Raw genomic sequence first — 57,671 nt, 5'->3', positions numbered from 1 at the left:
CATCTCCCTTGCTCTCGGCGTACAGCGGATGGTGAAGCGCCATGCTCTCATGCGCCGCCTCTCCGCGGTTGAAACCCTTGGCAGTACAACCGTTATCTGTTCCGATAAAACCGGTACCCTCACGCGTGACGAGATGACCGTACGGGTACTCTATACCTCCGGCACCCTTGTTGAGGTGAGCGGTTCGGGTTATAATCCGGAAGGTTCCTTCACGGTTCCCGGAGGCAAACCCCTGCCTGAAAGCCTGCATGAGCTGCTTGTAGCAGGCGTGCTCTGCAACGATGCCCGGATGGTGAAAGAGAGTGAAGGGGGGTGGACGGTCGCGGGTGATCCGACCGAGGGCGCACTGCTTGTTCTGGCCCGGAAGGCTGGATTGCAGGAGGATCAGCTTCAGATCGAGCATGAACGGATCGATGAGCAGCCCTTCTCTTCTGAAACCAAACGGATGATGACCACCAATCGGGACGGCGATTCAGTCAAAACCATTGCCAAGGGAGCGCCGGAGGTTCTGCTCGATTTTTGCAGTCATGTTCGTATCGCTGAAGGTGTTCAGGAGCTTGATGAGGTTACAAAATCGGCACTTCTTCTTGAAGCGGACGGGCTCGGCAGAAAGGCACTTCGGGTGCTTGCTCTTGCTGTCAAACCCGGAGCTGAACTTGATGGTGCTGCCGGAGGGATGACCTTTCTTGGTTTTGCAGGCATGATCGATCCACCGAGAGCCGAAGCTGCCGAAGCCGTCCGTCAGTGTATAGCCGCCGGTATCCGTCCGGTCATGATTACCGGTGACCACCCGCTGACAGCCGAAGCTATTGCCGGTGAACTCGGGATTCTCGCCGACGGCAGGGTAGTAACCGGAGTGATGCTTCAGGGGATGAGTGACGAAGAGCTCTCCCGTTCGGCTGGTTCGATATCGGTCTTTGCGCGTGTTGCGCCCGAACACAAACTCCGCATTGTTGAAGCTTTGCAGAAAAACGGTGAGGTTGTGGCCATGACCGGTGACGGGGTGAACGATGCTCCCGCCCTCAAGCGAGCCGATATCGGCATCTCCATGGGTATTACCGGTACCGATGTTTCAAAGGAGGCATCGGCCATGATGCTCACCGATGACAACTTTGCCTCCATTGTTGCAGCCGTTGAAGAGGGGCGGGGGATTTACGATAACATCAAGAAGTATCTGACCTATCTGCTCTCCTCCAATATCGGCGAGCTCGGCCTGATGGCCTTTGCCACCCTTATGGGTATTCCTCTGCCCCTTACCGCCGTGCAGATTCTCTATGTCAATCTTGCCACTGACGGGTTGCCGGCCCTTGCACTTGCTGTTGACCCTGCTGAAGAGGGTATCATGCTCCGTCGGCCTACCGATCCCAAAAAAGGGATATTTACCCGCCCGGTGCTTACCCTGATGCTCACGGGCGGCATCTGGTCAACCATTGTCAATATTTCGCTCTTCCAGTGGGCGCTTGCTTCCGGTCGATCGCTTCAGGAGGCCATGACCATGACCTTTGTCTCCCTTGTGCTGATCCAGTTTTTCAAGGCCTATAACTTCCGTTCCGAAACAAAATCGATCCTGCAACGTCCATTCGCCAACAAATGGCTCAACATCGCCATCCTCTGGGAGCTGGTGATGCTTGCCGCGATTATTTTCATTCCGGTACTCCGCAAACCCTTCGGCACCTTCCTCCTCACCGGTGAGGACTGGCTCATCGTGATCTCTTCGGCCGCCACGGTTGTGCCTGTCATTGAACTCCTCAAATGGTTTCTTCGAAAGGGATTATTCAGGTGAAATCCCTGTGGAGTCAGGGAGTTAATGCTGCGAAAAAATCTGCAACCACAAGGTTGAAGCCGTAGGCAAGTCCGGTATTTTCAACTTCACTTCGGCTGAACCAGCGGAGCATCTCTCCTTCATGCTGAACTATCTGCTCAATCTGAAGCTCTCGTTGTTGAAGAAAGACATGTTCTGTCCGGTCTGAAAACTCATAGGAGCGAAAGAGTGTACACCCCTCAACATTGATCTCTATCTCTTCCATCATCTCCCTTGCAATGCACTCAGCAGGAGTTTCACCCGGCTCTACATGACCACCGGGCAGATCCCACATACCAGGATAGGGAATGGTGGGGATGTTATCACGGAGCATGAGCAGAACCTGTTGCTTGTTGTTATGGAAGATGATACTGGCGCCGGTGTGTTTCATGGAGATACCATTATTCAATAATGATGAGCAAATTCTGCCCTCTTCATCAAGCCGGGGATAGGGCTTCCCTTCCTGTCGGAGTTCACAGCTCAGACGAGGATATGCCAACTCAAAAAGAGTCTGGTCAAATAACCCGGGCTCCATCTGCAAGGAGTCATACATCCCTTTTGCGCTTCTCTGACGCTGGGCTTCAAAAAGAATAAGTGCTGTGGCTACCGAGACATTAAGGGATTCCACCATCCCGAACATGGGAATTACAATCGTCTGGTCCGCTCCCTGAAGTGCAGCTTCGGAAATTCCGTCCCATTCGGCACCGACAACAAGGGCGGTCGGAACCGTATAGTCGATGTTCCTGAAGTCCTTGCACCCGGGACTGTTGGATGCAACAAGGATCTGCATATTCCGGTCGGAGAGGCTTTTATACACCGTTGCTATGTCATGGTAGAGGTGGAGGGTAGTCCATTTGCTTGCCCCTGCAGCCGCATCCTGCTCGGTGTAGATCGATTTACGGTATGAAACCGCATGAAGCTCACCGATACCGACCGTATCGCAGCTCCTGATAATGGCCGAGAGGTTGTGTGCCTTGTTGACATTGTCCATGACAACGGTCAGGTCCGGCTGCCGATGAAGCAGCATGTGACGGATTTTGCGGAAACGATCAGGTGAGATCACGGTTCAGGGTATAGTTAAATATGTCATGAAGAACAAGAAACCCATTTTTTTCGTGTTTCTTCAATTTCAGGCATACTCTTCAGTTCCCGACCGGGGGTGACAGTACCCGAACCGGCGGGTCAGGTTGCGAGGGTAAAAAAAAATAACTATATCAATAGTAAGTGTTTTAACGGGAATGGTTAGTAAATTTCAAACAATAATACCGGGGGATAGCCATCAGTATAATCCCTCTTTCGGAACCGTTTGGAGGAGAGCGTCGGGTTGGCCGGCGGGTGAAGTGTTCAGTTTCGCGCCGCAAGGATCTACCTGTTTAATACTATGAGTCTTCATGATAAAAAACATCCCCACCTTGAACGGCTGCTCAAAAACGCAAAGCCGATTACTCTTGATCAATCATCAAGGGTGCTTATTCTGAGTGACTTTCATATGGGTAATGGCGGCAGGCGTGACGAGTTTCGCCGAAATGCCGAACTTGTCAGGACCATGCTCTCCACCTACTACCTCCCTGAAAAATACAACCTGGTACTCAATGGCGATATTGAGGAGCTTTTCAAGTTCCCACTTGAAAGTATTGCATCGCAATGGAGTGAGTTGTACGATCTTTTTCTGCAATTCAGGCAAAACGGCTTTTTCTGGAAAACCTACGGGAACCATGACTCCTCCCTGCTTGAGGAGACAGAGTATCGTCTGACTTCGTCGCTGGTTGAGTCACTGAAATTTCTTTACGGAGATGAAACGCTTCTGCTCTTTCACGGTCATCAGGCTTCGGTGCTTTTTTGGGAGACCTATCCGATTGTCAGTCGCTCAATTGTTTTTTTCCTTCGCTACATAGCCAAACCGTTTGGCATAAGAAATTTCTCCAGCGCATACAACAGTCGCCGCAAGTTTGCCATAGAGAAATCGATCTATGAGTTTTCAAACCAGTCCAAGATTGTCTCTATCATAGGTCATACCCATCGTCCCCTCTTTGAATCGCTTTCGAAAGTGGATTTTCTGAACTTTCGTATTGAGGAGCTCTGCCGGGCATACTCGACAGCCGGGAGTGAAACACGCGCTACTATCGAAAGAAAAATTGCAGCCCTGAAAACAGAGCTTGCGGCCTGTTACACGGAGGGTAAAAAAATCGGTCTCCGGAGTGGTCTCTACAATAACCTCACCATTCCCAGTGTCTTCAACTCCGGTTGCGCTATCGGAAAGCGGGGGATTACCGCGCTTGAAATCGAAGGGAGCAAGATCAGACTGGTCTACTGGTACAACGGCAAACAGAGCCGGAGATTTACCAGTGACCGCGACAATCGGCCCGTTGAGCTCGGTTCGACCGGTTTTTCAAGGGTTGTGCTGAATGAGGATTCGCTTGACTATGTTTTCTCACGCCTCCACCTGCTCGCCTGAGGGACACTGCTATTAATCTGTTCCGCAATTCGATAGCATCGTTGGGCGGTGCTCGAAATCCTTATGTACTGCTTGTACATTCCGGTTTCTGCGCTCCGTTCGCCTCGCTCTCTAACTGCTCACGACAATTAATAGCGGTGCCCTGAACACCTCCCACTGCTTCCAGTCACTTTTCAATCAGGGTGATGATATCGTCCGGGTGTGCGGCGAGGCTTTTAGCGCCGAACTCAAGCAGTTCGCTTTCAGGCCGGAAGCCCCAGAGGACGCCGAGCGGATAAAATCCTGCGCTGGTTGCAGTCTGCATGTCGATGCCGCTGTCGCCGACGTAGAGGACTTCTGAGGGTTCTGCACCGAGTTCTGCTGCAACAAGTAGTGCGCTTGCCGGGTCGGGTTTGGACGGGATGCCGTTTCTCTGACCCATCACTACATCGAACTTCCACTCCTTCAGCAGGATATCGGCACAGAGTCTGGTAAATTGATCAGCCTTGTTTGAAAGAATCGCTGTTTTTATGCCGCGCAGAGCCAGCGTATCAAGCATTTCGGTTATGCCGGGATAGGGTCGTGTCTGCCGGTTCCAGTTAAGGCTATACTCATCCATGAACTCGGGGAGCAGGCGGTCAATGGTTTCCGGAGTGCCTTCACCTTCAGGCAGAGCCTTTCTGACGAGCTCTCTCATGCCGTGACCGACAAGGTATTTGCACGCATCAATGGAGTGCGTGGGGTAGTTGTGCCGGGCAAGCACCGAGTTGAGTGTTGTGAGCAGATCCGCGAGGGTGTCGAGGAGGGTGCCGTCGAGATCGAATATAACCGCCTTGAACATACGTTGTTTTCTGTTTATGGAGTGTGATGCCGGGATGGAGTTTCGCGTTTTACCTTTTTGTTGCTGTGCAGAGGAATACGGGATACTCTGTTGTTTTTCCCTCACTGCTTTTCTTGCTCACGGTGTAAATGGTGTCGAACGAAACGTCCTGTAAACCCGCTGCATTCATGAGCTTTGTCAGCTCTGTGCGATCAAATCCGTGATGAACTTCTTCGTCAGGGTTATCATGAAAGTGGCCGTCCTCACGCTCAAGATCCGCAATGGCAATGGTGCCACCCGGAGCAAGCAGCGTCGCGATACGGCAGAGAAAACCTGCTGTATCCCTGATATGGTGGAGCGTCATGCTGCTGTAGATCAGATCGAATGATTGTTCCCGTTCAAAGGTTACGGAAGGTGAGGAGAGGTCAAGAAGAGCGGTTTCAATATTGCTGACCTCAAGGGATCGGATCTTATCCTGAAGAATGCTCAGCATCTCCTGTGAGGTGTCGATGGCAGTCAACTGCTTCACGAGCGGAGAAATTGCCATCGTTACAAGCCCGGTTCCGCAGCCTGCTTCAAGGGCCTGCATGGCTTTTCCTGGGGTGCATCTCGCAATTAACGCTGCAGCGACAGCCTCGGCAAGCGCCCTTCGGCGGGGATCACTATCCCACAAGGCCGCTTCATTATTGAATTTTTCAGTAATGTTCCAGTTACCGTTCATAGCGTTTAACGTCAGATTTAAGAGAGGCGGAGGTTCCGGTCGTCCTGTTTTTTTTACTTACGGGCACCTCTATAAATTGTCGTGAGCGGTTTGATATTCAAGCCCCGTAGGTGGCGCAATATTGGTAGCTCAGTCCCGACGCAGTCAGGGGCTGGGACAGGATTTCGAGCACCGGCCAACGAAGCAATCGAATCGCGGAATAAATTTATAGAGGTGCCCCCCTATGCCTTGAAGATGCCGGTGTCGATCCACTCGTTTTTCAAAAGCGACCACCAGTCAATAGCAACGCCTTTCAGTACATATTCATAGGGGAGCCAGCCGTACCCCTCCATACCCCAGCCGCAGCCCCAGGAGTTTCTGATCAGCAGGGCTCCTTTTGTCTCTTTTGCTTCGATGGAGCTGTTTTTGATCCTGATGGAGTCATCATAGCCGACAGCAACAACGGCATGGCCTCCGACAACTTTTTCACCTGCTGCAGGAAATGGTATCATGCCGGATTTTGCTGCCTGTACAACAGAGCTGAATACCGTGAAGCCGAACATTGAGGGGAGACCGGCCGAAAGATTTGATTTGATCGTTTTCAGCAGCTCTTTTTCCCCGATTCCGGGCGAGTCCAGACGGTAGTAGCTTATTGCCTGAAAACTTTGTGCATAGGCGTAGCAGAACGCTGAGGGCTCTTTATCGAAATCAGTAACAACATAGGGGTAGTACTCTTCCGGCGGCACACCGAAAAGGACCAGTGCACCCATGGTGGAGCGGATAAACGCCCCGGAATCTCCACGCCATCGGAGCAGGTTTCGAGTAGTCTTGTAGAGGAAAAGCCTGGAGGCATCGGTATGCTTGCCAAAGGCCCGGCGCTCGAAATACTCGACGATTCCAATGCCGGCGTGTGCCGTGCAGGAACCAATGGTAAGCTGGTTTTCTACAGGGGAACACCATGGCCGCAAATCTGCGGAAGAAGCAAGAGCGGGAGCAGGTTTTGTTACACCGACCTGTGAAAGCATACTCTTGACGGAGTTTTTCTGACCCAATTGCTTGAGGTCTGTTGAGACTTTATTATGCTCGGCCGTGTAGTCCCTGAAATCGGGATAGTCCGGCAGCCATCCCATTCCCGGACCTCTGTTTTCTGCTGACTGATCCATAGAGCTCTCTCCGTCTACGTTGCGTTGTGTGTTTCAGTAAAACATACAATTTCATTACCGGCGGGTTTGGTGCATCTCTCTGGAACGGGGAGATGCTCACCTGAACAGTCGGTGCTTTTTATATCCGGGCGGTTTCTGTTTAAAGCTTTTTTTTTGCCTCAACGATCTGCTCGGCCACCGAGTTACATGAACAGCTTCCATGTGATTTTTTGGAATTCACACTTGCATCGGCTTTAAGCGCCGGATAGATATCCGATTCAATTGCTTCGGAGAACTCTCTGAACTGTTCAATCGGGATGTTCGGCAGGGTTACACCGGAAGCTATGCTCCAGGTAACGATTTTTCCGGTGATGCGGTGAGCGTCACGGAAAGGAACCTGCTTGCGGACAAGGTATTCGGCGATTTCAGTAGCAAGGCTGAGATCCTCATTGGTCAGTTTTGCAAGTCGTTCCTCCTTGAGGCGGGTATGCTCGAGCAGGCGAGCAAAAATTTCAACACTGCCGAGCGTTGTTTCAGCACTGTCAAACAGTGGCTGTTTGTCCTCCTGCATGTCGCGGTTATAGGAGAGCGGCAGTCCTTTCATGATGGTCAGCATTGCCATGAGATTGCCATAGACCCGGCCGGTTTTTCCTCTGACCAGTTCGGCGATATCGGCATTTTTCTTTTGCGGCATAATGGAGGAGCCGGTTGCAAAGGCATCGCTGATCTCAAGATAGCCGAACTCGTAGGAGCTCCAGAGAATCAGATCTTCGGCAAACCGGGAGAGGTGCATCATGATGACCGAACAGGCGGAGATGAACTCGATGACCGTATCGCGATCGCTGACGGCATCAATGCTGTTTGCAAAGAGATCGTCAAAGCCAAGCAGCTCGGCACTGCGCTTTGCATTGAGCGGCAGGGTGCTGCCGGCAAAGGCCGCTGCACCGAGTGGAGAGATATTGACCCGCTTCATGAGGTCCCCGAGACGGTCACGGTCACGGAGGAACATATTGAAATAAGCCAGGTAGTAATGCCCGGCAGATATCGGTTGGGCCCGCTGCAGGTGGGTATAGCCGAAAATGATGGTGTCGCGGTGGGTTTCCGCTTTTTCGACAAGCACGCCCAGCAGACCTCCGATGGCTTTCTGAAGCTCTTCAATCTGGCGGCGCATATAGAGACGGGTATCGGTTGCAACCTGGTCGTTGCGGCTTCGTCCGGAGTGGAGCTTGCCGGCTACGACCCCGATTTTCTCCTTGAGCCGGTTTTCAATAACCGTATGGATATCCTCATCTTCCCATTCAGGAACAAGGGTTCCGCTGCTCAACTCCACTTCAATTTCGCCGAGTCCTGCAATGATCTGTGCAGCATCTGTATCACTGACGATACCCTCTTCAGCAAGCATGGTGACATGGGCAACGGAGCCTCTGATATCCTCACGATAGAGCTTCTTGTCAACATGAACCGAGGAAGAGAAGAGGAGAGCGCCCCGGTCAAAGGGTTCTGAAAATCGGCTCTGCCAGAGTAGTTCTTTATTCTTGCTCATAAGGGTACCAGGTTGTAAATGGGAATGAAACTGCCTGAAAATAATAAAATCAGGGGAAAAAGAGCTCCATTGATGTGTTCAGACCGATATGAGTGAGATAAACCGCATCCATTTTCTCTTGAGGTTATCCCGCTTCACCACTGTTATGACATCCTGCTGAAAAGCTTCCTGAACCATGACCCGGTTGCCGTTTTCAGCTCTTTTCTGACCGGAAGCCCCTCTTTTTCCCAACCGGCAATTCCATGCTGCATATTAACCACTTTGGAGTAGCCGTTGTTCACCAGAAAACGGGCAGCTATCATGCCTCGATTCCCTACGTGACAGGCAATCACAACTTTGCGGTCAACCGGTATCTCCCGCAACCTCTTTTTCAGGTCGCGCAAGGGAATCTGTAAGACATTGGAAACGTCAAAAGATTTTTTTGAAACCTCCTTCGGCTCACGGACATCGAGAAGCAGTGCGCCTTTTTTAATCAAGGCAAGAGCTTTGGTGGGGCTGATTTCCTGACTGTTTTTCATAATCTGTTTTTTTCTGGTTTTGTGTTTTCCGCTTTGGACGGCTCATTGAAACGTTCTGATAAAAGACTTTGTTTTTAAAAGTCAATAAGGGAATCGAATGAACGTTCTGTCGGTCAACGGTATCCAACTATTCAGTCGGCTTTGATTGAAATAAAATCTCTTGCATATGATAGACATTTTTATGTAATATACCAGTACGGGGTATGGGTATATTACAATTAAACATATACTATCATGGTTGCAACCACGGATTCAATGAAAGATGTGATTATGAGACTGAAAAGAGTTGCCGGTCAGATTGAGGGATTGACAAGGATGATTGAGCGAGAGGAGGAGTGCAGTCAGATCATCACGCAGTTCCAGGCCGCCAAGGCAGCTCTTGACAATACCTTTTCGCTGGTACTTCACCGTAACCTCAAGGGTTGTATGAGTCAAGGTGACTCGGAGAGTGTCGAAAAGATTTTAAAACTTATTTCAAAACAGTAATCATCATGAAGGTCTACAAGGCGTTGATCGCTTGTTGTGTTGCAGGTGCTCTCGGCTCTCCGCAACAGGCAGCAGCCGGCGATAAAACAATGAAACTCTCTTTATCCGAAGCCCTTACGATGGCTCGTGAAAACAATTACACCATCAAAGCCGCACGCAGCAAGGTTGACCAGGCTGAGGCAAGGATTGTCCAGAGCCGTCAGTCATACCTGCCGAAAGTGACTTTGTCTGAGACTTTTGTTGTTACCAACGATCCCGGCGCTGCACTGGTTCTGAAGCTTCAGCAGAACAGTGTTCAGCAATCCGATTTTATGCCGGAAAAGCTCAATAATGCTGATATCATAAACGACTTCAACACCTCCATTCAGGTCATGCAGCCGGTTTACAATGCCGATGCGGCCATAGGCAGGAAGATGGCTTTTACAGCCAAAACTGCCCAGGAGCATATGACCGCCCGAACCGAGGAGTCTATCGGACTTCAGGTTACCAGAGTCTATTACGGTCTTATTCTTGCCCGAAAAAATATTGATGCCATCGAGCAGTCGATCCGGACCATGCAGGCGCACAGCAATGAGGCCGCCAGGGGGTTCAGTGCCGGTTTACTGCCCAAATCAGACAAGCTCTCCACTGATGTGCGCCTCTCCGAGCTGCTTGAGCAGAAAATGATGATGCATGATGAGATCAAAAATGCAACGGATGCGCTGAAGGTGATGCTGCGCCTTGATTCCGGAGTGACAATTGTTCCTACCGGTGATCTGGTTATTGACCGAGTACTTCCTTCAAGCAGTGATAAAGCGGTTTCCGAAAACCGTTCCGATCTCAAGGCTTACGAAACCTATCAGCAGGTGGCACGCTTGCAGGAGGAGATGATCCGGGCTTCGAAGCGTCCCCGTTTGAATGCATTCCTTCAGACCAACCTGCACAGCGATAATATTTTCAGTGGCGGTTCCAGCTGGGCGCTCGGTATGAATATGCAGTGGACCATTTTTGACGGTATGGCGACCGCCGGTCGTATTCAGGAGGCGAAAGCACAGGAGCGGGAGGCGATGTATAACTATGAAGCGGCAAAGAGCGGCAGTATTGCTGAAGTTGAAAAGTCGATGCGCTCGCTGAAAACATCGAGAGCCAGAATCGCCGTTGCCCAGAAATCGCTCGAAGAGGCCAGGGTAAGTCTTGACTATATCAGTTCGCAGTTCAAGACCGGTATGGCCATGACCTTTGAACTTCTGATGCGCGAACAGGCCCACACCTACGCCAAAATGAGGCTGAACCAGGCGAAATTCGATTACTGCATGGCCAAAAGCGAGCTGGCTTACTACAGGGGAAACTAAACAGCAATCAATATGAGGAGTATGAATAAAAGAGAGATGCGGTTTCTGCTTCCGGTTGCCTTTACCCTGCTTGTGTCGGGGTGCGGCAATCAAGCCGGGACTCATGCAGTAAAAGAGCGGGAGCCCGCACCGGTTGCGGTCGGAATGCTTGTACCTGTACGAACCAGCGGGGAGGCGGGAGGGCGTGAGGTGCTGCTTGTACCGGCCTCTTCGGTTTTCCGTAATGGAGAGCTTGCAGGTGTTCTTGTTGTTGGCAACGATCAGCGGATCACCCGCCGCTGGATCAGGATTGGACGCATCGTAAAAGGCGATGTTGTTGTCCTCGGGGGAGTAGATAAGGGAGAGCTTGTGGTGGGAGAGTATAACCCGGAGCTTGGTGAAGGAGTAACTGTAATAAAGAGTCCGAAAAAGACTGAGGAGGCAGAGAGCAAATGAATGAAGGTATTGCCGGTAAACTTGCAAAACAGTTTATCAATTCAAAGATAACGCCGCTCTTGATGGTGGCATCGCTTCTGGTGGGCATCATGGCGACGTTTATGACGCCGCGTGAAGAGGAGCCTCAGATTGTGGTGCCGATGGTTGATCTCTATATACCCTATCCCGGTGCAGCACCTGCAGAGGTTGAAGCCCGCGTGGCCAAGCCGATAGAGAGGACTTTGACGGAAATTCCCGGAGTCGATTATGTCTACTCCACCTCAATGCCCGACTTTGCTCTGGTGACGGTTCGCTACAAGGTTGGCGAAGACGCCGAGCGCAGTATGGTAAAGCTCTGGTCTACCCTGATGAAAAATATGGACAAGATGCCTCCCGGTGTCCAGTTCCCGCTCATGAAAAAGGTCTCTATCGACGATGTTCCGGTGCTTAATCTCACCTTCTGGAGCAAGACGAAGAGTCCCTATGAGCTTCGTCAGAGTGCAGTAACCGTGGCTGATGAACTGAAAAAAATAAGCAACATCGGTGATGTGGAGATAAAGGGCGGATTGAAGCGCCAGGTGAAGATTGAGCTCAACAAAGCAAAACTCCAGCAGTTCAATGTCAGTCCGATGCAGATTGCCCGCCAGATTCAGCAGGGCAACAGCCAGATGACCTCCGGTGATTTCAAGCAGATGAACGAGGAGCTTGTTGTCCGCTCGGGAAAATTTCTTGAAAGCGCTGAAGAGGTCTCCAATATTGTTGTGGGCATCTACGGATCCGCTCCGGTCTATCTGCGTGATGTCGCCACCATTGTTGACGGCCCTGAAGAGGTCAATAACTATAACTTTTTCGGTTGGGCAGCGGCAGCCCCGAAAGGTTCGGTTTCCGGAGAGTATCCTGCTGTGACGCTTACCGTAGCCAAGCGTAAAGGCGGAGATGCCTCGGTACTTGCCGACAAGGTTATGTCGAGGGTCGACGGGCTCAGAAAGACGGTTATTCCTTCAGGTATAACCGTGACTGAAACACGCAACTACGGCGCAACGGCTTCCGAAAAGGTATTCACCCTTCTTGAGCACCTACTCATGGCGGTTGTCGCGGTTACGATTGTCGTCGGCTTTTTCCTTGGATGGCGGGGCGCACTTGTGGTGCTCGCATCGGTGCCGATCACCTTTGCCCTTACGCTTCTCATCTACTACCTGCTTGATTATTCGCTCAACAGGGTAACCCTCTTTGCGCTGATTTTTGTTACCGGTATCGTTGTTGATGACTCGATCATCATTGCCGAGAACATTCACCGCCACTTTGCCATGAAGCGGCAGCCGAAGCTGCAGGCCGCCATTACCGCCATCAATGAGGTCGGAAATCCGACCATTCTGGCAACCTTTACGGTTATTGCCGCCGTGCTTCCGATGGTCTTTGTTTCAGGCCTCATGGGCCCCTATATGAGCCCTATGCCGATTGGAGCCTCGCTGGCCATGATCTTTTCGCTGCTCGTAGCCCTTATCGCTACCCCGTGGCTCTCCTATCGTCTTCTGAAAACAGAAGAGGGTCATCATGAAGAGTACGATATTACCAAAACCGGTTACTACAAGCTCTTCAACAACATTCTCTCACCCTTTATCGAGAGCAGTTTCAAGAGATGGCTTGCTTTCGGTGTGGTGGGTCTGATGCTGGTCGGAGCCATTGCGCTGGTGCCGCTGAAGGCTGTTCAGATGAAGATGCTTCCGTTTGACAACAAGAACGAGTTTCAGGTGGTTATCGATATGCCTGACGGTACATCGCTTGAGCAGACTGCAAGAGTTGCCAAGGAGGTAGCATCCTACCTGAAAACAGTTCCGGAGGTAGAGAGCTACCAGTACTATGTAGGAACCAATGCGCCGATCAATTTCAACGGTCTTGTCCGTCACTACTACCTTCGTCAGAAGGCAAACATGGCTGACATCCAGGTTAACCTTGTCCATAAGGGAGATCGCAAGGCCCAGAGCCATGATATAGCCAAACGGGTCAGGGCTGATGTCCAGAAGATTGCCCTTCGCTATAACGGCAACGCCAAGATTGTCGAGATTCCTCCAGGACCTCCTGTGCTCTCGACCCTTGTTGCTGAAATTTACGGCCCGTCACAGGAGCAGCAGATAGCACTGGCAAAACAGGTGAAGAAGGTCTTTGAAGAGACTCCCGGTGTTGTGGATGTGGACTTCCTGGTTGAAGAGGACCAGAAGGTCTATAACCTGGTGGTAAACAAGGAGCGTGCAGCGTTCCGCGGTGTCAGTGCCGAACAGATCGCCCAGACGCTGCGTATGTCGCTGGCCGGTATGGATGTCGGGGTGCTGCATACCGACAAGCAGCTTGATCCGGTTGCCATTCAGGTAAGGCTTCCGCAGTCCGGAAGAACCTCCCTGCAGGATCTCTCGGGGATATTTGTGCAGTCACAGGGTATGGGAACCCTGACAACCCGTCTTCGTGCCGGTCAGATGATTCCGCTTTCAGAGCTGGTAACAGTTCAAGAGAAAATTCAGGACAAGAGTATCTATCGCAAGGATCTGCGCAGGGTTGTCTATGTGACCGCAGATGTTGCCGGTGCGACCGAGAGCCCGGTCTATGCGATGCTTGATATGGATAAAAAGATAGAGAAGCTCAAGCTTCCCGGCGGCTACTCCATCAGTCCGCTCTACACGGGATCGGGTGTGTCGGATGATAAACTGTCGATGAAGTGGGACGGAGAGTGGCAGATTACCTTTGAGGTCTTCAGGGATCTCGGTACGGCGTTTGCTGTTGTGCTTGTCATCATCTATCTGCTGATTATCGGCTGGTTCCAGTCCTTCAAGACGCCGCTGATCATGATGATTGCCATACCGCTGAGCCTTGTAGGCATTATTCCGGGCCACTGGCTGCATGGCGCATTCTTTACCGCTACGAGCATGATCGGCATGATTGCGCTTGCCGGCATCATGGTGAGAAACTCGGTACTGCTCATTGATTTCATACAGATCCGCAGAGCGGAGGGAGCTGATCTCAAGCAGGCGGTTATTGAGTCGGCTGCGGTAAGAACCCGCCCGATCATTCTGACCTCCGGAGCCGTGGTTATCGGTTCGGTTGTCATGCTTTTTGATCCGATTTTCCAGGGTCTGGCCATCTCGCTGATCTGGGGTGGTGTGCTTTCAACCATCCTGACGCTTGTTGTGGTGCCGCTTGTCTACTATATGGCGGAAAAGAAGTCTACAGTAACTGTAAAGAATAAAAGTAAATGAAATTTCTTGCCGTTATGGGACATGAAGAGAGCCTCCCGAAAGTGCGGGCTCTCTTCAAGGAACATCAGGTGATGATGTTCAGCAGCTTTGATATTATGGGGTGCAACTGCGAAAGCCATGGTAGAGATCCGCAGTCATGGTGGCCGACCGATGCAGTGCCAGGGGCCTACTCATCACTCTGTTTTGCGATTCTTGATGACGACAAGGCTGATGCAATCATGCTTGAGCTCGAAAAGAATCCAATAGCTGTTGAGCCGGATTTTCCCGCAAGGGCGTTTCTTATGCATGTTGAAAAGACAGTATAAGCGGCTCTCCGGACGGTTGCAGGAGCGCCGTTGTCCACCGGATTTATACCAGGCAATCCGGATTGTAATCACTGTTTTCGGGGTGCCACATGAACGAATGGAAGTCGACGGTTTACACTGACGACTTCCACATGTGGTTGACTATCAGAGGATAGTTGTCGTTAGCCATTACCTGTTTGCTCTCCATTAGTTCCTCACTAAATCAGAGCGTTTTTATTGCAACCACATTCTACTCTATCATGAAAAACGAAATGATTGTAACATTCGGCGGTGGCAAAAAGGTTGATGCCGAGTTTAACGGGTTTACCATTCACACTGATCAGGCTGAATATGCCGGCGGAGAGGGTTCCGCACCCGAGCCTTTTTCCCTTTTTCTTGCCTCAATCGGCACCTGTGCCGGGATATTCGTTTTATCCTTCTGCCAGAGCAGGGGTATAGCCACTGATAAGATCCGGATTGTTCAGACTCATGTTGTCAAAGAGTCGGGACGCGGTATAGGGAAAATCGAAATCGCCATTGAACTGCCTGAAGATTTCCCTGAGAAATACAGGGATGCCGTTATCAGTGCAGCCAATCTCTGTGCGGTAAAAAGGCACATCATGGAGCCGCCTGAATTTGTCGTGACAGCGGTTACACGATAAGACTCATCCCATAAAAGAGCGTATCAATGCATAAGGTGCTGATTCTGGGTGGAGGCATTGGCGGAGTTGCTGCTGCCATCGCACTTCGTAAACAAGGTGTTGCGGTTGAGCTGGTTTCCGAGCGGGACTATCTTTTTATCTATCCATTGGCGATCTGGATACCAACAGGAGGAGCACAGTTCAGGGATATCGGGATTCCGTTATCAAAACTGGCCAGAAAACACGGGTTTTCACTCACCATCGACAAGGTCATCGCTCTCGATAGCGAACGGAAAACCGTCACTCTTGAGAAAACAGGTGTTCGTGATTCGGCGGCTTTTGTTGTGATCGCTCTTGGCGCATCCAAAATGAAACACGATGGCATTGAGCATACCACTTCTATTTGCGGCAAACCGGAAGATTCACTGGTGCTCAAAGCAAAGATTGAAGCGCTGATCGAACGGGGAAGCGGCAGCATTGCATTCGGATTTGGCGGCAATCCAAACGATCCAAGCGCAGTTCGTGGCGGTCCGGGATTTGAGCTCTTTTTCAACTTGCACCATCACCTTACAAAACTCGGTATCAGAGAGCGGTTTGAGATGACCTTCTTTGCTCCCATGGCCGAGCCGGGTGCACGAATGGGCAAGAGGGCGTTTTCGGCAATGGCGGCCATGTTTGAAGCTGACAATTTTACCACCCGTTACGGGAAAAAAATCAGCCGTTTTGAACCGGATGGTATTGTGTTTGAGGATCGGAGCAGGCTGAAAAGCGACCTCTGCATGTTTATTCCAGCCAGTGACGGGCATGAGACCGTCAGGAGATCGAACCTGCCCCAAAACAGTGCAGGGTTCATTCGCATCGACGATTACTGCCGGATAGAGGGGGTCAGGGGATGGTATGCAGTCGGTGATGCAGCAGCTCTTGAAGGCCCGGAGTGGAAAGCAAAGCAGGGGCATCTGGCCGAATTAATGGCACACAATGCCGCCGTTAATGCTTCAGTAGAGCATTTCGGCAGGAAGGAAAAGATGAGAGGGTATCAGGATCATTTGAATATTCTCTGCGTGATGGATACGGGGGACGGCGCCGGATTTGTCTTCAAAAACAGCAAAAGAGAGCTTTTTATTCCTTTGCCGGTTGTTGGACACTGGCTGAAAAAAAGCTGGGGCCACTACTATAAACTCTCCAAACTCTGGCTCTGATAACAAGCGCGGCACGGTGCTGACAGGTCAGGGTAGTAAGCATACACAGGGAATTGATTTTTCGTTTCACCTAACCTTTAACTACCTCTTTCCATGAATATCGACAGGCTTGTCTTCGCAATTGCGGGGGTTTTTATTCTTTCAAGTGTTTTGCTCTCGATCTATCACAACCAGAACTGGCTCTGGTTCACAGGCTTTGTGGGAGCAAACCTTTTTCAGGCAGCATTTACAGGCTTCTGCCCCCTTGCCAAAATTCTTAAGGCGGTTGGTGTTGTACCCGGTCATGCGTTCAAGTGACCTCCCGGCAGTTGAGTAATTAACATGCTCAATCTTGCAGGGTTGGGCAGCTTCATTCAGAACCATTGAAAAAATTACGGATCTATGGCAAAAGTTGTGGTTTTAGGTGCCGGTGTGGCTGGCCATACCGCAGCCTCGTTTCTTAAAAAGAAACTCGGCAAACAGCATGAAGTCGTGGTTGTTACCCCAAACAGTTACTATCAGTGGATTCCGTCAAATATCTGGGTCGGTGTGGGACAGATGACGATTGACGATGTCCGCTTCGAATTGAAAAAGGTTTATAACCGCTGGGGCATTATTCTTAAACAGGCCAAAGCGCTGGAAATTCATCCGGAAGGCGATGGGGAAACAGAGAAAGGGTATGTCACCATTGAGTATACCGATGGTATCCGGAACGGAGAGATCGAAAAAGTTGATTATGATTATCTGGTCAATGCAACCGGTCCAAAGCTGAATTTTGAAGCGACCGAGGGACTTGGACCTGATAAAAACAGTTTTTCGGTTTGTACCTACAGCCATGCCGCTCACGCATGGGAGAACCTTCAGGAAATATTCAAAAAGATGCAGGCGGGTCACAAGCAGCGTATTCTGATCGGCACCGGCCATGCTATGGCAACATGCCAGGGCGCGGCCTTTGAATATATCCTGAATGTGGCCTATGAAATTAAAAAGCGCGGCCTCAGTGACATGGCTCAAATCACCTGGATGTCCAATGAGTATGAACTGGGTGATTTTGGCATGGGAGGCGCATTTATTAACAGAGGAGGTTACTCAACTCCGACCAAGGTTTTTACGGAATCCATTATGGCCGAGTACGGTATTAACTGGATCCGGCGGGCCGGAGTCTACAAGGTTGAGCCCGGCAAGGCCTATTATGAAACGCTTGCAGGTGAAGAGCGGATACAGGAGTTTGATTTTGCGATGCTTATCCCCTCATTTTCAGGTGTCGGGCTGACCGCTTTTGATAAGACTGGAGCGGACATTACCGATCAGATGTTTGCGCCGAACAAGTTTATGAAGGTTGATGCCAATTATACGGCGAAACCCTTTGAAGACTGGAAAGCTGATGATTGGCCATCAATTTATCAAAGCCCTCTGTTTAAAAATATCTATGCTCCGGGTATTGCCTTTGCCCCTCCGCATCCGATTTCCAAGCCTATGGCGAGCCCGAATGGACGGCAGATTTTTCCGACGCCGCCTCGCACAGGGATGCCATCGGGTGTTATGGGTAAGATTGTTGCGCTGAATATTGCCGAAAAGATTCAGGGCGCAACAGAGCATCGCCATAAGGCCTCAATGAGCAAAATGGGTGCAGCCTGTATTGTATCAGCAGGATTTGGTTCGTTTGATGGACTTGGCGCTTCAATGACACTCTTTCCGGTTGTGCCTGACTGGGAAAAGTACCCTGAATGGGGACGCGACATGAACTACTCGGTAGGAGAGGCTGGTCTGGCAGGCCATTGGATAAAAGTAATCCTGCACTACCTCTTCTTCCATAAGGCAAAGGGCTATCCCTTCTGGTGGCTGATTCCTGAATAACGGTTTACTTTTATAATAATCTTAAAACCTCAAAAGCCATGGGCACCAATAAAGTCAAAGCCTATTACGACGAAGCCTATCCTCCGGTACCGTCAGCAAGCACCCTCTACTGGAGGAAAAACCTGCTATGGCAGCTGGTTCGCTTTGTTATTCTGAATGTGAAGATGCTTCGTATTGTTGCTGGCGGACACTCCTGACGACCGTTATGGATTGATTTTGAAGAGATGAACAAAGCAGCCTTCGCTTTTGGCAAAAGTTGCTTTGTTCATCTCTTCAATGAGAGAAAAGAGTGGAGAAATTGCCCGGAAGCGTTACAATGCTCCAGAAAGGGGTGGCAGCCGCTATTGCCTGATCATGAGATCGCATGGCAACGCCAGAGTGAAGCTTATAATTTGCGCCCTTCGGTAAAAAGGCGTTTATAGTAAAATCCGCTGGTGTAGAGTGCTGCTGCCGGGTTGTGTCCGAGCAGTCGATCCTTGGTGATCAGTGTTGTGACGGGAGCGTCGGAATGCTTCATAAAGAGCGAATCGTGGCCGACACAGAGGCCGATGATCACATTCAGCTCTGTGTGCTCTTTATTCAGCAGCTTCGCCTGCAGGATCGGATTGCAGAGAGACTCATGCGATCCCTTCTGAATTTTAAGACTATCATCAATTCCAATCTCGCTTTTATCGACAGAGCCGACCTTGCAGATGACCGAGTACGGTTCGAGATCATTGATTGTAAGTACCCTGGCAAAAATCCGTGACTCCTCCGATAAGCCAATGCATGTTGCAAGGCCGATCTTTTTTGCCCCGATCCGGTTGGCGAAGGCAATAATCTCTTCAACACGGGTCAGCTTGCCGTAGTAAGTGCCTTCAACCTCGGCAGAGGCGCGTGCTATTCTGGCATCAAGCGTCTCTCCCTGGTACTGCTCAGTTATCGAGTCAAGCTCTTTGCTCCCGACAGCTTCGGTGGGGCAGAAATCCGGAAAACTACGATCCTGCCGATAGCAGTTCAGGAGTCCGCAATCCGAACAGCCGGAGTGTTCCTTCCCTGAAGTGTTTGATTTGTTCATGATTGGATAGTGGATAAATGACGCTCGCCCTCTTCTACCTGATGAAGCTGGTCATAATTTTGCTGACCGGTTCCGGCCCCGGCAGTGTGCTTTTTGTTGCTTCCCGCATCCTGAGCAGCCACGCCATATTGCGACCGAGCACCTCCATAATCTGGACCCCTTCACCATCCTGCAACACCTCTCCGGGCGTCCTTCCGTGAGTGATGTTCCAATAGTTTGACGTTGCCTGAATCATCTCCGCAAAGGTGAGATAGTGGTTGAGGCAGTCAAATGTGGACGAGCCGCCGGTACGCCGAACCGCTACTACCGATGCAGCTACTTTCTGACGGAAGAGACCGCCATTGCATGCTGCAACATAGAATGCCCTGTCGAGAAAACATTTCATGGTTCCGGCGACACCGGCAAAATAGACCGGTGAACCAAGAATAATTCCGTCAGCGTTTTTGATCTGCTGGATCCATTCATTCAACGGATCCGAGGTGATACTGCACTTCTCATCCCGATTTCTGGCACAGGCCCCGCAGGCCATGCACCCTCTGACCGGCTTGTTGCCAACATGGATAATTTCAAACCCGATGCCGTTTTCCTGTAAAACGCTGCCGACACCGGCGAGCGCATGAAAGGTGTTGCCATCCTGTTTCGGACTGCCGTTGATCGCTATGACGTTCATTCTGTTTTGCATGGGTTTACGGTTATCTGCGTTCTTCCGAATAAAATATAAAATCCTGATGTCGTTGCAATGAGTCCTGTATTTGCTTAAAGATCATCATGTTATTTGAAACAGTGCAATTATATAGGGTGGCCGGCATTCAGTTGCTGAATCGGGTTGGTATATTTATGGCATTGCTTTTTTGAAATAAGGGTTTACACAACCTTCAAAAAAAGGTTGCGGGAAGTTCATTGATTATTACAGGGGAGTCAAACGCCATTATCTGGTTATATTTTCTGATATACTTTCACAACGCGATTATCTGAAGGAGATCTCCTATGCTGCAGAAGGCTTTGTTTCCGGGCAAGTATATCCAGGGCGCAGGGGCACTTGGAGAGTTGCCGTCTCTTGTCAGGCTCTTTGGCAACAGGGGGATGATTCTTGCTTCTCCTTCTGTGTATACTGCCGTTCTTCCTGAGAGCGGGCTCGATCTGAAGGGCAGCTCACTGCATGCAGAACGATTCGGCGGGGAGTGCAGTGAAAAGGAGTTGTCGAGGGTGGCTGTACTTATCGCGGAGAACAGGGCGGATGTGCTTGTCGGTATGGGCGGCGGCAAAACAATTGACACGGCGAAAATTGCTGCTGACCGGGCCGGTATTCCGGTTATTATTGTGCCTACCATTGCCTCGACTGATGCGCCGTGCAGCGGTTGCGCCGTTATTTACACTAAAGAGGGGGTGTATGAATCGGCCTGCTATCAGCAATCCAATCCGGCAGCCGTGCTGGTGGATACCGAAATTATTGCAAAAGCACCCGTTCGTTTTCTTGTCGCCGGTATGGGAGATGCACTGGCGACCTGGTTCGAGGCAAACTCATGCAGCAGGACACAATCGCCAAACGAGTGCGGTGGCCTCAGCACCCTGACCGGTCTCAGCCTCGCAAGGCTCTGTTACGATACGCTTATGCAATATGGCCCGAGCGCAAGAGTAGCTGCCCGGCAGCACATCATAACGCCAGCTCTGGAGCATATTGTGGAGGCCAATATTCTGCTCAGCGGAGTCGGTTTTGAGAGCGGCGGTCTTGCAAGTGCCCACTCCATTCACAACGGTCTTACGGCACTGACTGAAACGCACGCCTTTTACCACGGGGAGAAGGTGGCTTTCGGTCTGCTTGCAGGCCTTCAGCTCACTGATGCCCCGCCGGAGGTGTCGGTCGCAGTCTACGCTTTTTGTGAGGAGGTAGGCCTTCCAACCACCCTTGCCGATATTGGTCTTGGTGATTTCGACCGTGAACGATTGATGCCTGCCGCCGAAAAAGCCTGTGCACCCGCTGAATTCATTCATCACGAAGCAGGCAGCATCACCCCCGAAAAAGTCCTTCAGGCCATGCTCATGGCTGACGCTATCGGAGCATCGAGAAAAAAGAGGCAAAACGCATAGCTCTCGTTTTTCCTGTTTAACGCTTAAAGTGCCTTACACTTTTCCGGACGGAAGAGAAGGGAGAGCGGAGTGTCTGGTTTATGAAAAATGATTGGTATGGCGTGATGTTTTCGGGAACCCTTTTGTTGAAAATTATTATTATGTCGCAAAAGTTTTTGCTGTTAAATCTTGAAACAGGAGCATCATGAGCGACTTGCCAAACTGTCCGAAATGTAATTCAGAATACACCTATGAGGTCGGGAGCCTTTTGACCTGCCCTGAGTGTGCCCACGAATGGACTGCTTTGTCCGGTGCTGCTGATGAGAAGGTGCATGTCTGGAAGGATGCGAATGGTACCGTTTTGCAGGATGGCGACACTGTTACGGTGATCAAGGATCTCAAGGTCAAGGGCTCTTCATCACCGATAAAAGGTGGCACGAAGGTAAAGAACATCCGCCTGATTGAAGGTGATCATAACATAGACTGCAAGATCGATGGCTTTGGTGCTATGGAGTTGAAGTCGGAATTTGTAAAGAAAGCCTGAGTCGTCTGCACAATCCTTCCGCGCATTTCTTTCGATCTCTATTGTCGCATGTAACACTTGTTCTCCCTAAGTTACATGTGACAAGGTTGACTATCTCAAAGAGTAATAAATGAAGGGGCGAACGATGGGGGAGGGTATTGAACGAGTGAACAAGCACAGAGCGAGGTTACGCAAGGAGGGTATGCGCCCCTTGCAGATCTGGGTTCCTGATCCCCTTCGCCCGGGGTTTGCAGAGGAGTGCAGACGACAATCCGAAGTGGTGAAAAATGATCCTCATGAAAAGGAGATCCTGAAATTCTTTGATGAAGCGGCTGACAAGGAAGGGTGGAGGGCGTGACGAAAAGTGAATTGTGTAAGGCACCGTTATTTCGGCTTGATGATGCAACGATGCTGGAGATTAACAGCGTTTTTGCTGTTTGGATCGGTATTGCTTAATCTGTTGACGGGGAGTGAAGAAATCTCCGGTTGGGGAGCAATCAGTTAACGCGCAGGCGCATTGGTGTGCCTGCGCGTTTTTGCTGATGGCCGGGGTATCAGTAGCCGGGATTTACTTCGCTGAAGGTTTTCAGACCGAGTCCGTAAAGGTGGATAAAGCCTGCCGCAGCCTTGTGGTTGAAGGTGTCGGCTTCGGTGTAGGTGGCCAGCTCTTCATTGTAGAGCGAGTATGGCGAGTTCCTTCCGAGAAGGGTGACGCCGCCCTTGTAGAGTTTCAGGCGGACAAGACCGGTTACCGGGTGCTGGGTTTCGTTGACGAAAGCATCAAGCGCCTTTCTCATCGGGGAGAACCAGGTTCCGTTGTAGATCAGGTTCGCATAGTCCTGGCTGATGTTCTTCTTGTACTGGAAAACCGATTTTTCGAGTGTCAGTCTCTCCAGTTCGCGATGGGCGAAGTGCAGGATTGTGGCTGCCGGTGCTTCGTAGATCTCTCTTGATTTGATGCCGACAACACGGTTTTCGATCATGTCGAGCCTTCCGACACCGTTCTTTGCACCAATCTCGTTCAGGCGGATGATGAGGTCAAGGCCGCTCAGTTTTTTCCCGTCAAGCGAAACAGGGATACCTTTTTCAAACTCAATCTCAACAACTGTTGGAGTATCGGGAGCTTTTTCCGGTGAGGTGGTGATCTGATAGGCATCCTCGGGAGGAGCAATCATCGGGTTCTCAAGCACACCGCACTCAATACTGATTCCCCAGATGTTTTCATCAATCGAGTAGGGGCTTTTCTTGGTGGCCGATACCGGAATGTTGTGCTCAAGGGCATAGGCGATCTCAGCCTCCCGTGAGGTGAACTCCCATTCACGAAGCGGAGCAAGCACCTTGAGGTGCGGCGCAAGTGAAGCGAAGGTTACTTCAAAGCGGACCTGGTCGTTGCCTTTGCCGGTGCAGCCGTGTGCAAGCATGGTGCAATCTTCTGCAAGTGCGGCATCCACGAGGGCTTTGGCAAGCAGCGGGCGTCCAAGAGCCGTGGCAAGCGGGTAGACATCCTCATAGAGTGCACCGGCCTTGAGCGCGCGCCAGATGTACTCTTCGACAAACTCCTTACGCAGGTCCACAAACTGGAATTTTGAGGCACCTGTCGACAATGCCTTGATCTCTAGGCCCTCGATCTCTTTGGTCTGGCCGAGGTTGCCGGTTACGGCCACGATTTCGGCATCGTATTTGTCTTTCAGCCATTTGATCATGACGGAGGTATCGAGTCCGCCTGAGTAGGCTATTGCAATTTTTTCCTTGCTCATATCAGTTGTTGTGTTATCAGTTTTTGAAAAGGTTGTTTTGAATATAGGCGATCACTTCCGAAATATTCTGTACGGAAGCAGGAATAACGAGAACCGTATCATCTCCGGCAATGGTGCCGATGATGAGCGGGTTTTTAAGCTGATCGAGATACGAGCCGACCCCGTGCGCCCTGCCCGGCAGGGTTCTGATGATGACGGCAGTTTCATTGGCTTTTACTGCAAGCACCTCAACCCCGACCAGCCCCTTGATAATGCGTCCGGCATTATCATCCGGCAGTGCCATCCGGTAACCGCTGTTTGTGCGTGAACGTACAAGGCCCAGTTCGGCGCAGTCACGTGACAGGGTTGCCTGGGCAACAGCCATTCCGCTGTTACGGAGCAGTTCGAGCAGATCATGCTGATTTCCTACCTGATGCTGCTGCAGAATCTCCATGATTTTCATCTGTCTGGCATGTTTGTTCATTCCTTCAGCTCCTTCATGCCTTGATTTTTTTTGCGGCATTGAGCAGCCGGTGGGTCAAATGAAATTTTCTGTACTCTTCATGGTTGAGAAGTTTTACGAGAAGTGCTTTCTGCACATGAAGCCGGTTTTCAGCTTCATCAATAATAATGGAGTGTGGCCCGTCCATCACCTCCGCACTGATCTCCTGTCCACGGTGAGCCGGCATGCAGTGCATGACGACCGCGGTTGGTTTTGCTCTGCTGAGCAGTGTGCTGTTGATCTGATAGGGGCTGAATATCTTCAGGCGCTCTTTAGCCTCCTCCTCCTGGCCCATGCTTGTCCAGACATCGGTATAGAGTACATCGGCGTTGGCTGCCGCCTCTTTCGGGTCATGAATGATTTCGATTTTGCTGATGCCCTTTGCTCTTGCCGTTTCAAGAATTCCCTGATCGGGAAGGTACCCTTCAGGGCAGGTGAGCACAAAATGAAAGGGGAGGAGACCGGCCAGCTCAATCCATGAGTTGGCGACATTGTTGCCGTCTCCGACAAAGACAACCTTTATGCCGTCATTCCAGAGACCCTTTTCATAGAGCGTAAAGGCATCGGCCAGAATCTGGCAGGGGTGGGAGAGGTCGGTCAGGGCGTTGATAACCGGAATCGATGCGTGCTCGGCCATCTCCTCAATGATGCTGTGCTCATGCAGGCGCGCAACGATGGCGTCGTTGTAGCGTGAGAGCAGGAGTGCAATATCCTCAACGGACTCCCGCGATCCAACGCCGATTGAACGGCCGTCGAGATTTATGGCATACCCGCCAAGTTCATGAATGCCAAGCTCAAAGGAGACCCTGGTTCTCAGGGAGGGCTTGTTGAAGATCATGGCAACCGTCTTGTCGCGCAGCGGCAGGAAACCTGAAACGGATGGCTTTTCAGCTCTCTTTTTCTTGATGAAGAGCGAGTAGTCGAACAGCTCGATAATCCTGGATGCATCAAGCGGTGCAAATCCGAGGAAATCTCGTTTAGCTGGCACTTTATTGTTTTTTATAACGGTCATTACGATTGGCTGTTTAAGGATTGATCACTCTCCTGATCGGCAATAAACTGGGTGCCGACCCCTTCATGGGTGAATATTTCAAGCAGGAGCGAATGGGTTGATTTCCCGTCAATGAGATGGATTTTTCCAACTCCTGAGTCAAGTGTCTTGAAAGCCGAGAGCACTTTCGGAATCATGCCGCCGGATATGATGCCCTGTTCAATAAAATCGGCCGCTTCTGTTTTGCAAATGGTTTTCAGAATTCTCTCTCCTACATGAATTCCTTCCACATCGCTGACGTAGATCAGCTTTTCAGCCTTGAGTGCAATGGCTATACTGCTGGCGGCATCATCAGCATTGATATTGTAGATGTTGCCCGTATCATCAAAGCCGATCGGCGCAATGACCGGGATGAGTCCGGCATGGCAGAGCAGATCGATATAGTCGGTATTGATATGCACTACCTCACCGACAAGCCCGAGGGTGTCGGCATTCTGATGGGGGACCGCCTTGATGGTGTCGGCATCCAGACCGCTGACTCCGACAGCCTTGCCGCCGTGCTGGCTGAGGAGCTGAACAATATCCTGATTGACCTTTCCGGCAAGCGTCATCTGAATAACCGAGATCATCTCCCTGTCGGTTACCCTCCGTCCATGCAGAAAACGGGAGTTGTGTCCGAGTTTTTCGGCGGTTTTTGTGATTGCGTCACCTCCCCCATGAACCAGTACAATATTGATGCCGACCTTGCGGAGCAGGGTGACATTCTGGGCCACACTGTTCTTCAGAGAGGCATCCTTCATGGCAGATCCGCCGTATTTGATCACAAAAGTCTTGCCTTCAAACTGCCGGATATAGGGCAGAGCTTCAATAAGTACCTGGCCTATAGCGGCTTTAGGGGCTTTTCTTGGCGATTTCGGCTCGCTGTTCTGTAGGTTCTCCATTCAGGGAAATTGCTGTTAAAGGTTAACGTATTGTCAGCTTCTGTAGCTGCCGTTTATCTCGACATACTCCTTGCTCAAATCACAGCTCCACATGGTCGCATGCCCCGGTCCGTTTCCGAGCCGAAGGGTTATGGTGAAGGAGTCCTTTGCCATGATTTCAGCCGCCTCCTCCTCTGAAAAATCAGCGATGAATCCCGGTTTCAGCACCGTCAGGTCGTCAAAACAGAGCTCAAGATCATCCTGGTTGAAGCATGCCCCCGAGCGCCCTGCAGCGGCAATGATTCTTCCCCAGTTGGCATCTTCGCCGTGAATGGCGGTTTTAACCAGACTCGACTCGGCAATGGTTCTTGCGGCAAGTTCGGCGTCGTGGTTATCCAGAGCTCCTGTAACCGTTATTTCCACAAACTTTGTTGCCCCCTCGCCGTCAATGACAATGAGCTTGGCAAGAAAGGTCATCAGTGCTTCAAGAGCCTCCGAGAAGAGCTCGTAATCGCGGCTTTCCGCCCTGATTGCAGGGCCGGTGCCGCTTGCAAGAATTGCCGCCATGTCGTTGGTGCTGGTGTCGCCGTCAACGGTAATGGCGTTGAAACTTTTACGGTTTGCTCCTTCGAGCGCATGCTGCAGGAGTGAGGGCGAAATGGAGGCATCAGTACAGAGAAAGGCAAGCATGGTAGCCATGTTCGGGGCGATCATGCCGGAGCCCTTGGCTATGCCGCTGAGCCGGAGCGTGCCGCCTGAAACCTTCACGTCAAGAGAGAAAAATTTCGGAAAGGTATCGGTGGTCATGATCGCCTCTGCAGCCGCAATGCCGGAGTTTCGATCGAGTTTTGAGGATAGATCGGTAATGCCGCAAAGAACCCTCTCCATCGGAAGGAGCTGGCCGATAACTCCTGTGGAGGCTACAAGTACCTCTTCAGGTTTGATGGCAAGTTCAGCCGCAACCGCTCCGGCCATAGCCCGGGCATCCTGCATCCCCTGTTCGCCTGTAGCTGCGTTGGCATTGCCGCTGTTGCAGACAATGGCGCGAATGGATGATGATGCCTGCTTCAGGTGCGTTCTGCAGAGCGTTACCGGTGCAGCGCAGCAGAGATTCGTCGTGAAGACCGCCGCAGCATTTGCAGGTGCATCTGCCGTGAGCAGTATCATGTCGTTGCGGTCGTATTTTATTCCGGCACAAACCGCACCTGAAGAGAAGCCTTCCGGCCAGAATCCGCTCCCCCCCTCCATCTCTCCCGGCATCGGGGTAACCGATTCCGGCCAGGATGTTGATTCTGAGAGTTTATGAACTATCTGAAGTGCTTTTTGACGTTTCTGCACAGCTGTCTGAAAGAGTTAAAGAGTTATAATAAGAGGCCGGTCGTCTCATCAAGACCGAGCATGATATTCATGTTTTGTACAGCCTGCCCGGCAGCTCCTTTCAGGAGATTGTCAATGGCCGTAACTATGACCACGGAACCGGACCGGGTTGCCTGCGCAATATGGATATCGCAATAATTGGTATAAGCGACATGGCGCACCTCCGTCATGCTCTCCCTCACCCGCACAAATGGGGCGTTCCGGTAAAAGCTCTGGTAGATACCGTTCAGTGTTTCAATTTTCTCGGGACGTTCAAGCCGGATATTCAGGATACTGTATATCCCTCTGACCAGAGAGCCGATCATTGGCGTAAAGGTAAAGTCAAAAGAGGGTGTGGTGGCGGAACTGCCGAGTGCCTGCATGATTTCCGGGGTGTGCTGATGGACTCCGACCTTGTATGCCCTTACGTTTTCACTCATTTCCGAGTATGAGAGCTCTGTTTTGCTGCTTCTTCCTGCACCGGAAATTCCCGAAACGGAGGTGCAGTTGACCGCGCTGAGCGGTATCGGATTGCTACCCCCGAGAAAGAGTGGCGCAAGACCCAGAATGATGCTTGTGGCAAAACATCCGGGATTGCTGATCGAATTCCCCTTCACGATCTGATCTTTGAAGAGTTCAGGCAGACCATAGGTCATGACGGCATCCGGGGATTTTTTCTGCTTGTAAAACTGTTCATGTTCCAGTGTGTTTTTCAGCCTGAAATCACCGGAGAGGTCAATGACGGTTTTTCCGGCTCTCAGGAGTGCCGGAGCGTGGGCAAGCGCTTCGCCGTGGGGGAGTGCAAGAAAGTAGATGTCGCTCTCCATTTGACCGCTGTAGGGCAGGTAGCTTTTGTTGCAGGAGAGTGAAGGGTAGAGATCGGTAACCTGTTTTCCTGCCTGCGAAAAAGCATAGAGCTCATGCAGCTCGACATTTGGATGATGAAGCAGCAGCCGGGTCAGTTCAGCACCGGAATAGCCGGATGCTCCGATTACCGACACGGTATGTTTTTTTGAGCTATCCGACGACTGTGGCATCATGTAAGGAGTATTCGGTTAACAGGGGATCAGTGAAAATTACCGGCGATGAATAAATATCCATTAATGCGGAAATATTAACCTTTTTTACCCGATTATCAAGCGTGAAAATATTTTTTTCCATGGCTGAAACAGCCTTGCTGAACTTTATGCCAACATCTTTATTTTATTTATTTTAAATGTGATTTTATGCGCTCTGCACTCATCCGGACATTTGAAAATGAATAGCAATGAATAAAATAAGAGGCACAAAAGCATATAAACAGCTTCTCCCGCCACTTTCGCTGCTGTTATTACTGCTCATGCTGAGCGGCTGCCGGGAGCGGCCTGCGGCTGAAACTGCCCGGAGTGGTGTATTGATTGTTTCCGTTGACCGCCAGCTTCAGGGTGTTGCAGATATTCAGGGAGAGGTGTTCAGCCGGCACTATCCGGACTCCAGGATCACCATCGTTCCGGCCGCTTCCGGAAAGACCCTGATGCCTCTCCTGAATCAAAAAGCCGGGGCAGCCCTGATCAGCGGTGAGCTTCAGCCGCAAGAGGATTCGCTTGTTGCCTCACTGAACCGTCCGCTTCGTCGTGAACCTGTCGGGCGGGACGCACTTGTCTGCATCGTCAACAGCAATAATCGGGTTGCCACTCTTTCGCTGAAGGAGCTGTCGGTTATGTTTTCGCGGAAGGGGAGTGAAACAACTCCGCTCATCAGGGGGGATGATTATCGTCTTGAGACTCTTTTAGCGGGGAAAATCGGAAAAAAGAGAGAGGATCTGCGTGCCTGGGCTTGCAGAAGTGACGGTGAACTGATCAGGAGGGTTGGTGCCGACAGGAGTGCCGTTGGTGTGCTGTTTCGGTCAGCATTCAATGCCGGGACGATTTCCGATGCGGAGCGTAACCTTGTCAGGGTGGTTCCTCTTGTTTCTGACCGTTCAGGCGGAAAAGCTTCCCTTCCAACCCGTCAAAATATCTTCGACGGCAGCTACCCTCTTGTTACGACTGTTTACTATGTATATTATCCCGGTAACGTACTTGCAACGGGGTTCGGCTCCTGGCTCTCCAGCAGTGGCCAGACCGTATTTGAACGGAGCGCTCTTGTTCCCTTCAAACTTCTTGAGCGGACTATTATTCTTAAATAACGGTATGGGCACCTCTATTACTTTATTCCGCGATTCGATTGCTTCGTTGGGCGGTGCTCGAAATCCTCAAGTACTCCGTGTACATTCCGGTTTCTGCGCTCCTTCCGCCTCGCACACAAACCGCTCACGACAATTTATAGAGGTGCCCGTATGACGGAAGTATCTGCAGTCAAAAAATTTGCCACCTTAAAGGCTATTGTTGTTACCGGAATCATCAGTATCCTGCTTGTTCTTGCCGGAACCGCAGGATTGCTTGTCATGCAGAGTAATCTGCATGAGAATGTCGAAAAAAAACAGGCTTGTTATCTTGATCTCATCGCGTTCAGGGGCAAACTCATTGAATTTGAGCTCAACCGTCACCACCCAGCAGCCAATCTATCCAATATCGAAGAGCTTCCCGGAAAGCCCGAAGAGCCGGCAGGAGTGCTGCTTTTCATGTACGACAAACTTGCTGTTGAGATGAAGGACGCCGGATTGAACACTCTTCCGGTACTTCATGCTGCCCGACAGAACAGCCCGGCACTGCTTGCTCTCGAAAATCTTGAACTCTTTCGCTTTGAGCTTGACAACACCATTCAGAAAGTCGATCTGGAGACAAGGGGTGCAGCCGACAAACTTGTTGACATCAATCACTTTTTTCTTTTTTTTATTCTTGCCATACTGCTCACGCTCAGTATCACGGCCGGCTGGCTGCTGCATAACAACTATCGTCAGACCCTCATTCCTCTTGCTCAACTTGCCTCACAACTGAAGCTGATCAATCGTAATATTCCGGAGAGTATACACGATACAGCCGAAGAGATGAAAAAGGAGCTTACGGAAACCGAACCATCAAGTGATATCACCCAGATTACCGAGTCGATCATGAGCTTTTGCGGTGACATCGAGGCAAAAAACAAAAAGCTTGATGAACTTCATATCCGTGATGAAAAAACAAATCTCTACAACTACCGTCATTTCAAGGACCGTCTTATTACCGAGGTTGAGCGGGCAAAAAGCCTTGAGAGCAAGGTATCGCTTGCCATGATAGATATTGATCATTTCAAGCGTTATAATGATGCTCACGGTCATATTGCCGGTGATCATGTGCTGGAAATTCTTGCAGAACTCATCAGCAGTCAATGCCGTGCCACCGATGTACCCTCCCGCTTCGGAGGAGAGGAGTTTGCCGTGCTCTTTCCCAAAACAGATTCCGATACCGCACGCGAGATTGCCGAACGTCTTAGAAAACTTATCAGTATCGAACCATTTCCCCATGAACAGCATCAGCCTGAAGGGCAGCTTACGGTCAGTATAGGAATTGCAACATTTCCTGGGGACGCGGCTGACTGGTATACCCTTATCAACAATGCCGACCGGGCACTCTATAAGGCAAAATCAGCCGGAAGAAATAATGTCGTTACCTTTGCCTCCATGAATGCCGACTCAACCACAGAGGGATGAAGCCGCAGCTCTATATTGCAAGAAGGTTTGCCTTCAAACAGCGTTCAGCTTCCAGACCGACCTTTATCATCATGATCGCGGTGATCGGTATTGCGGTTGGAACGGCAGCCCTGATTCTTACCCTCTCCATTGTCAAGGGCTTTGCCGGCAGTGTTGAGCAGAAACTGATCAGTTTTAGCGCCCATATGCAGATCCGATATCCCGATGACCGTCTTTTTCAGGAGCGGCGCCAGGATCTTCTGCGTATCACCCAACACCCCGATGTGACATCTGCCGCACCCTTTCTTGAAAAAAGTTTTGTACTCAGGAGCCGGAGAGGCAGCACCGGCGATACCTACGGAAGCAAGCCGGTCGTTGTAAAGGGTGTCACTCCTGAGCAGCGAACGATCTTTCTGACCCGCTTTCTCAAGGAGGGAAGCCCTGTTATGACGGCTGAAAGTGAGGCAATAGAGCTCTATGCAGGTGAGCCGCTGGCTGAACATCTTGGCCTCAGTGTCGGTCAGAAAGTTATGCTGGTCGGCCTTGGCCGTGACTCGACAGGGGCCAGGCTTATTGCGGGTAACAAAAGCGTTGTTGACCTGCTCTCATCACTTGACCTGGAAATTGGCGTTATACGGGGTATTTACGATACGGGCCTCCAGGAGGGTTTTGATGATTTTGTGCTCATTACCGATCTGAAGCAGATGCAGTCGCGCTTCAATCCGTTGATGATCAGCGGTTATGATGCCAATGTAGAGCATTTTAAAAAACTCCCCGATACGGTAAAGGAGATAGTTGCCACGCTCGGACTCCCGTTTTACGGCTATACGGTATTTCAGAGATACTCAAATCTCTTTGAATGGCTGAAGCTCCAGAAAAACATCATGCCGATGCTGATTGTCACCATCACCATCGTGGCGGTTTTCAACATCATCTCCACCCTGCTTGTTCTGATTATTGAAAAAACAAGGGAGATAGGGATGCTCAGTGCTCTTGGCCTCGAACCTGCCAAAATCAGCCGTCTCTTTATGTCACAGGCCTTTCTCATTGCGCTGTCCGGGATTGCGGCAGGCAATATCCTTGCGCTCTCCCTTTCGCTTTTCGAGCTCCGCTTTCATCTCATCACCCTTCCGGAGAAAAGCTATTTTATCAAGTATGTTCCTCTCCTGATTGATCCTTTTGATTATGCGGCGGTCTCCATTGCGGTCATGATACTGACGCTTCTCTTTGCCTTTATTCCTGCCCGGATTGCGGCGTCATTGAAGCCGGGCACAGCCCTGAGCACCTGATGGATCGCTGTTTATTTGTTGCCGATAAGTTATCCCTTCGGAGCTTTACAGGCAAAATGCCCGATTTTCTTATGCAAACGGGCACCGCTATAAATTGTCGTGAGCAGTTTGAGAGCGAGGCAGCTGGAGCACAGAAACCGGAGTGTACAAGAGAGTACATGAGGATTTTGAGCACCGGCCAACGAAGCAATCGAATCGCGGAATAAATTTATAATGGTGCCCTAATGTTATTGTTGCTTGTATGAAAACAGGACTATGGATAGCGCGACGCTTCAGCTTTGCCCGCAAACGGTTCAGAATTATCAATGTCATTTCGGCAATCAGCCTTGCCGGTATTGTCATCGGTGTCAGCACCCTGCTTGTGGTCATGAGTGTTCTGAACGGATTTCAAAAACTTGCCCGTGATCTCTTTATTACCATCGACAGTCCGGCGCAGCTTGTTCCACTCAAGGGACGATCTTTTGCTGTTTCTGACTCACTGCTCAACTCCATAAGGGCAATTGAAGGTGTGGCATCTGCTGAACGGTTTGCAGAAGGAGAGGCCATTATGGCAACCCGTGATAAAAGTGAACTGGTGATCGTCAAGGGTCTCAGTGATAAAGCACATCGCCGTCTTGTAAGCCAGACCCATGCCGCCAACCCGTTCTTTTCCGGTGAGACGATTGCAGTCGGTGAGCTTCTGGCCTACCGTACCGATCTCTATGCATTCAGTCAGGTGAAGATTTTCAGCCCGGAGTTGATCTCTTTCGGGCTTGAATCACTTTCGCAGCCCTATATGATGCCGGTACTCACTATTCCTGAAGCCACCGTATCGTCACTTTTTTCCCTTCAGAAAATATTTGATGACCGCTATGTGCTCACCTCTGAGCGGTTCGCACAGAAAATTCTGCTGCTTGGCAACGGACTCTGTTCAGGAGTTGATATCAGGGCAGGGGAGGGGGTTTCAAACGAAGCGTTTATCAGAGGCCTGAGGGCATGGCTGGCTCGCAGCCCCGTTAAGATGAATGGCAGAATCAGGAGCCTTGATGAGAAATACAGCTCTGTTTTTGCGGTCATGAAGCTTGAAAAGTGGGTGAGTTTCGGCGTGCTGATGCTCATCATCCTTGTGGCTTCACTCAGTCTGACCGGAGCGCTTGCCATGACCGCCATTGACAAACAGCGGGAGCTCTTCTACCTTCGATGTCTGGGGCTCGAAAAACCGCAGTTCATGGCAATATTTATTATTCAGGGCGCCATGACCGGCGTGATCGGAACTGCTGCCGGGGCATGCATTGCCTGGATCATCTGCACTCTTCAGAAGCTTTTCGGTATTGTAAAACTGCCCTCAAGAAGTGCCTTTATCATTGATGCCTATCCGGTCAGTATGCAGCTCAATGATTTTATAGCGGTCTCCATATTCGCAATTCTGCTCTGTATTGCCGTAAGCCTCTACCCTGCCCGCAAGGCTGCGATGATTGCGACGAGTCATTCGCTTGATCTTAAGACCAACTGATGGGTGCCCTGAAAGGACTTCAGGGACAGCAAGGACTAACAACGACGAAGAGTATTGGCAACCTTTACCCGCTATTCAGCAGGGCAAACACGCAGGTTTGCCCCTACATAATTTTGTGCAAATTCGTGTAATTCGTGGACATCCCTTTCTTCGTTTCTTCAATCCAAAATTCAGAATTCAAAATCTCTTCTTTCATCTCCTCTCAGGCAGAGTGTATTGCGAAGCTGGCGGTCAATTTCATCGCAGTAGAGTGGTGCCGGGCCCATGATTTCAAAGCGGGAGCTGTTGAGGGGAGCACTGGATGACAGAGTGAACTGACCTTCACCACCATTGATGCTCATCCATCCGTCCCGGCACTGCATGACCCCTTTAACGCGTTCAAAAGGAAGGGTGTTGAGGAGGGTGGCAAGGGCGGTTTGGCGGAAACGGTAACCGGTACCGATCAACCAGCTGCCGCTCGAATAGCCCGATCCCGAACTTTTATGAAGAGTCCATGAGTCAGGTCGAACCGGTTCAGCTTCTGTCGGCCCGGTGTTTTGGCTGAAGGATGAGCCTGACGGTTCGTTTTTTCTGGTATGGGCATCGGGGAAATCGGCTGAACGGGAGCCATTTCGCGGGTAATCGAGCAGAAGGGGATCGAGTTGGCCGAACGAGATTTCAGAGACCACTGCTTTTGGCGGTTGAGCGGCTGCGGCGAGATTCAGGAATGCCGTCCGGTCAGGTGCGGTGTAACAGTCAGCCTTGCTTGCAATCAGCAGATCGGCAAGGTTGACCTGATCCTGGAACGAGGGGTGTTCTCGGTAGCGTACGTCACCAAGTTTGCGGGCATCAACAAGACAGATGGTTGCTTTCAGGTCAAGCACGTCCTGGAAGTAGCCGGAGGAAAGAGTGCGGATGATTTTCAGCGGGTGACCTATCCCTGTTGGTTCAATGAGTATTCTTTGGGGGCTGGTGTCACGGATAAGGCGATTCAGTGCGGCTTCAAAAGAGGCCCCTGCCGTACAGCAGAGACACCCGCCGGAAATTTCCCGGATGGAAACCTCACTCCGGGGGGAGAGAAGGGAGGCATCAACGCCGACCTGGCCGAACTCATTGACAAGCACTGCCCAGCGCTCTTTGGCAGGTTTGTGATTGAGCAGATGGCTAATTGCGGTTGTTTTTCCTGCACCAAGGAATCCGGTAATTATTGTGGTCGGAATGTGATGGAATTTCCCGTGCGACCGAGCAGGGGCATTCATAAAAACAGATCAAAATCCGATTTGGAGGCAAAACAGACAGGGCAGCACCAATCGGAAGGGAGCCGTTCAAAGGTGGTTCCTTTTTTGATGTTGTTTTCACTGTCGCCCTCTTTCGGATCATAGAGCCAGCCGCACTCCCGGCACATCCACGTATCAGTTTCACCTGACTTTATGGATGTTTCACCCTCAAGCACTTTTCTGAATACGACCATTTCTGACCGGGAAAACCCTTTTGATTGGTAGAATTGTTGCGCCTGTTCGTTATCGCTGTCGGTCAGCAGCGTAATGCGCCCGAATCCCTCCTTTTGGGCAAACCCGATAGCATGTTCGACGAGAAGGGAGCCGATGCCCCTTGTGCGCCATGCCGGGGCAACAATCATATCCTCAAGGAGTGCGACTTTTTTGCCGAGAAAGGTGCTGATGGTAAACAGCAGCAGTACCATAGCCTGAATCTCTCCATCAATTTCACAGACAAATATCCGGCCCGTGCCGGGATTTTCAATGATCATGGCGAGCCCTCTCGACTGCACTTCGCTGTCGGGCGCAAACTCTTTCTCCTGGCTGAAGAGGAGCCCAAGCAGTGTTGTGCATGCCGCAATATCGCTCTCCAATGCTGTTCTTATTTCTGGCATATCGTTGACTGAAAGGGGTTGATGACTATGCGGTTTAGCAGAGTGTTTCCGGATAATTTCCGGATAATTCATTGCGAAGACAACATATTCAGCTGAATTTATCCGTTTGTCCAATATCAGGCAAGGGGAGCATCAGGAAATAATGGTATGAAAATTCGGGGAGCGCTCTTAAAACTTGTAGTTCCTCACGGATTGCCCTATACTTGTTTTTTCTTTTAGACAGAGAGCACAACAGCATTGTCTGGTGTGGAAGCGTTGTGTGTGTAACCGATAACCGATAGTATAGAGTATAGTTCAAATGGATGCATTCTGGCTTTCGCTTGTTATGATCTTTCTGGCCGAGCTTGGCGATAAAACCCAGCTTGTTGCCCTGACCCTTGCAACATGCTATAACACCGGTGTGGTGCTCTGGGGTATTTTCTGGGCGACTCTTGCCATTCATGTGTTTTCCGCTGGAATCGGCTGGTTTATTGGCGGGAGTCTGCCGGTTGACTGGATTAAATTTGTTGCCGGAATTGCTTTTATCGTATTCGGCTTCTGGACCCTTAAAGGGGACACGCTCGATGATGATGAGAAGAGCTGTAAAACGGGTATTAACCCATTCTGGCTGGTGTTCTCTACATTTTTCATGGCGGAGCTCGGTGACAAAACCATGCTCTCCACCATTACACTCGCTTCCACGAATCCATTTATTCCTGTCTGGATCGGCTCTACGATAGGGATGGTTATTTCCGATGGTCTCGCCATCATAGCAGGAAAAATGCTCGGAACAAGGCTTCCGGAAAAAACTATTAAAATCGGGGCATCGGTCATCTTTTTCCTTTTCGGCATCATCAGTATGATCGACGGCGGTTCGCGGTTCGGTCTCATCATCTGGGCGGTATCAGCTCTGCTTATTGCACTCACCGGATACATCTTTTTGCGTAAACCGGCGGATGCCGTTGCATAATTCAGGAAAGGGGAGCATCTATCCAGCCAAATTGCAGATTTCCAACAGCAACAATGAAACCACTGCTTGAAATCAGGAACCTCTCTTTTGGTTATGAGGGCTCTCAATCTCCTGTTTTTGAGTCTCTTGACCTCACGGTTCAGGCTGGCGATTTTATTCTGGTCAAGGGGGCTTCCGGATCAGGAAAATCGACACTGCTGCGTCTTATCTGTCGATTGAACCGTCCAAATGGAGGCAATATTCTGTTTCAGGGGAGCGATATCGGTTCCGTTGCTCCGGCAAAGCTCCGGAGCATAATCAGCTATGTCGCCCAGATTCCGCAGATGGTTGACGCTTCAGTCGAGGAGAACCTGCTTTTGCCCTTTTCGTTTGCAGCGAACGCATCCAAATCCCCTCCCCGCCGTGATGAGCTGAGAGCAATGCTCCGGAAGTTCTATCTCGCAGAGGTAACTCCCGATCAATCAGCACTGAAACTTTCTGTCGGGCAGAAACAGCGTCTGGCGATTATGAGATCCCTGTTGCAGGATCCGCTTCTTCTGCTGCTTGATGAGCCGACCTCCGCACTTGACCGGGAGAGCGCCTCAATGGTCTTTTCCATTATGGAGCATCTGAATGTTAAAGAGGGGAAAACCATGATAACGGTCACCCACACTGACTACAAGCCGGAAAAAGTGCAACCGCTGAACTACATGCTTGATCAACGCCGTCTCCATTTACTGCCATGAACCGGATTATTGACATTTCGACTGCTCAACTGCTTCTGGCACTGCTCTTTATATTGATAGCCCAGGCAAGTTCTTTCATCTATCATCTCGGTTTGAACCGCGATATCACCATAGGCACCATCCGTACCTTTTCGCAGCTCTTTCTGATGGGCTATGTGTTGACGTTTATCCTGAAATCCTCCAGCCTGTGGTTGGTGGTTTCGGTGTTTCTGGTTATGGTTGTCTCTGCATTGTTTATTGTGAAGGGCCGGGTGAAGGAGAAGCAGATCGCCTATATTATCCCGACATTTCTGACCATGCTTATCAGTTATTTTGCGACAGCTCTGTTTGTTTCGGGGCTGATTGTCGGCATAACCCCATGGTGGGATCCCAGGTATTTTATTCCTGCCGGAGGGATGGTGATCGGAAACTCCATGTCAGCGCTGGCCATTGCTCTTGAGCGGCTGTTCAGGGATCTTCGTGTAGAGAGAGAGCTTGTTGAGATGAAGCTCACTCTTGGAGCGAATTACCGTGAAGCAAGCGATGATATTTTCAGAAAGGCGATCCGGGCAGGCATGATTCCATCCATCAATGCCATGATGGGGGTAGGACTTGTTTTTATTCCCGGAATGATGTCGGGCCAGATCCTGGCGGGAACCGACCCGCTTATTGCCATCCGCTACCAGATTGTTGTCATGCTGATGCTGGTGGGCTCAACAGCGGTTACCTCCGTCGTCGTGATGCTCATTGTCCGGCGCCGCTGTTTCGGAAGCGGGGAAGAGGTCTTACTGACGCCCCGCTGAACGGAGTGCTGCCCCTCTTTGGACAAGCCAGATGGTGATACCGGCAATCATCATGATAAAGCAGAGTACCTGTCCCATGGAAAAATTAAAGAGTACAAAGCCGAGCTGTGCATCCGGCTCCCGGAAGTATTCGATAAAAAACCGGAAAAATCCATATCCGAAAAGATAGATGGCCGAAAGAAATCCCGGGAACGGAGATTTTTTTCGAAGCAGCCAGAGTATGATAAACAGTACGATGCCTTCAAAAAATGCTTCATAGAGCTGGGATGGATGGCGCAGCTCATAGGTTGGTGCCAGTGGAAAATACATCCCCACTGCGGCATCAGTTACCCGTCCGTAGAGTTCACCGTTGATAAAGTTGCCGAGGCGCCCGAAGGTATAGCCGAGAGGTACAGCAGGTATAAACAGGTCAAAGGTTTTGAAAAAACCGGTTTTCTGTGAACGACTGAAAAGAAGGAGGGCAAGAACAACCCCGATAACACCTCCATGATAGGACATTCCGGTGACGCCCGTAAATCGGCATCCTCCGGGTGCAGGGATCCACGGGATTACGGTGCCGAGCGGATCCGAGAGAAAGGAGTCCATTCCGTAGAAAAAAATATATCCCAGTCTGCCACCCAAAACCACACCACCCATGGCCCAGGTGAGGGCATCGCCGACAAAGGCTCGGTCGTAAGGAAGTTTTTCGCTTTCAAGACGATAACGGGTAAGCAGATAGACTATTGCAAAGGCAATGAGATACATCATGCCATACCAGCGAACGGCAAAACTGCCGAGAGAGAAGAGCACAGGGTTCATCTGAGCCGGAAGATTCTGCCACCAGAGTGCAAAACTGTTCATAAAGCCGAATGTTTCAATGATTTTCAGGTAAAAAAAGTGCCTGGTCTATTGGATCGAAAAAAAAATATAGTTAACTTTTAATCTTGCGCATTTTCTGTATTTCTACCCATTAACATACAAATACCGATAAGTATGGCTAAGATACTTGAAGGGCCAGCCATGAAACTATTCAACAAATGGGGCATTCCTGTGCCAAATTATGTTGTGATCATGGACCCCAACCGCCTTGCCCAACTTGGGGAAGCTAATAAATGGCTGAGAGAATCAAAACTCGTTGTTAAAGCTCATGAAGCAATCGGCGGGAGGTTCAAGCTTGGACTCGTAAAACTTGGGCTCAATCTTGAACAGGCCCTTGAAGCAGCACAGGAGATGATTGGCCGTGAAATCGGTACTTCGGTTATCCGTCAGGTCATTGTTGCCGAAATGCTGGATCATGATGAAGAGTACTATCTCTCCATTGCGGGTAACCGTGACGGAGCAGAACTGCTCCTTTCCAACAAGGGTGGCGTGGACATCGAAGATAACTGGGATACCGTCAAGCGGCTTTTCATTCCCCTTGATGAGAACCCGACTATCGAAGAGATTACTGAAGTTGCCCTTCAGGCCGGTTTTACCGGAGAGGTTGCCGAGCGTGTGGCTAAAATCGCTTCACGTCTTATTCTCTGTTTTGATAATGAAGATTCGCAGTCAATCGAGATCAATCCGCTGGTCATTCGCAAAAGTGATATGCGCTTTGCAGCACTTGATGCGGTCATGAACGTTGACTGGGATGCCCGCTTCCGTCATGCTGACTGGGATTTCAAGCCGGTTTCCGAAATTGGCAGGCCCTTTACTGAAGCCGAGCAGCAGATCATGGATATCGATGCCCGTATCAAGGGCTCGGTAAAGCTGGTCGAGGTTCCCGGTGGTGATGTTGCCCTCCTGACAGCCGGTGGCGGCGCTTCGGTTTTCTATTCCGACGCTGTTGTGGCAAGAGGAGGCACAATCGCCAATTATGCCGAATACTCCGGTGATCCGCCGGACTGGGCAGTAGAGGCTCTGACTGAAACTATCTGCAGACTTCCGAATATCAAGCATATTATTGTCGGCGGCGCAATTGCCAATTTCACTGATGTCAAGGCGACCTTCAGCGGTATCATCAACGGGTTCCGTGAGAGCAAATCGAAAGGATACCTTGAGAATGTGAAAATCTGGGTGCGTCGTGGCGGACCGAATGAAAATCAGGGACTTGCCGCCATCAAAAAGCTGCAGGAAGAGGGATTTGATATCCACGTCTACGACCGCAGCATGCCGATGACCGATATCGTCGATCTTGCCCTGAATTCATAAGGAGCGCTTTCCGCAGGAAAGCAAAAAAGAGAAACTTCTAATTATTAACCGGAAAGAATCGTGAGCATTTTAGCAAATAAGGAAACACGAGCGGTCATCATAGGCGGTGTTGCCGGATTGAATGCCGCCAGGCGTATGGCCCAGTTCGACTTTCTGATCAACCGGCCTTTGACAGTCCAGGCTTTTGTCTACCCGCCTGAAGAGGGCCAGCAGAAAGAGATATATCGCGGTGGTGAGCTGAATAATGTTACTGTTTACTCATCGCTTGAACAGGCACTTGAGGAAAATCCTCAGATCAATACCGCACTGATCTATATCGGCTCATCAAGAGCCTATCAGTCAGCAAAGGAGGCTCTCGATGCAAAGGGCATCAAGCTTGTCTCCATGATCACGGAAGGTGTGCCGGAAAAAGATGCCAAGCGGCTGCGCAAGTATGCGCTTGAAACGGGCAAGATTTTCAACGGCCCATCCTCTATCGGTATCCTTTCTGCCGGTGAGTGCCGTCTCGGTGTTATCGGTGGCGAGTATAAAAATCTGAAGCTTTGTAACCTCTATCGCTCCGGATCATTCGGCGTTATTACAAAGTCGGGCGGACTCTCCAACGAGGCCATGTGGCTCTGCGCCCAGAACGGTAACGGTGTCACAACAGCCGTTGCAATCGGCGGTGACTCCTATCCGGGAACGGACTTTGTCACCTACCTTGAGATGTTTGAAAATGATCCCGAGACCAAGGCGGTTGTTATTGTCGGCGAAGTCGGCGGTACGCTTGAAGAGGAGGCTGCAGATTGGCTCGGAGCTGAAGTACGCCGCATCAAGGTTATTGCCGCAATCGGCGGAACCTGTCAGGAGGTGCTTCCCCAGGGTATGAAATTCGGTCATGCCGGAGCCAAGGAGGGCAAGAAGGGTCTTGGCTCTGCACGCTCCAAAATGAACGCACTGCGTGATGCCGGCGCTGTCGTGCCGGATACGTTCGGCGGACTCAGCAAAGCCATCAAGCAGGTCTATCAGGAGTTGCTTGCAAGCGGAGTGATCAAGCCGGAACCGGAACTCGATGAAAAGCTTCTCCCGGCACTTCCTCCAAGTGTTCAGGAGGTCATGAAGCAGGGTGAGGTTATCGTTGAGCCGCTTATTCGTACCACCATCTCCGATGATCGTGGTGAAGAGCCCCGTTATGTCGGTTATGCCGCCTCCGAACTCTGTGAGAAAGGGTATGGTATTGAGGATGTTATCGGTCTTCTCTGGAACAAGAAACTTCCATCCAGAGAGGAGTCGGAGATCATCAAGCGCATCATCATGATCTCTGCCGACCATGGCCCGGCGGTCTCCGGAGCTTTCGGTTCCATTATTGCCGCATGTGCCGGAATTGACCTGCCTCAGGCTGTATCGGCCGGTATGACCATGATCGGCCCCCGATTCGGCGGAGCCGTGACCAATGCCGGTAAATATTTCAAGTACGGCGTCAAGGAGTATCCCAATGATATTTCCGGCTTTCTCTCCTGGATGAAGCAGAATGTCGGTCCGGTTCCCGGTATCGGTCACAGGGTAAAGAGTCTTAAAAACCCTGACAAAAGGGTGAAGTATCTGGTTGATTACGTTAAAAACCAGACCACGCTCCACACCCCTTGTCTGGACTATGCTCTCGAAGTCGAAAAGGTTACGACAGCCAAAAAGGATAATCTTATCCTTAACGTTGATGGTACCATCGGCTGTATTCTTGTTGACCTTGATTTCCCGGAGTACTCACTGAACGGCTTCTTTGTTCTGGCCCGCACTATAGGAATGATCGGGCACTGGATTGATCAGAATAATCAGAATTCACGTCTTATCAGACTCTACGATTACCTGATCAACTATGCAGTAAAAGAAGAGCGCGAAGTACCGGAAAAAAAGTAAGCCGCTTCGTTGTCAAGAGTTGAGCTGTTCAATTCTGAAAGCGAAGTATGCCTTCTAAAAACGCAGAAAAGCGGAATCAACCCTGATTCCGCTTTTCTGCGTTTTATCCGTTTTATTTTCGACATCCTCTTCGCGATCACGTCACCGTTCATGCCAGATTTACTGCACGATAACCCTCTTCTTATCCGGAACACATGAGACGAATATGAGACAAATATGAGACAAATACGTTTATTTTCCCGATTGATCTTCGGTGTTTAAACGTTCATGGTGTTTTGAGTGAAAACCCTGTTTTGGATGTTTCTAAATAGCTATAGATAAGTAAGATATGACTTATGCTGGTGGGCTTTTGTTGTTGTTTATTCGTCGGCTGACAGGAAATATATGGGAGAATATCTTCTTTCGATTCCTTTGGCTGATGCCTGTAAATGTCTTGAATTGTGTCACAATATGCTCATAAATCAATAATGTGCCTCATATTGAGACAGTTATGGATATCGAGACACTTCCGGGGGATGGCGAAGTGCTGAAATAGTGATGGAACGGCCTACAGACCGCGAATTTCGGGCTTTCCGGTGATGGTTTCTTTCTGGTAATTAGAGTGGCCCGCTATTTGCACATAAATTTAGAAGTTAAAAGTGATTGTAATTCGCTGATGAATGGTGTTGTTCCGGTGGCGGTTTTTATTGACACCATCTTGACAATCTGACGTTATTAACATGTTCTGTTGAACAAAAACCGGAGGATCTTTTGTGATGAAATTATCGGAACGATATAATCTTCATTACGATAAGCACGTTATGTGTCGCGCAGTCGCCATTGCCATAGGTTCAATATCGCTGCTCTTATCTTCAGCTCCTCTTTTCGCCAATCCAATTCCTGATGCCGGAAGTATTTTGCGTGATCAACAGAATCAGATGCAGAACCTTCCTCAATTGCCTTTTTCCGCGCCGGTAAAGGAAGCGCCCCCTTCGGATGAAAGTACGCTGCGTGTCAATGTTAACGCTTTTGTTTTTTCGGGTTATGAAGGTCTTGCAACGGAAGCCGAGCTTCAGGCGGTTGTTGCGGGAGCTGTCGGCAAAAAGCTCTCATTCGCAGAACTGTCCGGCGAAGCGGAGAAGGTTACTGCATATCTCAAGCAGAAGGGGTGGTTTCTTGCGCGGGCATATCTGCCCAAACAGGATGTCACCATGGGTACTATTGAAATTGCCGTTACTCCGGGTAAAAGTGACGGAAACCTTACCATAAACCGCGACAAACAGGTAAGAATATCCGATAAAAAACTTCGAGGCTTTGTCAAGAGCGCCCTGGAGGCAGGCAAGCCGATCAATGAGCGTGCGCTTGAGCGTTCGGTGCTGCTCATCAGCGATCTGCCGGGTATCTCAGCCCGGGCCTCCCTTTCTCCCGGTACCATGACCGGCACCAGTGGAGTAGAGCTTGCCGTAGCTGAAGGTCCTGTGTTTTCAGGATCTATCTGGACTGATAATCAGGGCAATCTCTACACCGGGGAGTGGCGAGCCAACTCCATGTTCTCTTTCGATGACCCTTTCTGCTGCGGTGACCAGGTAACCTTACTGCTGACAGAGGGAGAACGACTGCGTCAGGGACGTGTCGGCTATCTCTTTCCCATTGGTTATGACGGACTCAAGGGAAACCTTGCCTACACCGCTATGAACTACGAGCTTGGAAGTGATCTTCTGATCCTTCAATATGGTGGAAAGAGCAGCAGTATTGACGCCGGATTGAGTTATCCGATTCACCGGAGCAGGGCGGGAAATATCATAACGAGCATTTCGTACAGCAACAAGTCACTTATCGATAGTCAATATGACATTGAACTCCATCACAAGAGGGTAAACAGTGTGCTCTTCACGACCAGCGCAGACCATTACGATACGATTTTAGGCGGGGGATACAGCAGCCTGAATGTAGCGGTGACTGCCGGAACCGTGCATGAAGCCAACCAGCTCGCCGCCGCCGCTGCTACAAACAGGGGCGAAGGCCGTTATGCCCGTCTGAATGTTACCGTTATGCGCCAGCAGCGCCTGACAGAGAAGATCAATCTCAATGTTTCTGTGAGTGGCCAGAGAGCCGATGACCTGCTTGACAGCAGTGAAAAATTCTCTCTTGGAGGGCCGAACGGTGTTCGGGCCTATCCAATCAGTGAGGCTTCAGGAGATGAAGGCGAGTTGCTGAATGCTGAGATCCGATATTCGCCTCCAGTCCCGAAGGGATGGGGAAGTCTTCAGTTCAGCGGGTTCTATGATGCCGGACATATCAGACTCCAGAAGCACGAGGTGGAGATTCCGGCTACAGCAACCAATCTGAACAGTTACTGGCTTCGTGGAGCCGGATTCGGTATCACTTATGCTATTGACGGGAGATTGACATTACGGGGAAGCTGGGCATGGGTGATCGGAGATAATCCGGGACGAAGCGTTGCCGGAAATAACTCGGACGGCAGGAGTGACAAGAGCCGTATGTGGCTTATGGCACTCTTCTCCTTTTAGCAAAGAGTGTTAGCTCGTGAGACGCAAGGTTGCAGTATTTCTTTTCACTATACGTATATTATATCTTTTAAACCTTTGATTTTAACAAGTAAGCAGAGCTGAACCACTCATTGACAAAGTTTCTTGTCAAAAGCAGCAGACAAATTTTAAACAAGAGTAGTTGTTAACCAGATAAACCGACCATAAAAATGGAACAAAATATACCACTTGAGAATCTGCCACTGTTTTACAGTCGTCCGATTCCGCTTAACAGGGAGGCTCATGCATCTCTGACCGTCAGCCCGAGTCCGGAAGGATACCGGTATGCCGCATCAGCCCGGACTGTTCTGCTTGCAACGGCAGAATTTTTTGATGCCGGCCGTTTCTATCCGATTATTTTCAGCAATACCTCCGACAATGCCATTCTTCCTGTCGCACTTTTAGGGCTTGAGGAGAATGAAAACCTTTTTGTTGATGATGAGGGTGCCTGGCACGGCCGCTATATACCGGCATACATCAGACGCTACCCGTTCATTACCACGGACGGTACTGAGGGTCAGACCACGGTCTGTTTTGACGAGGATTTTGACGGCTTTAATCTGGAGGGTGGCCTTCCGCTTTTTGAGGATGGAGAGCCTGCACCGAAAATGCTTGAAATCCAGGCTTTTCTTCAGGACTATCTTCTTCAGATGGATCGGGCACGGCAGTTCGGCGCCCAGCTTGCCGAATATGGATTGATCAGAGCGGTTGATCTGCAGGCGACTCCGGCAGAAGGGAGCCCTATTGCACTCAATGGTCTGCTTGTGGTTGATGAGGAGAAGCTTGCACAGCTTTCAGATAGCGAAGTAACAAAATTGTTCCGCAGCGGCGCACTGGCGCTGATTCATGCGCATCTGCTCTCCCTGCGCAACGTTGATGCTCTTGTGGAGCGAAAGGTTCAGGGAACACAACGTTGAACAAAACAGAAGGGGTTATAAACATGTTGTGTAAGGTTGCATCAACATAACCGACAGTGAACAGGGTTTTCAACATCATCTGGTCGAAATCGAAGGAGCGGTGGATCGTCGTTTCCGAGAAGGTCAAGACCAATGGAGGTGTACCCAAATCAAGGCTCAAAAGTCTTGCGGTTCTCATCGCGCTGTTTGCCTCCGCAGAGCGGGCCTATGCCCTTGATCCCGGCTCCCTCCCTTCGGGCGGTGTGATCACCTCCGGGGAGGGAACCATTACCACCAGCGGCACTCAGTTGACCGTGAACCAGTCAACACCGCAGATGATTGCGAACTGGCAGAGTTTCAACATCGGAGCCGGTGCCGGAGTGCGTTTCAACCAGCCCAACAGCTCATCAGCAGCTCTCAACCGCATCACCGACCAGAACCCCACCCAGATCATGGGTTCGCTCTCGGCCAACGGCCGGGTATTCCTGCTTAACCCCTCGGGCATTATTTTCGGCAGTACAGCACGTGTTGATGTCGGTGGTCTGGTCGCCTCGTCGCTCAATATGCTCGATAGCGACTTCCTTTCCGGCAGGTATAGATTCAGCAACAGCGGCAGTGCCGGTCAAGTTATCAATCAGGGAGCTATAACGGCCATGCCGGGAGGTGTGGTGGCGCTGATCGCCCCCAAAGTAACCAACGAGGGGAGCGTCACGGCCCCTGGCGGAAGCGTGGCGCTGGCTGCAGGCAATCAGGTATCTCTTGATTTCCATGGAGACGGACTCATCACCCTTACGGTTGCTCAGGGAGCTGTAGACGCCCTGGCCGAAAATAATGGATTGATCAAGGCTGATGGCGGCCGGGTGATCATGACGGCCAAAGCGGCCGATGCCCTGGTTCAGTCGGTGGTGAACAACAGCGGAATTATTGAGGCAAGAAGCCTGCAGGCGAGAGGCGGCCGGATTATTCTTGACGCCGAGGGCGGCATGACGATGATAGCCGGCAAAGTGGATGCATCCTCGCCAGACGGAAAGGGCGGTTCGGTGATTGCTACGGGAGATCGTGTTCTGGTGAAGGCTGGAGCACACCTCACCGCTTCGGGCGCAACCGGCGGAGGAGAGGTACTGGTTGGCGGAAGCTGGCAGAACAGCGCCAGTTCGGTTCGTCAGGCGACCGGCACCATTGTTGAGCCGGGAGCTCTGCTTGAAGCGAGTGCCATCGACACCGGCAATGGCGGCACCGTGGTAGCGTGGTCGGACGTGACCAACCCGGACTCCGTCACCCGTGCTTACGGTACCTTTGAAGCGAAGGGCGGAGCCAACAGTGGTGACGGTGGAAGAATCGAGACTTCCGGTCACTGGCTGGATGTAGAGGGATCAAAGGGCGGAGCTTCCGCGCTGAATGGAAGCAGCGGCCTCTGGCTCTTTGACCCGTACAATGTCACAATCGCAGGTTCTGCTGATGCAGGCGGTGGATGGGGTGGAGCAAATCCCAATATCTGGACACCGAATGCATCCGGTTCGACAATACTCAGTACGGGTCAACTGCTGACCTCACTCAATGCAGGAACCAGTGTAACGGTAACAACAACAGGCGGTGGATCTGAAGATGGAAATATTACAGTCAGCAGTGCGATTACGAAAAGTACGAACACCGGTACACCAACACTGACGCTTACTGCCGCGAACAACATTCTGCTGAATGCAAACATTGGCACCAGTAGTTCATCATACACACTGAATCTGACGATGAACGCGGGTGGAACCATAAGCGGAAACGGAAACATCTCAGGCAAAGGAACCACCACGTTTAACGTCGGCAGCGGCAGCGGTGAGTACTCTGGAGCTATCTCTGATATTACTGGTTCAACAAGATCGGTTACGAAATCGGGAACCGGCACTTTGATTTTGTCTGGCGTCAGCTCCTATCAGGGAACGACTACTGTCAGCAATGGCGTAATCAAGCTTGGTTCGTCAGGTAATGATGCCAATAGTCCTCTTGGAAAAACGGCTGGTAACACCTCTGTAATATCCGGAGCCACACTTGACCTGAACGGGTATACTCTTGTTCTTCCTGAACCATTGACGATCGCCGGGACGGGGTACAGTGGAGCCGGAGCTCTGACGAACACCGCTGTTTCCGTTGGCGGCGGTTCGTCAACGACGACCTATTCAGGTCCCATTACGGTGAATTCACCAGCCAGTATTTTAGTGAATACCGCGAATGCACAGATTACTCTTTCCGGTACCGTAAATTCGACCGCTATCCTGACTTTTGGAGGAAGCGTTGTCGGATGTACGCTATCCGGCGTTTACAGTAATACCGGAAATTGCGTCAAGGATGGAACCGGTACATGGACCCTGTCAGGTAATAATACCTATTCAGGTTCAACAACGATAAGCGCCGGAACCCTCATTGTTTCGAATTCGACCGGATTAGGATCTTCAAATCAAGGGACAACAGTCAGTGCTACAGGCACCCTCAATATCAACAATGTCGCTATCAGCAATGAGGATCTGTCACTGATCGGTACGCTTATAACTACAGGCACAGCAAGCTGGGGCGGAACTACCAAGGGGACTATAACGCTTGGCGCTGGTACCCCCACTTTTGGTGGTACAGGTACACTCACGGTGAGCAAAGCAATAGCTGGATCTTCACGGACACTGACCAAAATTGATTCAGGGACATTGATCCTGTCAGCGGCTAACAGCTATACCGGATTGACGACGGTAAGCGGGGGCACATTGCAGTACGGGATAAACAATGCACTTTCGAGCGGAGGAGTGACAGTCAACGGAAGCGGAGTTGTTTTTGATATCGGGGTATATAGTGACACAATAGGCGCAGTAACCCTGACCAATGGCTCCATAACGGGCACCACCGGCGTATTGACCGGCACCAGCTACCTCATCAACAACGACAGTGGCACCACAACGGTTTCGGCTATTCTTGGCGGTACGAACAAAGCTCTGACCAAATCGGGAGCCGGAACGGTGACACTCTCCGGAGTGAATACCTACACCGGAGCAACAACGATCAGTAACGGGACCTTAACGCTTGATGCAACGGGATCGATAGCTGCCAGTTCGGGAGTAGCAAATTCCGGATCGTTTACGATCGGAGGAAACAAGGTTATTGATTCACTGACAGGAGCAGGCTCGACCGCACTCGATTCCTATATATTGACAATAGGAGACTCAGACAACACTTCAGGAACATACAGCGGCGTGTTGTCCGGAACGGGAGGTATTACGAAGGCGGGCTCGGGCACTCTGACCCTTTCAGGAACGAACACATACACCGGTGGAACGACGGTAAGCGATGGAACGCTGTCGATAGGAGCAGGAGGAGCGAGCGGCTCAATATCCGACACCGGAACGTTGAGCAATTCGGGAGCAGTTGTGTTCAATCGTTCGGATGACTTTTCGTACGGAGGAAAAATAAGTGGCGCCGGAAGCTTGACGAAGAGCGGCAACGGAACGTTGACCCTGTCAGGTACGACGAGTGATTACAGTGGAGCGGTGACGGTAAGCGGAGGCACGTTGAAGCTTGGTCATAGCTCGGCACTGGGTACAACAGGGGGAGGCGTGACGGTATCAGACACCGCGACGCTGGACCTGAACGGCATATCGATAGGAGATGAAGCGCTGACGCTGAACGGCCTGGGTGTCGGTACGAATGGGGCATTGATCAACAGTTCCGGAACAGCGGTAACGTATGGCGGGTTGCTGACACTTGGAAGTGCGAGCAGCATTGTATCAGGAAATGGAAACATAATCCTGTCGAATACCGGCACGATAACCGGTTCCGGATTCGGGTTGACGCTTGGCGGAACGGCAAGCGGAAGCAGTATTGCGAGTATAGTCGGAACCGGCACGGGAACACTGACAAAGAGCGGCACAGGCACGTGGTCGTTGAGCGGAGCGAATACGTATAGCGGCGGAACGACGGTAAGCACGGGAACGCTGTCGATAGGATCAGGAGGAGCGAGCGGCTCAATATCCGACACCGGAACGTTGAGCAATTCGGGAGCAGTTGTGTTCAATCGTTCGAATGACTTTACGTACGGGGGGAAAATAAGTGGCGCCGGAAGCTTGACGAAGAGCGGCAACGGAACGTTGACCCTGTCAGGTACGACGAGTGATTACAGTGGAGCGGTGACGGTAAGCGTAGGTACGTTGAAGCTTGGTCATAGCTCGGCGATGGGTACAACAGCTGGCGGGGTGACGGTATCAGACACCGCGACGCTGGACCTGAACGGCATATCGATAGGAGATGAAGCACTGACGCTGAACGGCCTGGGTGTCGGTACGAATGGGGCATTAATCAACAGTTCCGGAACAGCGGCAACGTATGGCGGGTTGCTGACACTTGGAAGTGCGAGCAGCATTGTATCAGGAAATGGAAACATAATCCTGTCGAATACCGGCACGATAACCGGTTCCGGATTCGGGTTGACGCTTGGCGGAACGGCAAGCGGAAGCAGTATTGCGAGTATAGTCGGAACCGGCACGGGAACACTGACAAAGAGCGGCACAGGCACGTGGTCGTTGAGCGGAGCGAATACGTATAGCGGCGGAACGACGGTAAGCACGGGAACGCTGTCGATAGGATCAGGAGGAGCGAGCGGCTCAATATCCGACACCGGAACGTTGAGCAATTCGGGAGCAGTTGTGTTCAATCGTTCGAATGACTTTACGTACGGGGGGAAAATAAGTGGCGCCGGAAGCTTGACGAAGAGCGGCAACGGAACGTTGACCCTGTCAGGTACGACGAGTGATTACAGTGGAGCGGTGACGGTAAGCGCAGGTACGTTGAAGCTTGGTCATAGCTCGGCGATGGGCACAACAGCTGGCGGGGTTACGGTATCAGACACCGCGACGCTGGACCTGAACGGCATATCGATAGGAGATGAAGCGCTGACGCTGAACGGCCTTGGTGTCGGCGGTACAGCGGGAGCTCTTACTAATAGCTCCACAACAGCATCGACCTATGGTGGCCTTATAACGCTCGCCAGTGGAAGCCGTATTGTATCGAACAGCGGTACAGCACTTACTCTGAGTGGTACTATCAATGGCGGATATGCGCTCGGTATCAACGGATCCGGAAGTGTCACTCTTGGCGGTACGATTGGAAACTCCACGCCATTGGCATCGTTCACCGGTGATTCAGCTACATCGCTCTTTATAAACGGAGGCTCGGTAAAAACCACAGGAGTTCACTCCTACAGCGGAGCTACGACTTTCGGTGCAGGAGCAGGAACAACCCTGACAACCACGAACAGCAGCATCAGTGGCAGCGGAGTGGTTACAGCCACAGCCGGAGCAGTGACGTTTGTTGCCGGGAGCGGTACTGTGACCTTCAATAATACTTCGAATAACTTTTCATCGGTCACCGTGACAAGTGCCGGAGCTGTTTCGCTCATTGATACCAATGCACTGACTATTTCCGGCATTGCTGCATCAGGAACGGTTGATGTTGCGACCCTGAGCGGAGACCTGACGGTTTCGGGCAATCTCTCCACGACGGATGGCTCGGCAACAGCAATCAGGGTGAACGCCGGGAAATCGGCGGCGGCAGGGACATCAACGGGTGGCAACATCATTGTTTCCGGCACTCCGTTGATAACATTAGGAACAGGCGGCATTGCTTCCTTCTATACCGGAAGCATCTCCGGAAGTACCGGTTTGAGTGCATTCATCGGAACGGGAACAGGCCGTTTCCGCTACAACAGCGATGAATCGGCATCGAATTATACGACTGTTCTCGCTGCGGGCAAGAACGCCATCTACCGCGAACAGCCGACAGTCACCGTTACGGCTGCAAATGAAACGATTACCTATGGCACAACACCAACTCTCGACTACACCATCAGTGGAGAACAAAACAGTGATACCAAAGCACAGGCGTTATCAGGCGGATTAAGTGTATCCAGTTCCACCTCTTCATCCGGTAAATATACAGCAGGTACGCATACAATCGGTCAGTCCGGATTGACCAGTCTGCTTGGATATGGCATCTCCTATGTTTCAAAAACGCTTACGGTCGATCAAAAGCAGCTCCAGGTAACGGCGATCGGCGACGGAAGTTCGACCTACGGAAACTCGCTTGTGTATGGTGCGGTGACGGATAACAGGATCACCGGTGATGTGGTTGATGTGACGCGAACGCTGGTAAATGCATCGTTGAGTACAAGCGGTAATACAAAAGTCGGCAGTTACAAGCAGAAAGCAAGCGGTATAACAGGGACGGATTCTGCGAACTACAGTTGGGGCGGTGACTTCACGACGACTACGGAAAACTATGCGATAAGCCGCGCGAATCTGACGGTAAGCGGACTGTCGGTATCGAACAAGGTCTATGATGCAACGACCACGGCAACGCTTTCGGGTACGGCAAGGGTAACTCCGATTGGCAGCGATGTGGTGACGCTTGGCGGCACACCGTCAGGAGCCTTTGCAGACAAGAATGTTGGAGCAGGAAAAGCAGTGTCGGTGACAGGCAACACCATAAGCGGTACGGATGCAGCAAACTACAACCTGCAGCAGCAGAGCGCTTTGAGTGCCGAAATTACCAGAGCTAATCTGACGGTGATCGGCCTGTCGGCATCGAACAAGGTCTATGATGCAACGACCACGGCAACACTTACGGGTACGGCGAGGGTGACGCCGCTTGGCAGCGATGTGGTGACTGTGGGCGGTACTCCGGCAGGAACCTTTGCAGACAGGAATGTTGGCACAGAGAAAAGTGTGACAGTGACAGGCAGCACCATAAGCGGTAGGGACGCATCAAACTACACCCTGCTGCAGCAGAGCGCTCTGAGTGCTGAAATCAGCCGCGCGAATCTGACGGTGAGCGGCCTGTCGGCATCGAACAAGGTCTATGATGCAACGACCACGGCAACACTTACGGGCACAGCGAAGGTAACCCCGCTTGGCAGCGATGTAGTGACGCTTGGCGGCACACCGGCAGGAACCTTTGCAGACAGGAATGTTGGAAAAGGAAAGAGTGTGACGGTGACAGGCAGCACCATAAGCGGGGCGGATGCAGCAAACTACAACCTGCAGCAGCAGAGTGGTCTGACGGCTGATATCAGTGAAGCACCCGTAACTGAAACAGAAAGTACCACAGCATCAGAGACAATTCTGCCGATTATTAAGGCAACGCCTGCTTCGCCCGCAGGAGCAACAGTGTCAAGCCTGATGCCCGCAAATCCGATCACTACGACAGCTCCGGCTTCAAGTGCATCCATAACTGTTGCGCCCTTAACTGTTACCAATACACAGGCTGTCGCTCCGGTCGGCAGCTCAATCGAGTTAGCCCCGGTTATGAACCTCGATAACCTGTCGGATATGAAGAGTGGTGATGTCAGCAGCACCGTAGCGATGACAACCGGAGGGGGCATGACTTCGGATATCAGTCAGGCAAGTCTTCCTGTCACAGGATCATCTCCGGGAAGTGACACACAGGCGCCCTTTACCGGAGTGATCAATGTTTTTCTTGGCGGAAAGCTGGTTCGTCAAACAGTAAATACGGTTATTCCTCTTCCGGATGAGATTAAAACCGGTCTTACACAGGGCGTTGGCGGTGAGCGGGTTACCCTGTTAAACGGTTCTCCGCTGCCGTCATGGTTAAGCTACAATTCGGGAACCCGAACTTTCAAGATCTTAAATCCTCCGGGTGAAACCTTCCATATCAAGGTTCGGGTCCAGGATCAATCCCGGAGCTGGGTAGTGGATATTGCGAGCAATAAATCCAGCACGTGAACAAATTCCGATTATGGGTAACTATATATTTTAAGGATGCACAAGGTAATATATGTAACTGGCGGGGCGAGAAGCGGTAAAAGCACATTCGCCCTGCAACTGGCTAACGGGTACCGGAACCGGGTGTTTGTTGCGACGGCAGAACCGTTTGATGAAGAGATGCAGCGTCGTATCGGCAAACATCAGGAGGAGCGGTCCAACCGGTTTGTGACAGTAGAGGAGCCGCTTTTTCCCCAGCGTGCATTCCAGAATCTGAAAGAAGGAATCGATCTGGTGCTGCTTGACTGCCTGACGGTGTGGACGGCAAATCTGATGCACCATCTTGTCGATCAACATGCGATTGATGAGCAGATCGCTCTTTTTTTTGATGTTCTGAGCAAGCCCCCCTGTGATATTATTCTTGTGTCCAATGAAGTCGGTATGGGTATTGTGCCCGATAATGCCATGTCCCGACAGTTTCGGGATATAGCCGGGATCATAAACCAGAAGGCCGCCAATATTGCCACCGAGGCATGGTTGCTCTGCAGCGGTCTCTCTCTTCGGCTGAAGTAGGCGCTTCTGTTATCAGGCAACATAGCTCATTAATCAATAGTGTCCCGCCCGTTTCACATGATTGATTGGTTAAAGGTGTTCTGTCCGGTAAATCAGGAGCTTTTTGAGCGGTACATGAGACAATAGTGAGACGAACATGAGAACTATGCAATCCGGTGTATATTCATACTCTCTGTAGGTAAGCTATCGAAGAACTATCAGGGATAGAATGTGTAATACAGACGTTTATGTACAAAAAAAATAGATAAATAAGAATATTTCTTCTTGTCGGCTTTTCCCCTGCACTCTACCGCTATCGGTACAAAAACACCTGCTCTGAAATATTTCCGTCCCCCTTCTGTCCGATTCCCAAAATATCGGAAAACGTATCACTTATTGCTCATCCTCGTATTGATTGTCTCATTTTGAGGCATTTATGGTATTCCATGGAGCATACGGATATCCGGTTAAACGACATAAGCTGCGCAACAGATTGAACAATAGTGATATAGAGATGCCTCTCCTGTTTGAGTAATTCCGTATGGCGTGATATTTGCTGAATATTTTATAAGTGTATTGTTACATGAAGGCACTTTATATAATAAAGTATTGTTTTTATTGATGGGTCGCAGGCAGAGGGTTGTTTTAATTCATGAAAGCCGATAACACCCGAACGTGAACAGAATTTTTAATGTCATCTGGTCGAAGACGAAGGAGCGGTGGATAGTCGTATCCGAGAAGGTCAAGACCAATGGAGGTGTTCCAAAATCGAGGCTGAAAAGCCTTGCGGTTCTCATCGCGCTGTTTGCTTCAGGCCAGATGGCCTATGGCCTTGATCCCGGAGCCCTTCCGTCCGGCGGTGTGATCACTTACGGCGGCGGAACTGTTACCACCAGCAGCAACCGGATGACGGTTGATCAGTCCACACCGAAGATGATTGCCAACTGGCAGAGCTTCAACATCGGTGCCGATGCCGGAGTGCGTTTTAACCAGCCCAACAGCTCATCAGCAGTTCTCAACCGCATCACCGACCAGAACCCCACCCAGATCATGGGTTCGCTCTCGGCCAACGGCCGGGTATTCCTCCTTAACCCCTCGGGCATCATCTTTGGCACTACAGCGCGTGTAGATGTCGGCGGTCTGGTGGCATCTTCGCTCAATATGCTTGACAGCGACTTCCTTGCCGGACGTTACAGATTCAGCAACAGCGGCAGTGCCGGTCAAGTTATCAACCAGGGAAACATAACGGCTATGCCGGGTGGTGTGGTGGCGCTGATCGCCCCCAAAGTAACCAATGAGGGGCGTGTCACGGCCCATGGAGGAAGCGTGGCCCTGGCTGCAGGCAATCAGGTATCTCTTGATTTTTATGGTGACGGGCTCATCACCCTTACGGTGGATCAGGGAGCGGTAGACGCTCTGGCCGAAAATAAAGGATTGATCAAGGCCGATGGCGGCCGTGTGATTATGACGGCAAGAGCGGCAAATGCATTGACCCGATCAGCCGTCAACAACAGCGGTATTATTGAGACCGCCAGCCTGCAGTCGAAAGCGGGTCGGATTATTCTTGATGCCGAGGGCGGCACGGCGACGGTCGCCGGAAGGGTTGATGCATCCTCGCCAGACGGAAAGGGCGGTTCGGTTATAGCCACGGGTGACCGTGTTCTGGTGAAGGATGGCGCACACCTCACCGCTTCGGGCGCAACCGGCGGAGGAGAGGTACTGGTTGGCGGAAGCTGGCAGAACAGCGATAGTTCGGTTCGTCAGGCAACAGGGACTATCGTTGAGCAGGGTGCCCTGCTTGAAGCGAGTGCAATTGACAGCGGCAATGGCGGCACCGTGGTAGCGTGGTCGGACGTGACCAACCCGAACTCCGTCACCCGGGCAAACGGCACTTTTGAAGCGAAGGGCGGAGCAAACGGTGGTGACGGCGGAAGGATAGAGACCTCCGGACACTGGCTTGATACGGCAGGGTCAAAGGGCGGAGCATCCTCGATAAGGGGCGCTGCCGGACTCTGGCTGTTCGATCCGTATAATGTGACCATCACAAATGCAAGTGCGAACGGCACATGGGGCGGTGCAAATCCTGACATCTGGACACCGGGAGCAACAGGTTCCACCATTCTTAATACTGACATAACCTCCCGGCTTGATGCGGGAACCAATGTTACTGTTACAACTACAACCTCCGGTTCGGGTACAGAAGCTGGAAACATTACGGTTGAAAGCGCGATCTCTACGGGTACGGCAGCCGGAACCCGGACACTGACACTGACAGCAGACGGGGGTATTGCCATAAATGCGGCCATAGGTAATACCACCGGTACGCTTAATCTGACGATGAATGCCAATGGCGGTTCAATCAGCGGCAGCGGAGCTATCAGCGGCATGGGCACCACCACCTTTAATGTCGGCAGCGGCAGCGGCACATACAGCGGAATCATCAGCAAGACAACTCTTGTAAAATCGGGTGCAGGCACACTTGTACTCTCGGGAGCAAACAGCTATACCGGAGCGACAACGGTCAGTGCGGGTGCTCTGCGGGCAATAAATGTAACCGCTCTTGGCACAACCGCAACGGGTACAACCGTGGCTTCCGGGGCAGCTCTTGAGCTTGCCGGAGGTATTGTGATCGACTCGGAAACTCTGAGCCTGAACGGTACAGGCATCTCTTCGGGCGGAGCGCTCCGCAATATCAGTAGTGACAACAGCTATACCGGAGCGATTACGCTTGCTGCTGCATCCCGGATCAACTCCGACAGCGGTACGCTTACGCTCGGTTCTGTTTCTGCAGGAGCTTTGGGGTCGACATTCGGAGGAGCAGGGAATGTTACTGTTGCCAATCAGATAACAGGAACAAACGCAAGTACACTAACAAAGGATGGTACGGGTACGCTGACGCTCACCGGAGCGAACACCTATGGAGGATTGACTACCGTCGGCGCAGGAACGCTCAAGCTTGGTGCTGCAGGTGACGGCACCAATACCCCGCTCGGAACCACCGCCGGAGCAACAAGCATTACCGCCGGCGCGACACTTGACCTGAACGGTTTTACACTCGGCACCCCTGAAGCGTTGACGCTGAGAGGAACGGGTGTCGGAGGCACAGTTGGAGCACTGACCAACAGCTCAGGGACAGCGGCAACCTACAGCGGTCTGATCACTCTCGGTGCTGCCAGCAGCATTGTTTCGAACAATGGAAATATTGTTCTCTCAAATACCGGAACGATAGGGGGAGCCTTCGGCTTGACGCTTGACGGTACTGCAACAGGCAGCTCAATTGCCAGTATTATCGGTACCGGGACAGGAACGCTGACCAAAGCAGGCACCGGAATATGGACGCTTACGGGTTCGAACACCTATACCGGAGCAACCACCATCAACGATGGAGGAGTCATCCTCACCGGGACCGGTACCGCGACCGGATCGGCGTTTACCGTCAATACGGGAGGTCGTTTGACGCTCGATAATGCAGCAACGAATAACACCAATCGAATCAGCGATACCCTGGCGTTGACACTCAATGGCGGTGAGTTCGTTTTTAACGGAACGAATGTTGCAGCAACCAATGCCAGTGAATCGACCGGCGCCCTGACGCTTGCTTCCGGAGCATCAATCATCACGCTCAATTCGGGCACTGGCGGGT

46 protein-coding genes (1 of these 46 running past the window's edge) are annotated in these 57,671 nt (G+C 51.1%); 29 read left to right on the top strand and 17 right to left on the bottom strand.

Features of this window, described 5'->3' with window-relative positions:
* On the top strand, positions 1–1,783 hold the 3' portion of the coding sequence (locus G9409_RS11355; protein ID WP_166808867.1) for a cation-translocating P-type ATPase. Its footprint begins 878 nt before the window's first position; 1,783 of the gene's 2,661 nt are visible here — the last part of the coding sequence; its start codon lies beyond the left edge, outside the window; its stop codon occupies positions 1,781–1,783.
* Between the two features lie 13 nt (positions 1,784–1,796).
* Here the strand turns inward: G9409_RS11355 and trmH are convergent, their stop codons facing one another.
* Entirely contained in the window at positions 1,797–2,864 is a 1,068-nt protein-coding gene (trmH, locus tag G9409_RS12170; protein WP_328700143.1) for a tRNA (guanosine(18)-2'-O)-methyltransferase TrmH, read from the bottom strand.
* Positions 2,865–3,182: 318 nt separating this feature from the next.
* On the opposite strand from trmH, the gene G9409_RS11340 reads away from it, so the two are divergent.
* Positions 3,183–4,256, top strand: a complete 1,074-nt coding sequence (locus tag G9409_RS11340) for a metallophosphoesterase family protein (RefSeq protein WP_166808866.1) — start codon at positions 3,183–3,185, stop codon at positions 4,254–4,256.
* A 166-nt stretch (positions 4,257–4,422) separates the two neighbouring features.
* Here G9409_RS11340 and G9409_RS11335 read toward each other — a convergent pair whose 3' ends face one another.
* The 5 genes from G9409_RS11335 to G9409_RS11315 form a co-directional block, all read right to left on the bottom strand.
* Complete coding sequence (locus tag G9409_RS11335) at positions 4,423–5,076, bottom strand: HAD family hydrolase (RefSeq protein ID WP_166808865.1); 654 nt, start codon at positions 5,074–5,076, stop codon at positions 4,423–4,425.
* Positions 5,077–5,125: 49 nt separating this feature from the next.
* Positions 5,126–5,776, bottom strand: a complete 651-nt coding sequence (locus G9409_RS11330) for a class I SAM-dependent methyltransferase (protein ID WP_166808864.1) — start codon at positions 5,774–5,776, stop codon at positions 5,126–5,128.
* 221 nt (positions 5,777–5,997) lie between these two features.
* Positions 5,998–6,918, bottom strand: a complete 921-nt coding sequence (locus G9409_RS11325) for a C1 family peptidase (RefSeq protein WP_166808863.1) — start codon at positions 6,916–6,918, stop codon at positions 5,998–6,000.
* 139 nt (positions 6,919–7,057) lie between these two features.
* A complete protein-coding gene (argH, locus tag G9409_RS11320) occupies positions 7,058–8,440 on the bottom strand; it encodes an argininosuccinate lyase (RefSeq protein ID WP_166808862.1) in 1,383 nt (460 codons plus the stop codon).
* Positions 8,441–8,583: 143 nt separating this feature from the next.
* A complete protein-coding gene (locus G9409_RS11315) occupies positions 8,584–8,958 on the bottom strand; it encodes a rhodanese-like domain-containing protein (RefSeq protein WP_166808861.1) in 375 nt (124 codons plus the stop codon).
* Between the two features lie 255 nt (positions 8,959–9,213).
* On the opposite strand from G9409_RS11315, the gene G9409_RS11310 reads away from it, so the two are divergent.
* The 10 genes from G9409_RS11310 to G9409_RS11265 all read left to right on the top strand — a co-directional run bounded on the left by G9409_RS11310 (position 9,214) and on the right by G9409_RS11265 (position 18,594).
* Positions 9,214–9,444 carry a metal-sensitive transcriptional regulator gene (locus tag G9409_RS11310; protein ID WP_166808879.1) on the top strand — a complete coding sequence of 77 codons (231 nt, stop codon included), beginning with the start codon at positions 9,214–9,216 and terminating at the stop codon, positions 9,442–9,444.
* Positions 9,445–9,449: 5 nt separating this feature from the next.
* Positions 9,450–10,775, top strand: a complete 1,326-nt coding sequence (locus G9409_RS11305; RefSeq protein WP_166808860.1) for a TolC family protein — start codon at positions 9,450–9,452, stop codon at positions 10,773–10,775.
* Positions 10,776–10,796: 21 nt separating this feature from the next.
* Positions 10,797–11,210 carry an efflux RND transporter periplasmic adaptor subunit gene (locus tag G9409_RS11300; RefSeq protein WP_166808859.1) on the top strand — a complete coding sequence of 138 codons (414 nt, stop codon included), beginning with the start codon at positions 10,797–10,799 and terminating at the stop codon, positions 11,208–11,210.
* The gene (locus G9409_RS11295; RefSeq protein ID WP_166808858.1) at positions 11,207–14,437 is read left to right on the top strand and encodes an efflux RND transporter permease subunit; all 3,231 of its coding nucleotides are present in this window, start codon (positions 11,207–11,209) and stop codon (positions 14,435–14,437) included. The genes G9409_RS11300 and G9409_RS11295 overlap by 4 nt, the downstream gene beginning before the upstream one ends.
* Positions 14,434–14,742: a hypothetical protein gene (locus tag G9409_RS11290; protein WP_166808857.1), complete on the top strand. Its 309-nt coding sequence runs from the start codon at positions 14,434–14,436 to the stop codon at positions 14,740–14,742. Before G9409_RS11295 ends, G9409_RS11290 begins: the two co-directional genes overlap by 4 nt.
* A 239-nt stretch (positions 14,743–14,981) precedes the next feature.
* Positions 14,982–15,383 (top strand): OsmC family protein, encoded by a 402-nt coding sequence (locus G9409_RS11285; RefSeq protein WP_166808856.1) that lies wholly within the window; start codon positions 14,982–14,984, stop codon positions 15,381–15,383.
* Positions 15,384–15,409: 26 nt separating this feature from the next.
* A complete protein-coding gene (locus G9409_RS11280; protein ID WP_166808855.1) occupies positions 15,410–16,561 on the top strand; it encodes an NAD(P)/FAD-dependent oxidoreductase in 1,152 nt (383 codons plus the stop codon).
* Positions 16,562–16,654: 93 nt separating this feature from the next.
* Positions 16,655–16,858: a YgaP family membrane protein gene (locus G9409_RS11275; RefSeq protein WP_166808854.1), complete on the top strand. Its 204-nt coding sequence runs from the start codon at positions 16,655–16,657 to the stop codon at positions 16,856–16,858.
* Between the two features lie 84 nt (positions 16,859–16,942).
* Positions 16,943–18,397 (top strand): NAD(P)/FAD-dependent oxidoreductase, encoded by a 1,455-nt coding sequence (locus tag G9409_RS11270; RefSeq protein ID WP_166808853.1) that lies wholly within the window; start codon positions 16,943–16,945, stop codon positions 18,395–18,397.
* Between the two features lie 38 nt (positions 18,398–18,435).
* A complete protein-coding gene (locus tag G9409_RS11265; RefSeq protein WP_006365980.1) occupies positions 18,436–18,594 on the top strand; it encodes a hypothetical protein in 159 nt (52 codons plus the stop codon).
* Positions 18,595–18,782: 188 nt separating this feature from the next.
* On the opposite strand, the gene G9409_RS11260 is transcribed toward G9409_RS11265, so the two are convergent.
* On the bottom strand, positions 18,783–19,454 hold the full coding sequence (locus G9409_RS11260) for a DUF1847 domain-containing protein (protein WP_166808852.1): 672 nt from the start codon (positions 19,452–19,454) through the stop codon (positions 18,783–18,785).
* Positions 19,455–19,488: 34 nt separating this feature from the next.
* Complete coding sequence (locus G9409_RS11255; protein WP_166808878.1) at positions 19,489–20,124, bottom strand: flavodoxin family protein; 636 nt, start codon at positions 20,122–20,124, stop codon at positions 19,489–19,491.
* A gap of 317 nt (positions 20,125–20,441) precedes the next feature.
* On the opposite strand from G9409_RS11255, the gene G9409_RS11250 reads away from it, so the two are divergent.
* The 3 genes from G9409_RS11250 to G9409_RS11240 all read left to right on the top strand — a co-directional run bounded on the left by G9409_RS11250 (position 20,442) and on the right by G9409_RS11240 (position 22,402).
* Positions 20,442–21,542, top strand: coding sequence for a glycerol dehydrogenase (locus G9409_RS11250; protein ID WP_166808851.1), 1,101 nt, complete (start codon positions 20,442–20,444; stop codon positions 21,540–21,542).
* Between the two features lie 184 nt (positions 21,543–21,726).
* Positions 21,727–22,065 (top strand): zinc ribbon domain-containing protein YjdM, encoded by a 339-nt coding sequence (locus G9409_RS11245; protein ID WP_166808850.1) that lies wholly within the window; start codon positions 21,727–21,729, stop codon positions 22,063–22,065.
* Between the two features lie 109 nt (positions 22,066–22,174).
* Complete coding sequence (locus G9409_RS11240) at positions 22,175–22,402, top strand: antitoxin MazE family protein (protein ID WP_235923328.1); 228 nt, start codon at positions 22,175–22,177, stop codon at positions 22,400–22,402.
* A gap of 196 nt (positions 22,403–22,598) precedes the next feature.
* On the opposite strand, the gene G9409_RS11235 is transcribed toward G9409_RS11240, so the two are convergent.
* The 6 genes from G9409_RS11235 to argC all read right to left on the bottom strand — a co-directional run bounded on the left by G9409_RS11235 (position 22,599) and on the right by argC (position 28,586).
* On the bottom strand, positions 22,599–23,801 hold the full coding sequence (locus G9409_RS11235; RefSeq protein ID WP_166808849.1) for an argininosuccinate synthase: 1,203 nt from the start codon (positions 23,799–23,801) through the stop codon (positions 22,599–22,601).
* Positions 23,802–23,817: 16 nt separating this feature from the next.
* Entirely contained in the window at positions 23,818–24,264 is a 447-nt protein-coding gene (locus tag G9409_RS11230; RefSeq protein WP_166808848.1) for an arginine repressor, read from the bottom strand.
* Between the two features lie 13 nt (positions 24,265–24,277).
* Complete coding sequence (argF, locus tag G9409_RS11225; protein ID WP_166808847.1) at positions 24,278–25,294, bottom strand: ornithine carbamoyltransferase; 1,017 nt, start codon at positions 25,292–25,294, stop codon at positions 24,278–24,280.
* Positions 25,294–26,214: an acetylglutamate kinase gene (argB, locus tag G9409_RS11220; RefSeq protein ID WP_166808846.1), complete on the bottom strand. Its 921-nt coding sequence runs from the start codon at positions 26,212–26,214 to the stop codon at positions 25,294–25,296. The genes argF and argB overlap by 1 nt, the downstream gene beginning before the upstream one ends.
* A gap of 33 nt (positions 26,215–26,247) precedes the next feature.
* Positions 26,248–27,453: a bifunctional glutamate N-acetyltransferase/amino-acid acetyltransferase ArgJ gene (argJ, locus tag G9409_RS11215; protein WP_208019726.1), complete on the bottom strand. Its 1,206-nt coding sequence runs from the start codon at positions 27,451–27,453 to the stop codon at positions 26,248–26,250.
* A 101-nt stretch (positions 27,454–27,554) separates the two neighbouring features.
* Positions 27,555–28,586: an N-acetyl-gamma-glutamyl-phosphate reductase gene (argC, locus tag G9409_RS11210; RefSeq protein WP_166808876.1), complete on the bottom strand. Its 1,032-nt coding sequence runs from the start codon at positions 28,584–28,586 to the stop codon at positions 27,555–27,557.
* 230 nt (positions 28,587–28,816) lie between these two features.
* On the opposite strand from argC, the gene G9409_RS11205 reads away from it, so the two are divergent.
* From G9409_RS11205 to G9409_RS11190, 4 genes are all read left to right on the top strand, one after another.
* On the top strand, positions 28,817–29,716 hold the full coding sequence (locus G9409_RS11205) for a substrate-binding domain-containing protein (protein ID WP_166808844.1): 900 nt from the start codon (positions 28,817–28,819) through the stop codon (positions 29,714–29,716).
* A 150-nt stretch (positions 29,717–29,866) separates the two neighbouring features.
* Positions 29,867–31,159, top strand: a complete 1,293-nt coding sequence (locus G9409_RS11200) for a GGDEF domain-containing protein (protein ID WP_166808843.1) — start codon at positions 29,867–29,869, stop codon at positions 31,157–31,159.
* Positions 31,156–32,427 (top strand): ABC transporter permease, encoded by a 1,272-nt coding sequence (locus tag G9409_RS11195; protein ID WP_166808842.1) that lies wholly within the window; start codon positions 31,156–31,158, stop codon positions 32,425–32,427. The genes G9409_RS11200 and G9409_RS11195 overlap by 4 nt, the downstream gene beginning before the upstream one ends.
* A gap of 241 nt (positions 32,428–32,668) precedes the next feature.
* Positions 32,669–33,919, top strand: a complete 1,251-nt coding sequence (locus tag G9409_RS11190; RefSeq protein WP_166808841.1) for an ABC transporter permease — start codon at positions 32,669–32,671, stop codon at positions 33,917–33,919.
* A gap of 170 nt (positions 33,920–34,089) precedes the next feature.
* On the opposite strand, the gene G9409_RS11185 is transcribed toward G9409_RS11190, so the two are convergent.
* Both G9409_RS11185 and G9409_RS11180 read right to left on the bottom strand, forming a co-directional pair.
* A complete protein-coding gene (locus G9409_RS11185; RefSeq protein ID WP_166808840.1) occupies positions 34,090–35,157 on the bottom strand; it encodes a CobW family GTP-binding protein in 1,068 nt (355 codons plus the stop codon).
* Positions 35,154–35,789 (bottom strand): GNAT family N-acetyltransferase, encoded by a 636-nt coding sequence (locus tag G9409_RS11180; RefSeq protein WP_166808839.1) that lies wholly within the window; start codon positions 35,787–35,789, stop codon positions 35,154–35,156. Before G9409_RS11180 ends, G9409_RS11185 begins: the two co-directional genes overlap by 4 nt.
* A 298-nt stretch (positions 35,790–36,087) precedes the next feature.
* Here G9409_RS11180 and G9409_RS11175 point away from each other — a divergent pair, with 298 nt between their 5' ends.
* From G9409_RS11175 to G9409_RS11165, 3 genes are read left to right on the top strand one after another with little or no spacing between them, the layout of a single operon-like run.
* Entirely contained in the window at positions 36,088–36,738 is a 651-nt protein-coding gene (locus G9409_RS11175) for a TMEM165/GDT1 family protein (protein ID WP_166808838.1), read from the top strand.
* Between the two features lie 53 nt (positions 36,739–36,791).
* Positions 36,792–37,463, top strand: coding sequence for an ABC transporter ATP-binding protein (locus G9409_RS11170; RefSeq protein WP_166808837.1), 672 nt, complete (start codon positions 36,792–36,794; stop codon positions 37,461–37,463).
* Positions 37,460–38,245 (top strand): ABC transporter permease, encoded by a 786-nt coding sequence (locus G9409_RS11165; protein ID WP_166808836.1) that lies wholly within the window; start codon positions 37,460–37,462, stop codon positions 38,243–38,245. The genes G9409_RS11170 and G9409_RS11165 overlap by 4 nt, the downstream gene beginning before the upstream one ends.
* Here the strand turns inward: G9409_RS11165 and lgt are convergent.
* Positions 38,228–39,085: a prolipoprotein diacylglyceryl transferase gene (gene lgt / locus G9409_RS11160; protein WP_166808835.1), complete on the bottom strand. Its 858-nt coding sequence runs from the start codon at positions 39,083–39,085 to the stop codon at positions 38,228–38,230. The genes G9409_RS11165 and lgt overlap by 18 nt on opposite strands.
* 132 nt (positions 39,086–39,217) lie before the next feature.
* Between lgt and G9409_RS11155 the strand changes: the two genes are divergently transcribed.
* From G9409_RS11155 to G9409_RS11125, 7 genes are all read left to right on the top strand, one after another.
* Entirely contained in the window at positions 39,218–40,414 is a 1,197-nt protein-coding gene (locus G9409_RS11155) for an ATP citrate lyase citrate-binding domain-containing protein (protein WP_166808834.1), read from the top strand.
* 60 nt (positions 40,415–40,474) lie between these two features.
* Entirely contained in the window at positions 40,475–42,307 is a 1,833-nt protein-coding gene (locus G9409_RS11150; RefSeq protein WP_166808833.1) for a citrate/2-methylcitrate synthase, read from the top strand.
* 800 nt (positions 42,308–43,107) lie between these two features.
* Positions 43,108–44,817 carry a ShlB/FhaC/HecB family hemolysin secretion/activation protein gene (locus tag G9409_RS11145; RefSeq protein ID WP_166808832.1) on the top strand — a complete coding sequence of 570 codons (1,710 nt, stop codon included), beginning with the start codon at positions 43,108–43,110 and terminating at the stop codon, positions 44,815–44,817.
* 188 nt (positions 44,818–45,005) lie between these two features.
* Positions 45,006–45,752, top strand: coding sequence for a SapC family protein (locus tag G9409_RS11140; protein ID WP_166808831.1), 747 nt, complete (start codon positions 45,006–45,008; stop codon positions 45,750–45,752).
* A 56-nt stretch (positions 45,753–45,808) separates the two neighbouring features.
* The gene (locus tag G9409_RS11135; RefSeq protein ID WP_166808830.1) at positions 45,809–53,497 is read left to right on the top strand and encodes an autotransporter-associated beta strand repeat-containing protein; all 7,689 of its coding nucleotides are present in this window, start codon (positions 45,809–45,811) and stop codon (positions 53,495–53,497) included.
* Positions 53,498–53,533: 36 nt separating this feature from the next.
* Positions 53,534–54,049, top strand: a complete 516-nt coding sequence (cobU, locus tag G9409_RS11130) for a bifunctional adenosylcobinamide kinase/adenosylcobinamide-phosphate guanylyltransferase (protein WP_166808829.1) — start codon at positions 53,534–53,536, stop codon at positions 54,047–54,049.
* Between the two features lie 654 nt (positions 54,050–54,703).
* Positions 54,704–57,671: two-partner secretion domain-containing protein (locus G9409_RS11125; RefSeq protein WP_166808828.1), on the top strand; the 2,968-nt coding region annotated here is incomplete at its 3' end.

Origin of the sequence: Candidatus Chlorobium masyuteum (assembly GCF_011601315.1) — a bacterium.
GTDB lineage: Bacteria > Bacteroidota > Chlorobiia > Chlorobiales > Chlorobiaceae > Chlorobium > Chlorobium masyuteum.
This window is presented reverse-complemented; position numbering and strand designations above follow the sequence as displayed.

What these genes read in the sequence shown, in the direction of transcription:
- G9409_RS11340 (WP_166808866.1), top strand. Translation starts at nt 3,183, where the DNA reads ATGAGTCTTCATGATAAAAAACATCCCCACCTTGAACGGCTGCTCAAA.
- G9409_RS11335 (WP_166808865.1), bottom strand. Translation starts at nt 5,076, where the DNA reads ATGTTCAAGGCGGTTATATTCGATCTCGACGGCACCCTCCTCGACACC.
- G9409_RS11330 (WP_166808864.1), bottom strand. Translation starts at nt 5,776, where the DNA reads ATGAACGGTAACTGGAACATTACTGAAAAATTCAATAATGAAGCGGCC.
- G9409_RS11325 (WP_166808863.1), bottom strand. Translation starts at nt 6,918, where the DNA reads ATGGATCAGTCAGCAGAAAACAGAGGTCCGGGAATGGGATGGCTGCCG.
- argH (WP_166808862.1), bottom strand. Translation starts at nt 8,440, where the DNA reads ATGAGCAAGAATAAAGAACTACTCTGGCAGAGCCGATTTTCAGAACCC.
- G9409_RS11315 (WP_166808861.1), bottom strand. Translation starts at nt 8,958, where the DNA reads ATGAAAAACAGTCAGGAAATCAGCCCCACCAAAGCTCTTGCCTTGATT.
- G9409_RS11310 (WP_166808879.1), top strand. Translation starts at nt 9,214, where the DNA reads ATGAAAGATGTGATTATGAGACTGAAAAGAGTTGCCGGTCAGATTGAG.
- G9409_RS11305 (WP_166808860.1), top strand. Translation starts at nt 9,450, where the DNA reads ATGAAGGTCTACAAGGCGTTGATCGCTTGTTGTGTTGCAGGTGCTCTC.
- G9409_RS11300 (WP_166808859.1), top strand. Translation starts at nt 10,797, where the DNA reads ATGAATAAAAGAGAGATGCGGTTTCTGCTTCCGGTTGCCTTTACCCTG.
- G9409_RS11295 (WP_166808858.1), top strand. Translation starts at nt 11,207, where the DNA reads ATGAATGAAGGTATTGCCGGTAAACTTGCAAAACAGTTTATCAATTCA.
- G9409_RS11290 (WP_166808857.1), top strand. Translation starts at nt 14,434, where the DNA reads ATGAAATTTCTTGCCGTTATGGGACATGAAGAGAGCCTCCCGAAAGTG.
- G9409_RS11285 (WP_166808856.1), top strand. Translation starts at nt 14,982, where the DNA reads ATGAAAAACGAAATGATTGTAACATTCGGCGGTGGCAAAAAGGTTGAT.
- G9409_RS11280 (WP_166808855.1), top strand. Translation starts at nt 15,410, where the DNA reads ATGCATAAGGTGCTGATTCTGGGTGGAGGCATTGGCGGAGTTGCTGCT.
- G9409_RS11275 (WP_166808854.1), top strand. Translation starts at nt 16,655, where the DNA reads ATGAATATCGACAGGCTTGTCTTCGCAATTGCGGGGGTTTTTATTCTT.
- G9409_RS11270 (WP_166808853.1), top strand. Translation starts at nt 16,943, where the DNA reads ATGGCAAAAGTTGTGGTTTTAGGTGCCGGTGTGGCTGGCCATACCGCA.
- G9409_RS11265 (WP_006365980.1), top strand. Translation starts at nt 18,436, where the DNA reads ATGGGCACCAATAAAGTCAAAGCCTATTACGACGAAGCCTATCCTCCG.
- G9409_RS11260 (WP_166808852.1), bottom strand. Translation starts at nt 19,454, where the DNA reads ATGAACAAATCAAACACTTCAGGGAAGGAACACTCCGGCTGTTCGGAT.
- G9409_RS11255 (WP_166808878.1), bottom strand. Translation starts at nt 20,124, where the DNA reads ATGAACGTCATAGCGATCAACGGCAGTCCGAAACAGGATGGCAACACC.
- G9409_RS11250 (WP_166808851.1), top strand. Translation starts at nt 20,442, where the DNA reads ATGCTGCAGAAGGCTTTGTTTCCGGGCAAGTATATCCAGGGCGCAGGG.
- G9409_RS11245 (WP_166808850.1), top strand. Translation starts at nt 21,727, where the DNA reads ATGAGCGACTTGCCAAACTGTCCGAAATGTAATTCAGAATACACCTAT.
- G9409_RS11240 (WP_235923328.1), top strand. Translation starts at nt 22,175, where the DNA reads ATGAAGGGGCGAACGATGGGGGAGGGTATTGAACGAGTGAACAAGCAC.
- G9409_RS11235 (WP_166808849.1), bottom strand. Translation starts at nt 23,801, where the DNA reads ATGAGCAAGGAAAAAATTGCAATAGCCTACTCAGGCGGACTCGATACC.
- G9409_RS11230 (WP_166808848.1), bottom strand. Translation starts at nt 24,264, where the DNA reads ATGAACAAACATGCCAGACAGATGAAAATCATGGAGATTCTGCAGCAG.
- argF (WP_166808847.1), bottom strand. Translation starts at nt 25,294, where the DNA reads ATGACCGTTATAAAAAACAATAAAGTGCCAGCTAAACGAGATTTCCTC.
- argB (WP_166808846.1), bottom strand. Translation starts at nt 26,214, where the DNA reads ATGGAGAACCTACAGAACAGCGAGCCGAAATCGCCAAGAAAAGCCCCT.
- argJ (WP_208019726.1), bottom strand. Translation starts at nt 27,453, where the DNA reads ATGCCGGGAGAGATGGAGGGGGGGAGCGGATTCTGGCCGGAAGGCTTC.
- argC (WP_166808876.1), bottom strand. Translation starts at nt 28,586, where the DNA reads ATGCCACAGTCGTCGGATAGCTCAAAAAAACATACCGTGTCGGTAATC.
- G9409_RS11205 (WP_166808844.1), top strand. Translation starts at nt 28,817, where the DNA reads ATGAATAAAATAAGAGGCACAAAAGCATATAAACAGCTTCTCCCGCCA.
- G9409_RS11200 (WP_166808843.1), top strand. Translation starts at nt 29,867, where the DNA reads ATGACGGAAGTATCTGCAGTCAAAAAATTTGCCACCTTAAAGGCTATT.
- G9409_RS11195 (WP_166808842.1), top strand. Translation starts at nt 31,156, where the DNA reads ATGAAGCCGCAGCTCTATATTGCAAGAAGGTTTGCCTTCAAACAGCGT.
- G9409_RS11190 (WP_166808841.1), top strand. Translation starts at nt 32,669, where the DNA reads ATGAAAACAGGACTATGGATAGCGCGACGCTTCAGCTTTGCCCGCAAA.
- G9409_RS11185 (WP_166808840.1), bottom strand. Translation starts at nt 35,157, where the DNA reads ATGAATGCCCCTGCTCGGTCGCACGGGAAATTCCATCACATTCCGACC.
- G9409_RS11180 (WP_166808839.1), bottom strand. Translation starts at nt 35,789, where the DNA reads ATGCCAGAAATAAGAACAGCATTGGAGAGCGATATTGCGGCATGCACA.
- G9409_RS11175 (WP_166808838.1), top strand. Translation starts at nt 36,088, where the DNA reads ATGGATGCATTCTGGCTTTCGCTTGTTATGATCTTTCTGGCCGAGCTT.
- G9409_RS11170 (WP_166808837.1), top strand. Translation starts at nt 36,792, where the DNA reads ATGAAACCACTGCTTGAAATCAGGAACCTCTCTTTTGGTTATGAGGGC.
- G9409_RS11165 (WP_166808836.1), top strand. Translation starts at nt 37,460, where the DNA reads ATGAACCGGATTATTGACATTTCGACTGCTCAACTGCTTCTGGCACTG.
- lgt (WP_166808835.1), bottom strand. Translation starts at nt 39,085, where the DNA reads ATGAACAGTTTTGCACTCTGGTGGCAGAATCTTCCGGCTCAGATGAAC.
- G9409_RS11155 (WP_166808834.1), top strand. Translation starts at nt 39,218, where the DNA reads ATGGCTAAGATACTTGAAGGGCCAGCCATGAAACTATTCAACAAATGG.
- G9409_RS11145 (WP_166808832.1), top strand. Translation starts at nt 43,108, where the DNA reads ATGTGTCGCGCAGTCGCCATTGCCATAGGTTCAATATCGCTGCTCTTA.
- G9409_RS11140 (WP_166808831.1), top strand. Translation starts at nt 45,006, where the DNA reads ATGGAACAAAATATACCACTTGAGAATCTGCCACTGTTTTACAGTCGT.
- cobU (WP_166808829.1), top strand. Translation starts at nt 53,534, where the DNA reads ATGCACAAGGTAATATATGTAACTGGCGGGGCGAGAAGCGGTAAAAGC.